General features: G+C 41.0%; 53 protein-coding genes, 1 pseudogene and 1 other annotated feature (1 of these 55 running past the window's edge). Of the genes and pseudogenes, 29 read left to right on the plus strand and 25 right to left on the minus strand.

Going from position 1 to position 57671, the window contains the following annotated elements; translation table 11 throughout:
• Positions 1-81 precede the first annotated feature (81 nt).
• Entirely contained in the window at positions 82-891 is an 810-nt protein-coding gene (locus BIV59_RS03785) for a YitT family protein (RefSeq protein ID WP_071350121.1), read from the plus strand.
• 88 nt (positions 892-979) lie between these two features.
• Here BIV59_RS03785 and BIV59_RS03790 read toward each other — a convergent pair whose 3' ends face one another.
• Entirely contained in the window at positions 980-1216 is a 237-nt protein-coding gene (locus tag BIV59_RS03790) for an IDEAL domain-containing protein (protein ID WP_170846076.1), read from the minus strand.
• Between the two features lie 153 nt (positions 1217-1369).
• On the opposite strand from BIV59_RS03790, the gene BIV59_RS03795 reads away from it, so the two are divergent.
• Positions 1370-1981, plus strand: a complete 612-nt coding sequence (locus BIV59_RS03795) for a competence protein ComK (protein WP_240501847.1) — start codon at positions 1370-1372, stop codon at positions 1979-1981.
• 327 nt (positions 1982-2308) lie between these two features.
• Here the strand turns inward: BIV59_RS03795 and BIV59_RS03800 are convergent, their stop codons facing one another.
• The gene (locus BIV59_RS03800) at positions 2309-2695 is read right to left on the minus strand and encodes a YhjD family protein (RefSeq protein WP_071350123.1); all 387 of its coding nucleotides are present in this window, start codon (positions 2693-2695) and stop codon (positions 2309-2311) included.
• A gap of 690 nt (positions 2696-3385) precedes the next feature.
• On the opposite strand from BIV59_RS03800, the gene BIV59_RS03805 reads away from it, so the two are divergent.
• The 7 genes from BIV59_RS03805 (at position 3386) to addA (ending at position 16732) form a co-directional block, all read left to right on the plus strand.
• Entirely contained in the window at positions 3386-3997 is a 612-nt protein-coding gene (locus BIV59_RS03805; RefSeq protein WP_071350124.1) for a TVP38/TMEM64 family protein, read from the plus strand.
• Positions 3998-4038: 41 nt separating this feature from the next.
• Positions 4039-4602 carry a signal peptidase I gene (lepB, locus tag BIV59_RS03810; protein WP_071350125.1) on the plus strand — a complete coding sequence of 188 codons (564 nt, stop codon included), beginning with the start codon at positions 4039-4041 and terminating at the stop codon, positions 4600-4602.
• Between the two features lie 613 nt (positions 4603-5215).
• A complete protein-coding gene (locus tag BIV59_RS03820; protein WP_071350127.1) occupies positions 5216-6049 on the plus strand; it encodes a DUF4037 domain-containing protein in 834 nt (277 codons plus the stop codon).
• An 836-nt stretch (positions 6050-6885) separates the two neighbouring features.
• Positions 6886-10386 (plus strand): helicase-exonuclease AddAB subunit AddB, encoded by a 3501-nt coding sequence (gene addB, locus BIV59_RS03825; RefSeq protein WP_071350128.1) that lies wholly within the window; start codon positions 6886-6888, stop codon positions 10384-10386.
• Positions 10379-11731: a UvrD-helicase domain-containing protein gene (locus BIV59_RS03830; RefSeq protein ID WP_071350129.1), complete on the plus strand. Its 1353-nt coding sequence runs from the start codon at positions 10379-10381 to the stop codon at positions 11729-11731. Before addB ends, BIV59_RS03830 begins: the two co-directional genes overlap by 8 nt.
• A 758-nt stretch (positions 11732-12489) precedes the next feature.
• A complete protein-coding gene (locus BIV59_RS03835; RefSeq protein WP_170846077.1) occupies positions 12490-13890 on the plus strand; it encodes a reverse transcriptase/maturase family protein in 1401 nt (466 codons plus the stop codon).
• Positions 13891-14305: 415 nt separating this feature from the next.
• Positions 14306-16732, plus strand: a complete 2427-nt coding sequence (gene addA, locus BIV59_RS03840; protein ID WP_083392037.1) for a helicase-exonuclease AddAB subunit AddA — start codon at positions 14306-14308, stop codon at positions 16730-16732.
• A 29-nt stretch (positions 16733-16761) separates the two neighbouring features.
• Here addA and BIV59_RS03845 read toward each other — a convergent pair whose 3' ends face one another.
• The 6 genes from BIV59_RS03845 to BIV59_RS03870 form a co-directional block, all read right to left on the minus strand.
• Positions 16762-16980, minus strand: coding sequence for a spore germination protein (locus BIV59_RS03845; RefSeq protein ID WP_071350132.1), 219 nt, complete (start codon positions 16978-16980; stop codon positions 16762-16764).
• A 37-nt stretch (positions 16981-17017) separates the two neighbouring features.
• The gene (locus BIV59_RS03850) at positions 17018-17428 is read right to left on the minus strand and encodes a spore germination protein GerPE (protein WP_071350133.1); all 411 of its coding nucleotides are present in this window, start codon (positions 17426-17428) and stop codon (positions 17018-17020) included.
• 4 nt (positions 17429-17432) lie between these two features.
• Positions 17433-17612: a spore gernimation protein GerPD gene (locus BIV59_RS03855; protein WP_071350134.1), complete on the minus strand. Its 180-nt coding sequence runs from the start codon at positions 17610-17612 to the stop codon at positions 17433-17435.
• Complete coding sequence (gerPC, locus tag BIV59_RS03860) at positions 17602-18216, minus strand: spore germination protein GerPC (RefSeq protein ID WP_071350135.1); 615 nt, start codon at positions 18214-18216, stop codon at positions 17602-17604. The genes BIV59_RS03855 and gerPC overlap by 11 nt, the downstream gene beginning before the upstream one ends.
• Before the next feature lie 93 nt (positions 18217-18309).
• Positions 18310-18501 (minus strand): spore germination protein GerPB, encoded by a 192-nt coding sequence (locus tag BIV59_RS03865; RefSeq protein ID WP_071350136.1) that lies wholly within the window; start codon positions 18499-18501, stop codon positions 18310-18312.
• 29 nt (positions 18502-18530) lie between these two features.
• Positions 18531-18752, minus strand: coding sequence for a spore germination protein (locus tag BIV59_RS03870; RefSeq protein WP_071350137.1), 222 nt, complete (start codon positions 18750-18752; stop codon positions 18531-18533).
• Positions 18753-18996: 244 nt separating this feature from the next.
• On the opposite strand from BIV59_RS03870, the gene BIV59_RS03875 reads away from it, so the two are divergent.
• From BIV59_RS03875 to BIV59_RS03890, 4 genes are all read left to right on the plus strand, one after another.
• Positions 18997-20166: a DUF418 domain-containing protein gene (locus BIV59_RS03875; RefSeq protein ID WP_170846078.1), complete on the plus strand. Its 1170-nt coding sequence runs from the start codon at positions 18997-18999 to the stop codon at positions 20164-20166.
• A 26-nt stretch (positions 20167-20192) separates the two neighbouring features.
• Complete coding sequence (locus tag BIV59_RS03880) at positions 20193-21086, plus strand: fumarylacetoacetate hydrolase family protein (protein ID WP_071350139.1); 894 nt, start codon at positions 20193-20195, stop codon at positions 21084-21086.
• A 96-nt stretch (positions 21087-21182) separates the two neighbouring features.
• Positions 21183-21533: a YisL family protein gene (locus tag BIV59_RS03885; protein WP_071350140.1), complete on the plus strand. Its 351-nt coding sequence runs from the start codon at positions 21183-21185 to the stop codon at positions 21531-21533.
• 387 nt (positions 21534-21920) lie between these two features.
• A complete protein-coding gene (locus BIV59_RS03890; protein WP_071350141.1) occupies positions 21921-22055 on the plus strand; it encodes a BA3454 family stress response protein in 135 nt (44 codons plus the stop codon).
• Positions 22056-22448: 393 nt separating this feature from the next.
• Here the strand turns inward: BIV59_RS03890 and BIV59_RS03895 are convergent, their stop codons facing one another.
• Both BIV59_RS03895 and BIV59_RS03900 read right to left on the minus strand, forming a co-directional pair.
• Entirely contained in the window at positions 22449-22778 is a 330-nt protein-coding gene (locus BIV59_RS03895; RefSeq protein WP_071350142.1) for a winged helix-turn-helix transcriptional regulator, read from the minus strand.
• Between the two features lie 182 nt (positions 22779-22960).
• A complete protein-coding gene (locus BIV59_RS03900) occupies positions 22961-23527 on the minus strand; it encodes a DUF2777 domain-containing protein (RefSeq protein ID WP_071350143.1) in 567 nt (188 codons plus the stop codon).
• Between the two features lie 326 nt (positions 23528-23853).
• Here BIV59_RS03900 and asnB point away from each other — a divergent pair, with 326 nt between their 5' ends.
• Entirely contained in the window at positions 23854-25704 is a 1851-nt protein-coding gene (asnB, locus tag BIV59_RS03905; protein ID WP_071350144.1) for an asparagine synthase (glutamine-hydrolyzing), read from the plus strand.
• 49 nt (positions 25705-25753) lie between these two features.
• On the opposite strand, the gene BIV59_RS03910 is transcribed toward asnB, so the two are convergent.
• The gene (locus BIV59_RS03910) at positions 25754-27508 is read right to left on the minus strand and encodes a glycoside hydrolase family 13 protein (RefSeq protein WP_071350145.1); all 1755 of its coding nucleotides are present in this window, start codon (positions 27506-27508) and stop codon (positions 25754-25756) included.
• 429 nt (positions 27509-27937) lie between these two features.
• Here BIV59_RS03910 and BIV59_RS03915 point away from each other — a divergent pair, with 429 nt between their 5' ends.
• From BIV59_RS03915 to BIV59_RS03945, 6 genes are all read left to right on the plus strand, one after another.
• Complete coding sequence (locus BIV59_RS03915; RefSeq protein ID WP_071350146.1) at positions 27938-29230, plus strand: extracellular solute-binding protein; 1293 nt, start codon at positions 27938-27940, stop codon at positions 29228-29230.
• Positions 29231-29358: 128 nt separating this feature from the next.
• Entirely contained in the window at positions 29359-30636 is a 1278-nt protein-coding gene (locus tag BIV59_RS03920; RefSeq protein WP_071350147.1) for a carbohydrate ABC transporter permease, read from the plus strand.
• A 6-nt stretch (positions 30637-30642) separates the two neighbouring features.
• Complete coding sequence (locus BIV59_RS03925; protein ID WP_071350148.1) at positions 30643-31485, plus strand: sugar ABC transporter permease; 843 nt, start codon at positions 30643-30645, stop codon at positions 31483-31485.
• Between the two features lie 39 nt (positions 31486-31524).
• Positions 31525-33024 carry an alpha-amylase family glycosyl hydrolase gene (locus BIV59_RS03930; protein ID WP_071350149.1) on the plus strand — a complete coding sequence of 500 codons (1500 nt, stop codon included), beginning with the start codon at positions 31525-31527 and terminating at the stop codon, positions 33022-33024.
• Positions 33025-33162: 138 nt separating this feature from the next.
• Complete coding sequence (locus BIV59_RS03935; RefSeq protein WP_071350150.1) at positions 33163-34830, plus strand: glycoside hydrolase family 13 protein; 1668 nt, start codon at positions 33163-33165, stop codon at positions 34828-34830.
• A gap of 220 nt (positions 34831-35050) precedes the next feature.
• Positions 35051-36091: a LacI family DNA-binding transcriptional regulator gene (locus BIV59_RS03945; protein ID WP_071350152.1), complete on the plus strand. Its 1041-nt coding sequence runs from the start codon at positions 35051-35053 to the stop codon at positions 36089-36091.
• 52 nt (positions 36092-36143) lie between these two features.
• Here BIV59_RS03945 and BIV59_RS03950 read toward each other — a convergent pair whose 3' ends face one another.
• From BIV59_RS03950 to BIV59_RS03960, 4 genes are all read right to left on the minus strand, one after another.
• Complete coding sequence (locus tag BIV59_RS03950; RefSeq protein ID WP_071350186.1) at positions 36144-37016, minus strand: SDR family oxidoreductase; 873 nt, start codon at positions 37014-37016, stop codon at positions 36144-36146.
• Between the two features lie 352 nt (positions 37017-37368).
• A complete protein-coding gene (locus tag BIV59_RS03955) occupies positions 37369-37860 on the minus strand; it encodes a YajQ family cyclic di-GMP-binding protein (RefSeq protein ID WP_071350153.1) in 492 nt (163 codons plus the stop codon).
• Positions 37861-38031: 171 nt separating this feature from the next.
• The gene (locus BIV59_RS23155) at positions 38032-38163 is read right to left on the minus strand and encodes a DUF3941 domain-containing protein (RefSeq protein WP_139194299.1); all 132 of its coding nucleotides are present in this window, start codon (positions 38161-38163) and stop codon (positions 38032-38034) included.
• 66 nt (positions 38164-38229) lie between these two features.
• Positions 38230-39093 (minus strand): DegV family protein, encoded by an 864-nt coding sequence (locus tag BIV59_RS03960; protein WP_071350154.1) that lies wholly within the window; start codon positions 39091-39093, stop codon positions 38230-38232.
• 536 nt (positions 39094-39629) lie between these two features.
• Here BIV59_RS03960 and BIV59_RS03965 point away from each other — a divergent pair.
• The 3 genes and pseudogenes from BIV59_RS03965 to BIV59_RS03975 form a co-directional block, all read left to right on the plus strand.
• On the plus strand, positions 39630-40472 hold the full coding sequence (locus BIV59_RS03965) for a YitT family protein (RefSeq protein ID WP_071350155.1): 843 nt from the start codon (positions 39630-39632) through the stop codon (positions 40470-40472).
• Positions 40473-40616: 144 nt separating this feature from the next.
• Positions 40617-41000, plus strand: a complete 384-nt coding sequence (gene gsiB, locus BIV59_RS03970) for a glucose starvation-inducible protein GsiB (protein WP_071350156.1) — start codon at positions 40617-40619, stop codon at positions 40998-41000.
• 87 nt (positions 41001-41087) lie between these two features.
• Positions 41088-41288, plus strand: a pseudogene (locus BIV59_RS03975) (KGG domain-containing protein); the annotation flags it as partial.
• 136 nt (positions 41289-41424) lie between these two features.
• Here the strand turns inward: BIV59_RS03975 and BIV59_RS03980 are convergent.
• From BIV59_RS03980 to BIV59_RS03985, 3 genes are all read right to left on the minus strand, one after another.
• Positions 41425-41634 (minus strand): DUF3813 domain-containing protein, encoded by a 210-nt coding sequence (locus BIV59_RS03980; protein WP_071350158.1) that lies wholly within the window; start codon positions 41632-41634, stop codon positions 41425-41427.
• Positions 41634-41786, minus strand: coding sequence for a hypothetical protein (locus BIV59_RS23500; RefSeq protein ID WP_170846079.1), 153 nt, complete (start codon positions 41784-41786; stop codon positions 41634-41636). The genes BIV59_RS03980 and BIV59_RS23500 overlap by 1 nt, the downstream gene beginning before the upstream one ends.
• 114 nt (positions 41787-41900) lie before the next feature.
• Positions 41901-42713: a Cof-type HAD-IIB family hydrolase gene (locus BIV59_RS03985; RefSeq protein WP_071350159.1), complete on the minus strand. Its 813-nt coding sequence runs from the start codon at positions 42711-42713 to the stop codon at positions 41901-41903.
• A 160-nt stretch (positions 42714-42873) separates the two neighbouring features.
• On the opposite strand from BIV59_RS03985, the gene BIV59_RS03990 reads away from it, so the two are divergent.
• The 4 genes from BIV59_RS03990 to BIV59_RS04005 all read left to right on the plus strand — a co-directional run bounded on the left by BIV59_RS03990 (position 42874) and on the right by BIV59_RS04005 (position 46173).
• Positions 42874-43659: a prolyl oligopeptidase family serine peptidase gene (locus BIV59_RS03990; RefSeq protein WP_240501849.1), complete on the plus strand. Its 786-nt coding sequence runs from the start codon at positions 42874-42876 to the stop codon at positions 43657-43659.
• A gap of 64 nt (positions 43660-43723) precedes the next feature.
• Positions 43724-44032, plus strand: coding sequence for a metal-sulfur cluster assembly factor (locus BIV59_RS03995; RefSeq protein WP_071350161.1), 309 nt, complete (start codon positions 43724-43726; stop codon positions 44030-44032).
• Positions 44033-44426: 394 nt separating this feature from the next.
• Positions 44427-45443, plus strand: a complete 1017-nt coding sequence (gene moaA / locus BIV59_RS04000; RefSeq protein WP_071350162.1) for a GTP 3',8-cyclase MoaA — start codon at positions 44427-44429, stop codon at positions 45441-45443.
• Between the two features lie 280 nt (positions 45444-45723).
• A complete protein-coding gene (locus BIV59_RS04005) occupies positions 45724-46173 on the plus strand; it encodes a hypothetical protein (protein ID WP_071350163.1) in 450 nt (149 codons plus the stop codon).
• Between the two features lie 437 nt (positions 46174-46610).
• Here BIV59_RS04005 and lepB (BIV59_RS04015) read toward each other — a convergent pair whose 3' ends face one another.
• On the minus strand, positions 46611-47156 hold the full coding sequence (gene lepB, locus BIV59_RS04015) for a signal peptidase I (protein ID WP_071350165.1): 546 nt from the start codon (positions 47154-47156) through the stop codon (positions 46611-46613).
• A 126-nt stretch (positions 47157-47282) separates the two neighbouring features.
• Entirely contained in the window at positions 47283-48599 is a 1317-nt protein-coding gene (locus BIV59_RS04020; protein ID WP_240501848.1) for a M48 family metallopeptidase, read from the minus strand.
• 611 nt (positions 48600-49210) lie between these two features.
• Here BIV59_RS04020 and BIV59_RS22675 point away from each other — a divergent pair.
• The gene (locus BIV59_RS22675; RefSeq protein WP_083392038.1) at positions 49211-49432 is read left to right on the plus strand and encodes a DeoR family transcriptional regulator; all 222 of its coding nucleotides are present in this window, start codon (positions 49211-49213) and stop codon (positions 49430-49432) included.
• Between the two features lie 117 nt (positions 49433-49549).
• Here BIV59_RS22675 and BIV59_RS04025 read toward each other — a convergent pair whose 3' ends face one another.
• A complete protein-coding gene (locus BIV59_RS04025) occupies positions 49550-50275 on the minus strand; it encodes a pseudouridine synthase (protein WP_071350166.1) in 726 nt (241 codons plus the stop codon).
• 121 nt (positions 50276-50396) lie between these two features.
• Entirely contained in the window at positions 50397-52013 is a 1617-nt protein-coding gene (locus BIV59_RS04030; RefSeq protein ID WP_071350167.1) for a putative polysaccharide biosynthesis protein, read from the minus strand.
• 911 nt (positions 52014-52924) lie between these two features.
• Between BIV59_RS04030 and BIV59_RS04035 the strand changes: the two genes are divergently transcribed.
• Positions 52925-54208 (plus strand): BaiN/RdsA family NAD(P)/FAD-dependent oxidoreductase, encoded by a 1284-nt coding sequence (locus tag BIV59_RS04035; protein ID WP_071350188.1) that lies wholly within the window; start codon positions 52925-52927, stop codon positions 54206-54208.
• A 45-nt stretch (positions 54209-54253) separates the two neighbouring features.
• On the opposite strand, the gene BIV59_RS04040 is transcribed toward BIV59_RS04035, so the two are convergent.
• The 3 genes from BIV59_RS04040 to leuS all read right to left on the minus strand — a co-directional run bounded on the left by BIV59_RS04040 (position 54254) and on the right by leuS (position 57505).
• Positions 54254-54436 (minus strand): sporulation protein Cse60, encoded by a 183-nt coding sequence (locus BIV59_RS04040; protein ID WP_071350168.1) that lies wholly within the window; start codon positions 54434-54436, stop codon positions 54254-54256.
• Positions 54437-54504: 68 nt separating this feature from the next.
• The gene (locus BIV59_RS04045; RefSeq protein ID WP_071350169.1) at positions 54505-54816 is read right to left on the minus strand and encodes a rhodanese-like domain-containing protein; all 312 of its coding nucleotides are present in this window, start codon (positions 54814-54816) and stop codon (positions 54505-54507) included.
• Between the two features lie 277 nt (positions 54817-55093).
• Positions 55094-57505 (minus strand): leucine--tRNA ligase, encoded by a 2412-nt coding sequence (gene leuS, locus BIV59_RS04055; RefSeq protein WP_071350171.1) that lies wholly within the window; start codon positions 57503-57505, stop codon positions 55094-55096.
• 63 nt (positions 57506-57568) lie between these two features.
• Positions 57569-57671, minus strand: a binding site (T-box leader) (it continues 124 nt past the right edge of the window).

Genomic DNA, 57671 nt, shown 5'->3' on the forward strand with positions numbered 1-57671 from the left:
GAAAATACTTTTATATTTAATATTTATGGTTTCTTTACTATAATAAAGTAAATTCTTAATTCGTATGCAAGGGGATCAGTTATGTATAAGATATTCAACATCATTTTGGGTTCGGTCATCGTTGGAGTTGCCTATAATTTATTTCTTATCCCGCATCAGATTTTAAGCAGCGGATTAAGCGGAATTGCCATTATGCTGGGGATCATTACTCCCTTTAATACTGGAATTCTAAATTTCCTGCTGAATCTGCCGCTCCTGATTTTAGGATGGTTTAAATTAGGGAAACAGTTTATTCTCTTTACCATTCTTTCTGTAATGGTTTTGTCTGTCAGCTTGTATTTGATTCCGGTGCATGCCATATCACATGAACCTATTTTGTCTTCTTTATTTGGGGGGGTTATTACAGGTATTGGAATTGGCTTGATTTTCCGGGCTTCAGGGTCCTCAGGCGGATTTGATATTGTGGCGATGCTTTTGACGAAGAAAAGAGATTTCCCATTGGGAGCTCTCATTTCTGCCATGAACGGCATTGTAGTCATCGCCTCCGGATTTGTATTTAATTGGGATGCTGCTTTGAATACAATGGTTGCAATCTTTGCAACAGGAAAGGTCATTGATACGATACATACCAATCATATCAAGCTTACTTTAATGATTGTTACCAAAAAGGGCGAAGAAATGAAAGGCAAGCTGCTTTCCAATCTTTATCGGGGCATTACTGTGATTGATGGAGAGGGAGCATATACCGGAGAAGGACAGAAGATTCTCATGGTTGTTATTACAAGATATCAATTAACCGATGTGAAGACGATGATTAATGATGTTGATGGGAAAGCATTTGTTAATATTACAGAAACCGCAGAAGTGATGGGATCATTTCATCGGTCATAACATAATAAAGGCCTCTCCATACTTGGAGAGGCCTTCATTATATGAATGCTCCGGAATAGCTAATGCCATATGATGCTGTTATAGTGGCTTAAGTGCCGAACGACAAAAGAAGTTTTTTCAGTTCGCTGCTTAACTCCATGAACAGCATCTTGTCCTTTTTATCCAGTGCATCATCTAGTTTGCGTTCTAAATCGTCTTTTTTACTGTTAAGGAGCGCTTCGTGAATAATCATGTCAATGAACATTTCCTTAAGGGAGGATTCTCGTTTTTGTTTTTTCATATAACAGTCTTTAACGAGGTCGGAATAGGATTTATTATTTTTCAAGATAACCACTCCTGACATTCTTTTCTTTATTATATAAAATAACTTGTTAGATAATTCAGAAAATTTAACATATATTCATTCAAAACATGACAAAATATCCAAAAAAATTACAATATTTTGTTAATTTTAGGAGAAAAGTAGGAGATTTATGGTATGATGAGAAAAAAGATATTAGGAAGGAAGCGTTTTATGACAGATTTCAAGCCGAGCCATATAGAAGAATATGAGATATCTCCATTCACCTTACTGATCATGCCCATAAATTATGGAAGCAAAATCTACTCGCATATAATAGAAGTGGAAGATGAGTTTATTTCTCCATTTAAACCTATCGATATTATTAAAAAAAGCTGCGAGTATTTTGGCAGCAGCTATGAAGGCAGAAAAGACGGAACCAAAGAGCTGATTGGCATTACCCATAAAGCACCGATTGCCATCGATCCGACAAGCTCAGTTTTTTTCTTCCCGACCACTTCTCCCATGCGCCCGAAGTGCATTTGGCTGTCGCATTCACATGTTTCAAGATATAACCGCAAAGATTCCACACATACGAAAGTAGTTTTTAGAAGTAAACAGAATATAGAAGTGCCTGTATCAAGCAGCTCATTTGGGAATCAGGTTCTTAGAACCGCCCAGCTAAAGGCCAAATTGACCCAGCGGATAGAAGAAAGCGAAAGAAAGTCCTACTATCTTTTTACAGGTTCAGGAAACTCAGAGGCCTCGGAATTTTCGTCTGCATATACTCCAGGAAACCGGAAAAGGTAACAAAAAGGGAAGCTTAGAATATTCATAGACGGAATAACAGCAGGCTTCCTTTATAAGAATGAGGGAATTTCTTACCTTTTTTGCTTCTGTATATATTGGAGCTGTCGGATTTATCCTGAAACAACAAATTTTAATTCCTCATTAACTCAATGCCGCAAGGTTTGATTGTTCCATCCCCTCTAAATGATTCATAAGAAACTCTTCCCTGGTTTTACCGTACGTATCCCGGCACGCCAGTTACTGCGCACCTCCAGCAAGGAAATTATGGCATCACAAGTAAAAGGATAAACACATCAAACAGAAGAGCAAGCTGAACTCTTCATCCTTTCATTGCCGGGCATTATTTTTGGCAGCTTCCATCAGTCGTTTAAAGAGATAAAATGCCAGTAATTCTTCTACCCGGTTGCGCAGCCTAGGGTTGAAATAATTATGATGCTCTTCATAGCCTCGGTAAAGAAAGCAATACATCGTAAAATCAAGATCTCTCTTCAGCTCACTGACTTTGATATTTTCCCTGCGCAGGTGCTTTCGCACGTCCATTAAATCCTTTTGTGCCATACTCAGTGCTTCCTCTACGAGTTCCATGTATGGCTTTTTTAACTTAAAGGGACTTTCATCAATGATTTTTAAATCGCGGTTTAATATCGTGATGACCATTGGAAGATAAATAGCCTGCTCGATAATATTTCTTTCTTTTTCGGGTATACGGGTCACGGAGCTTCAACTCCCTTCTTGATTGTCTATGCACCGGTTATGAAATGGGCTTTGTTTATTAGCCTGTGTCTGCGGTGTCTTTTTTGTAGTTGATCCCTTTGGTGAAATCCACCGCTTCAGTCAGCGGATTTCAGAAATCAGCAGCTTAATTGGCTGAAAAATAAAAAAGCGCAAATTATTAATAATCCGTTCGTTATGTTTTCAGCTTTCTGGACTTGGACTGCTTTATACAAATATCTGGTGAGATCAATAAGCTTTAAATATTCACCATTATCGGATTAATAAACCCATGAAATAAGAAGCAGCTCCCATCCAATTATATGTAGGATGAAAATTATTTTAGAACATATGTTCCTGTATTTATATTAATCAATAAACAGCATGGATGCAAGCCTCCCCGGGCAGGAAATTCATTCCGCTCTTACTAAGATGGTCCTTCAAGAAGGACTGTCTGTTATATGTATTACCCTTTTCTTAGCAGGCGCATTTTTGCTGATCTATGTCATTTCGGGTAATAAGGCATCTTATCATGCTTATGAAACAGAAAGTTAGGGAAAGAAAAAAATAGACCAGTTACATATAATTCTTGCATTTTGAAGGAGAAGTGATATATCTAAGTTATACAATTGACTCTGGACTATACCTTCTCAGAAAATGAATGGAATAGCCTGTGTACTTAAGGAGATAACTATGGACTTTGACATGATTCAGGAATGGTTTACCTTAGATTATATTTTGGAATTGATGCAGAAATATAAATCATTCGGCCCGATCCCGGGGATACTGCTGCCGATGCTTGAGGCTTTCTTGCCGTTTTTGCCTCTTTTCGTGTTTGTCTTTGCCAATGCCAGCGCATTTGGATTATGGTTCGGTTTTTTGTTTTCCTGGATTGGTGCCATTACGGGGGCGCTGCTGGTATTTTGGATATTCAGGAAATATGGTCAAAGAAAAGCTTTAAAGTTTCTTCACAAACATAAGCAAGTCCAAAAATTAATGAACTGGGTGGACAGGCATGGATTTGGGCCATTGTTTTTGCTGCTTTGCTTCCCGTTCACTCCATCTGCGGTTGTGAACATTGTGGCAGGGTTATCCAGAGTAAAGCCCATGCAGTATATTCTCGCAGTTCTGGGCGGGAAAATGGTGATGATCTTTACGATAAGCTTTGTTGGTTATGATTTGAAATCGCTGATACATAAGCCTGTCAGGACATTCATTGTGTTTTTAGTTATTTTTATTCTATGGTACGCAGGAAAATTAATTGAAGGCAGATTAAATAAGAGCATGAAGAGGGAGAATGGTTAATATATCTTAGAAACAGGCTATCGGCTAATGGAGGCATAAGGATGAAAAAAAAAGAAAAAGACCCTTTGTTTGATTGGTTTAAAGCAGGCATCATTGGCTTTGTGCTCTTTCTCCTTATTCGTGCATTTTTCTTTTCAAGCTATGAAGTGGATGGCAAGTCTATGCAGCCTACCCTTCAGGATGGAAATAAGCTTGTTGTGAATAAAATTGGATACCAAATGAAGGATATTCAGCGGTTTGACGTAATTGTTTTTCATGCAAACAGCAAAGAAGATTATGTTAAAAGGGTAATAGGCCTTCCTGGAGACACCATTGCTTATAAAAATGATCAGCTGTATATAAAGGGTGTACGGTATGCTGAACCATATCTTCAAAGGTTCAAACATCCTTTTCCAGGCCAGCTGCTGACTGGCGATTTCACGCTGAAGGATGTGACGGATACCAATACCGTCCCGAAAGGAAAGCTTTTCGTAATGGGGGATAATCGGCTAGAAAGCATGGACAGCCGCCACTTTGGCTACATTTCATATAAGCAGGTGGTCGGAAAGGTTGATATGAGATACTGGCCAATAAGGGAATTTAACGTGAATTTTAAAGGAAATTGAATGGTGATAAAAAAGCAAAAGACCTGCAGTTTATGGTTTTTTGCTTTTTTTATTTTTTTTATGGCTGTTTTCTTAAAGATTGTTGTTTTTTATGAGTTCTGTGAGGCAATCTTTTTGTTAAAAAGGGTTGATTGGAGCGTAAATCTTCACCTTTCCATAACTAAAAGGTTTTTTAAAAATTTTTTTGCTTTTGAGTCATATCTTAATCTTGAATAATTGTGAAACTTAGCAAAACTAATGGCGTCTAATTGATAGGTTTTGTAAGTATATCTGAGTGGGGCAAAAGACGCTTTGCGGTGAGCAGGATTGGTGAACGTCCGCCGAATCTTAATGGTCAAGAGCAAGCATCACAGAACCTGATAAAAAGCGGTGTACGCTTTAATCATCCGAAATTTTTAGTTTTTAGGCTCTGTTAAAGAACATTATTGTTTTTTATTAATCAACTAACATGCGCGTTATTTATTAAAAGGAGTGCATACGAGCTATTTTTTTTAATGCGCTAATAGGGCAGTTTAGCTCGATAAGCCACTATCGGTCTTCTATATTAAAGGAGAATCAAACCTTAATATCGAATTATATATATAAGCCAAGATTAGTTAATAGGAGTGAGATTTTGAATTTAAAGCTTTTAGCGTCAAATCTATCTAAAGTTTATATGCAGAATCCAAAAGTTGAAGCTGTATTGCTCGGAGGTTCTGTTTCCCGCAGCTGGAATGATGAATATTCTGATATTGAGTTGTTTATATTTTGGAAAGAAGGCCCAACGGACGTAGATAGGAATTTCCCCATTAACTCTGTTAATGGAAAAATTATTGATTTTCATCCTTATGAGGAAGAGGAATGGTCTGAAACATATGTTACTGACGGTGTTAAATTAGAAATAAGTAATTTTTTGACTTCAACAATTCAAAATATAATTAATGATGTAATCTTAGGATTTGATACAGATTTAGATAAACAATGCCTTATATCAACAGTTTATGATGGTATTCCACTTTACGGAGAAGAAATATTAAGTAATCTTAAGAAAAAAGTTGAGGTTTATCCCAAAGACTTAAGTGTAGCAATGATAAATGATAACATCTATTTAGGTAATCGATGGAATAACCGAGAAGCTTTACTTAAAAGGGAAGATTGGCTGATGCTTTATAAAGTAATAGTCTCTGTACAAACAAACTTGATGGGAATACTTTTTGGCCTAAACCGAATATATGTACATCATCCAGCTTTTAAATGGCAGAAACATTCATTAGAAGCTATGATAATCGCTCCCAACGATGCCTTTAATCGTTTTAAATCTATATTGTTAACACATCCTAAAGAAAGTGTGAGTGAATTAGAGGAAATTATACAAGAGGTTTATGAATTAATAAAAACTGAGTATCCATCATTAGACTTGTCTGCAGTTATTGAAAAATCACTTTCTTTAAGACCGAAAAATAATTAAAAATATTGTTTTTATTCAACTATGGGTGTTGATCGAAGAAGGATTAATGCCTTTTTATGTTGAGATTCTATGGAAGTAAAGGGGAGCATTCCTGTAATGAATGAACCAATTAATTATGCATTGTGAACGAATACACCTAGACAAACGGAGGCTTTAGTAATAAGTGAATATTAGAGGGACCATAATAGGTTCCTTTTTCTTTTATTAAAAATCAACAGCGTCGTTTAACAGAGCTATTTTTATAATGATATTTTCAGTTTTTATGGCAAGTTGTTCAAAAGAAAGTTCAAATGAAAGCAAATATGCTCAATTAGATAAGAATAAACTCAAAGATTATTTAAGCTGCTTTAGGTGAGAGTCTATGCTAAATTCTGTTTCCGCCAATTTTAGGGGATAGCTGGGACGGAAACGGCTTACAAGTCTTATTGTGCTGCTAAGGATCAGCAGGACGCGTTTTGATTTTTTAAGATTGTGTTACCAGCATGGACTTAACACAAAGCAGGATTTACCAAAAAAACACGAACATACGATTGGATTCAGAGCGGGAAACAAAGTAAAATAAAGAGAGGAACTTATTAATTCGGCGTACCAGGATTCTGGCAGGTACAGCAAATGATAAATCTTTCAATGATGATTCATCGGCCTGATGTGCAGGCACCTAAGCTATGCGGGAATGCTGGTGCCATTCAGGGAGCTGGCGCTGCGCTGTGATTCTTCTTTCACAGGAAAAAATGCCAGCAATTGCAGGCTCCTTTTAAAGAAAAAAGGGCTGTTTTTCTGATATGATAATAGCAGGGAAATATGAAAATAAAGTGGGAGAGCTAGGAGGCTGCATAGTGTCGCTTCGTTTTATTACTGGAAGGTCAGGAACGGGAAAAACTTCAGTGATGCTGGATGAAATCCGCAATAAACTGCAAGATGATCCTGGAGGGAATCCGCTGATCTACCTTGTTCCGGACCAGATGACCTTTTTGTCTGAATATAAATTAATCTCAACACCCGGTCTCGGAGGAATGATCCGGGCCCAGGTCTTCAGTTTCAGCCGCCTTGCCTGGCGCGTGCTGCAGGATACAGGCGGCATGAGCAGGATGCATTTAGACAGCACTGGCGTCAATATGCTGATTAGAAAGATCATAGAAGACAAAAAAGAGAATTTATCGCTATTTCGGCGTTCTGCTGATAAACAGGGATTTATCGCGCAAATTGAAGATATTTTGACAGAGTTTAAAAGATATTGCCTGAACCCGAATGAAATCAAGGAGTATGCAGCCCATAAGCAAGGCGGAGATTCTAAGGCACTGCAGGATAAATTGCACGATCTTGAACTGATTTACCAGGCTTTCGAGGATGAGCTTATTGGCAAGTATCTGGATTCGGAAGATTATTTTACACTGCTCGCAGAAAAACTTGGGGAGTCTGATTATATCGCGGATGCCGAAATCTACATTGACGGTTTTTACAGCTTTACCCCTCAAGAGCTGCTGATTGTAGCACAATTAATGAAACTGAGCCGCAATGTCACTATTGCACTCAGCACTGACAAGCCATATAAGCTTGCGCCTCCTGATAATTTGAGCCTTTTCCGCCAGACTGGAAGTACTTATTACAGCGTATATCAGGCTGCTGCAGGGATGGGCATCGATATTGAAGAAGATTTACATTTGAATGAAGGTGTGAGATTTAAGCAAAGTCCAGGCCTTTTACATTTAGAATCGAATTTCAATATCCGTCCGGCAGCACCTTTCTATGAACATGGGAATATAACCATCGCACAGGCAGTGAACCGAAGGGCGGAAGCGGAAGGCACGGCACGCGCCATACTTGAATTGGTCCGTGATAAGAAATACAGGTGGAGGGATATTGCCATCCTCATCCGCAATGGCCAGGCGTATCATGATATTATTCAAACTGTTTTCCGTGATTATCATATTCCTATATTCATTGATTCAAAAAAATCGATGCTTAATCATCCTCTCATTGAATTAATACGCTCTACTCTGGAGATTCTGATTACCAATTGGAGGTATGAGCCAGTATTCCGTGCTATAAAGACGGAGCTTCTTTTTCCTCTGAAAAACAGCAATCATGACATGCGTGAACAGGTGGACCGTCTGGAGAACTATGTTCTTTCAAGAGGCATTAAGGGAAATAAATGGACCTCCAAGGACAGATGGCATTACCGGAGAATCAGGGGACTTGAGCTTGAGGAGCGCATGCAGACTGACAAAGAAATGCAGCAGGAAGAGGAGCTGAACGGCTTAAAGCAGATTTTTACCGAGCCTGTACTAAGGCTTGCGAGAAGGTTAAAACGAGCAGAAGATGGCCGGGAATTCTGTGAAGCTCTTTATCTGTATCTGGAGGAATTGCACATTCCGGAGAAACTGGAAAAGCTGAAAGGTGAATCCGAGGAAGAGGGTGACCTGGCTTCAGCGAGAGAGCATGAACAGTCATGGGAAGCTGTTGTGGATCTGCTCGATCAGTTCGTTGAAATACTGGGTGATGAAAAATTAACCATCAAGCAATTCTCTCAAATTCTGGAATCAGGAATGGACACGATGAAGTTTTCCATCGTTCCTCCTGCGATTGACCAGGTTTTAGTGGCGAACCTGGATTTGTCCAGGCTTGATTCTGTTAAGGCAGCCTTTGTAATAGGTTTGAATGAAGGAGTGCTGCCGGGTAAAGCTGCTTCAGATGGCATCTTCTCTGACAGTGAGAGGGAAAACCTCACTGCGAATGGACTGGAAGTGGCACCAGGTTCCAAAATACGGCTTCTGGATGAAGAATTTACTGCTTATAAGGCCTTCACGACTCCATCACACGATCTTTACCTGTCATATCCGATGGCAGATGAAGAAGGTAAGGCTTTGCTGCCATCTTCATATATTAAAAGAGTAAAAGATGCTGTACCAAATGTATCTGAACTGGTGTATATGAATGATCCTTCTGATCTCGATGCAGATGCGCAGGCGGGATTCGCAGCGAATTATGATGTCGCCCTTTCCTATCTGACAGCTCAGCTTCAATTACAAAAGCGGGGCTATCCAATCGAACCGTTATGGTGGGATGTGTACAATGCCTATATGGATGACTGCCAAGTGAAACCCCGGGCAGCCCGTGTGCTATCAAGCCTTTTCTATCAGAATAAAGTCAAGACACTAAATGAAGATACAAGCAAAAAACTATACGGGGACAGCATTCTTGCAAGTGTATCCAGGATGGAAATGTACAATAGCTGTGCGTTTTCCCATTTTGCGGCACATGGGCTGAAATTGCAGGACAGGAAGATTTACCGCCTTGATGCCCCAGACATTGGGGAGATGTTTCATGCTGCCCTAAAGCTCATTTCAGAGCATTTATATCAAAATCACATTGCATGGTCTTCCCTGACCAAGGAGCAGTGCCTGCAGCTGGCTAAAGCAGCTGTTGAAAACCTTGCCCCGAAACTGCAGAACCAAATTTTGCTCAGTTCAAACCGCCATCATTATTTAAGAAGAAAGCTTGAAAACGTCATAGGCAGGGCTTCTATCGTGCTGAGCGAACATGCAAAGGCGAGCGGTTTTTCTCCGATAGGCCTTGAGCTTGGATTTGGCAGGAATGCAGAGCTTCCGCCGCTTTCCTTTACATTGAAAAATGGCACTAAAATGGAGCTTGTAGGAAGAATTGACCGCGTTGATAAAGCTGAGGAGGACAATGGCACATATCTGAGGGTGCTTGATTATAAATCAAGCGAAAAAGAATTAAATATGAGCGAAGTTTATTACGGTCTGTCCCTGCAGATGCTTACTTATCTTGATATCATTATTACCCACTCGAAGTCATTAATCGGCAAGGAAGCATCTCCTGCCGGTGTGCTGTACTTCCATGTCCACAATCCGGTGGTGAAGAGCAGCGGGATGCTTGGACTGGATGAAATAGAGGACGCTATTTTAAAGAACTTTAAAATGAAGGGCCTGGTGCTCGGAGATCCAAGTGTTGTTCAATTAATGGATAAAAATCTTGAAATTGGCGTGAACGGGAGTTCGGATATCATACCGGCCGGTTTTAAAAAAGACGGAACCCTGCAGTCTGTTTCAAAGGTTGCGAGCAGTGAAGAGTTCAGGATGTTAAACCGGCATGTGCGGAATGTATACCAAAGTGCCGGAGATGGCATAACAGGGGGGAAAGTTGATATAGCTCCATATAAATTAAAGGAAAAAACCCCTTGTACATTTTGTTCGTTTAAAACGGTGTGCCAATTCGATCAATCGTTAGAGGATAACGATTTCAGAATTCTTCTGCCAAGAAAACAGGAAGATGTTCTCAGCTTGTTAAGGGAGGAGATAAAGGGTTATGAGTAAAACAATTATTCCGGCTATGCCGGAACATGAAAACTGGACAGCAGAACAATGGAAGGCCATTTGGGCAAAAGATCAGGATGTTCTGGTTGCCGCTGCTGCCGGTTCAGGAAAAACGGCAGTCCTCGTCAATCGCATCATCCAGAAGGTTCTTTCGGAAGAAGATCCGATGGATGTAGATGAATTGCTTGTAGTAACATTTACGAATGCTTCTGCGGCGGAAATGAGACACCGGATCGGAGATGCACTCGAGAAGGCCATCCGGTCAAATCCGCAGTCACAGCATCTCAGAAAACAGCTCAGCCTGATTAACAGGGCATCGATTTCGACACTGCATTCCTTTTGTCTTGAAGTGATCCGCAAATACTATTATCTTACCGAAATAGATCCCGGCTTCAGAATTGCTGATTCGGCGGAGGCGGAGCTGCTTCGTGATGAAGTTCTAGAGGAGCTTTTTGAAGAACAATACGGGAGAAGTGATAATGAACGCTTTTTCAGGCTGGTGGATGCCTACACAAGTGACAGGAATGATGATGCCTTGCAGGGAATGATCAGGACACTGCATGACTTTTCAAGAGCTCATCCTGATCCCGGCGAATGGCTGAATCGTACTGTTTCAATGTATGAACTGCCAGAAGGATCATCGATTGAAGATTTGCCTTTCTATAAGACACTGCTCTTTGATATCGGCCTTAAGCTTCAAAGCGTAAAGGATCTGCTTCAGCAGGGAATGGAGCTGACTAAAGTGCCAGGGGGACCGGCTCCGAGAGCAGAAAATTTCATTGCTGATCTGGAAATTGCAGAAGGGCTGATTGAGGCAAGCGGCCAATCTTGGAATTCATTATACGAAAAAATGAATAACTGGAAGTTTTCAACAGCCAAAAGGTGCTCCGGTGCAGATTTTAATAAAGATCTTGTTGATCAGGCAGCAAAGCTGCGCAATAAGGCAAAAAAAATCCTGGAAGATTTAAAAAAAGAGCTATTCATTAGAAAGCCAGAGCACTATTTACAGGATATAAAGGATATGAAGGAATATGCCGAAACTCTAGTGGAGCTGGTGAAAGAATTTGACGGTAAGTTTTCTGCAGAAAAAACGGAAAAAAACCTTGTGGACTTTTCTGACCTCGAACACTACTGTTTAGATATCTTAACAGATGAGAAGAGCGGAGAAATCCTTAAACCTTCAGAAGCTGCTGAGGAGTACAGAAAACAGTTCAAAGAAGTGCTTGTCGACGAATATCAGGACACAAACCTTGTACAGGAGTCCATTTTAAATCTGGTTACGTCAGATGGAGAATATGACGGAAATCTATTCATGGTCGGAGATGTAAAACAAGTGCGCCCATAAGGGCAGATAAGAATCCGGACATTAGCAAGTCCGCAGAGAAAACTCGCAGGCAATACTCTGTCACCGATCACTAACTTAAACTTGGAAACTGGTTTGAGGACAATAGCATGTGATTAAAGGTATAATCCGCCAAAGCTGCTTAGGCGAAGATGAATATCGAGGTGAAAAGCGCAGACAAGGATGAAAGCTATACTGCCTGAATGATAGTCCAAGGTGCTTTAATGTCAGCCATGTTGCAGAGCAGCTGAAACGGCATGCGGTCAATGGAATAAAGTATGGTTGTTTTGCTTTATTTGTAAAAGATTACATCTTTTCGTGTACATGATGTAATGAGCGAGTCTTGACCGGCCAAACTCAATAAGAGTTAAAGGACGAAAGTCACATCCGACACTGCGCAAGCTAGGTTCTTAACTGTACTAAATGGGGATTGCCTAAACGGGAATGCTGACTAGCTATTGAGGATGATTTCAAGCGAAAGCAAGAAATGTGGCTCATGAAAATCCCGCATGGCAACAGAGCTCCCGCAGTAGTCCGAGCTAGGGAAAGCCTAGTACATGGCGAAGGGGAGCAGTTCATCGGGCATAATACAAAATTGGGAAGGAGCGAGAGGCTCTATGAGAAATCCGAGAGTAGTATTAGCCAGTCTGGCTTGGAAATCCAGCAGTGAAAATTATAAGTATGATAGGCTATATCGGAATTTATATAACCCGGAATTTTTTTGCTTGGCATATCAGCATTTATATGGGAAGCCTGTGGAAATGATGGAAGGGATAAATAACGATACAGCCGATGGCATGAGTCTTGAAAAAATCGATAACTTAATCGAACGTCTAAAGGACCAATCATACCAGCCTGCCCCAATCGGGAAAGCAGATTTACCGAAAAGGGACGGCAGTAATAGACCAGGTATACCTTCAGTTGAAGATCAACTAGTCCAGGAAGCTGTAAGGATGATCCAGGAAAGTATTTATGAGGGGAAATTTGAAGATACATCGCATGGTTTCAGACCAAACAAAAGCTGCCATACCGCAATAATGCAAATCCAGCAGCGATTCAGCGGTGTCCGCTGGTTCGTCACAGGAAATATCGGGAATTTGTTTGATAAGATTGACCGCCATATCTTAATAAGCCTGCTAAGAAAGAGCATTGAGGATGAAAAATTCATTAATCTGATATGGAAGTTCCTCAAAGCGGGTTACATGAAAGACTGGAAATGGCGCAAAGACCATAGCGGGGCTCCTGAAGGAAGCATCATAGGACCAATATTATCAAATATATACTTTCATGAACTTGATAAATACATGAAAGAGTATAAGGTAAACTTCGATAAGGGCAAAAAGCGGGGACATAGCAATGAATATGTAAATGCGGCAGCCCGGATCAGGCATTATCAGGATAAAATCAGCGCTGCTGGCAAAGAAACCGAAAAAGGAATGGAATATCTTCAAAAACTTAAAAGGCGGGAAACAAAACTTGCAAATATCCCCTCTAAAGATCAAATGGACAAGAACTTCAGAAGATTGTTTTATACAAGATATGCAGGTGACTTTATTGTAGGCATTATCGGGGCAAAGGAAGATGCAGAAAAAATAAATGAAGATGTAACATTGTTTCTAAAAACAAAGTTAAACCTTCAATTATCACAAGAGAATATAAACATCATACATTCTGCAAAAAAAACAAGATTCCTTAGCTACGATATAACAACTGAGCGCGGTAAGAATTACAGCTTACAGCGAAGTGATGGACTTAAATCCGTACACCATATGCCTATCAGACTATATGTACCGCATGAACATTGGGAAGGTAAACTAAGGGAATTAGACGTATTGGATACTACCAAAGAAGGTCAATGGAAAGGCAAGGCAAGGCCCCGGATGCAGCAGTATGATGATCTGGAAATCTTATTAAAATATAACTCCGAAATCAGAAGGCTCTATGATTATTTCCGATTAGCCCATAATGCAAACGTACTGAACAAATTCTGTAACATTATGGAACAGAGTATGTTAAAAACCTTTGCAAGTAAATATCGGACATCAGTCTCGGAGATTTGGGGCAGATATTCAAAGGATGGAAGATTTAGAGTGAGGTACAAAACAAAAAAAGGGGAAGAGTTCGCCTATTTCATTGATAAGGTAAAAAGACAAAACGGTTAAGGAAAAGCATTTTGTTAATTCTTATGCTGATGTTTGGACATTGTTGATTTCTGCTGCAGAACCTGGTCCCTGCAGCAGAAATCGAGCAACAGAGCCATAAAAAAGACTCGAACATTGACTGATAGCTGAATACTATATAATTTGCTGCTCGTGAAGCCTTTTAGACAGGTTGAAAGCATCATGGCTGAAAGTGACCTGACTTAAGGCAAAAAGCTGCGGGTAGAAATATGATTGAAAGGCAGAGAGAGGCGTTTGCCCTCAATTAGAAACTTTCATTCATATAAGACCTGAAGCGGCGAGCTGGACTGATGAATGTGGAGCCGTATACATCGAGAGGTGTACGTACGGTTCTGGGAGGAGTGTTTGGAAACCTGCTATAGCAATATAGCAAGGCGCCGGGCGCTTACTTGATTCTATTTATCGTTTTCGATTGGCAGAGCCAAATTTATTTCTCGGAAAATATGCAAGATTTACCCATGAAGGAGAACAGACAGGCTTAAAAATTGATTTGAACCGGAATTTCCGCAGCCGCAGCGAAGTTCTTGACGGGACAAACTTCTTATTCAAACAGCTGATGGGAATGACTGTCGGCGAAATTGAATATGATGAGGATGCTTCTTTAAAAAAAGGAGCGAGTTATCCCGAAGACGGGCCGCATCCTATTGAGATGTTTCTGATTGACGGCGGGAAAAACGATGAAGAGGCTATGACATCCCTAAAGGAAGAATCTGATGAGGGAGAAGCCGGATTTGAAAATGAGGAACTTGAAAATGCACAGCTCGAAGCAAGAATGATGGCTAAGCTGATTAAGAAGGCAATCGGAGAAAAAAAGCAAATCATTGACCCAAGAACAGGTAAATCCCGCTCAGCCGCATACAGGGATATTGTCATTTTGCTTCGTTCAATGCCATGGGCTCCCCAAATCATTGAGGAGTTTAAAAAGGCGGGAATACCTGTCTATGCCAATTTATCGACAGGATATTTTGAGGCGACAGAGGTTGCTATTATGCTTTCCTTGCTTAAAATCATTGATAATCCCCAGCAGGATATCCCGCTTGCTTCCGTATTAAGATCTCCTATTGCCGGCCTGGATGAGGAAGAGCTTGCACAAGTGCGCCTGTTTCATTCCGGGAGCTATTATCAGGCTGTCGCAGAGTACTGCTTAAAAGGAGACCCTTCTGAAAATGAGATTCTTTATGAAAAGGTGACATCTTTTTACAAAAAACTTTCAGTATGGAGAAAAGCTGCCAGGCAGGAGGCGCTTTCTGACTTAATTTGGCTGTTATTCCGGGATACCGGTTTCTATGATTTTGCAGGAGGAATGCCGGGAGGAAAGCAGAGACAGGCAAATCTTAGAGCACTATATGACAGGGCAAGGCAATATGAGACAAGCTCTTTTAGAGGATTATTCCGTTTCTTAAGATTTATTGAAAGAATGCAGGAGAGGGGAGATGACCTCGGTGCTGCAAGAGCTTTGGGTGAACAGGAAGATGTTGTGCGGATTATGACCATCCACTCATCGAAGGGTCTGGAATTTCCAATCGTCATGTTTGCAGGGCTTTCCAGGCAGTTTAATATGATGGATATCCGAAAATCCTATCTGCTTGATAAAGACTTAGGATTTGCTTCGAAATTCGTGAATCCCGAACTTCGGATTACCTATCCTTCTCTGCCGCAAATTGCATTTAAGAAAAAAAAGCAGCTTGAGATGATAGCGGAGGAAATGCGGGTTTTATATGTTGCGCTGACAAGGGCAAAGGAGAAGCTTTATTTAATTTGTTCCTTAAAGGACGCCCAAAAATCCATTGCTTCATGGTCAGCTAATGCTTCCCATGGGGAGTGGCTGCTGAAGGACTATGTCAGGGCAAACGCCAAAAGCTACATGGACTGGATTGGACCTGCTATTATCAGGCACCAGGACCTGGCTGAAATGGCCGGCATGGACGGCGGAACGGCTGCAGACAATAGCAGCATCACTGGCCATCCTTCAAAGTGGAAAGCCCAGATTATTGCTTTAGAGGAACTTCAATCAGAAGAAGACGGAGAAGCAGCGGAGCAGCAGAATTTGCTTGATCATGTGAAGCATGGTGAAAACGTGGAGGTTCAATCAGGATATAATGAACAAATTCATACACAGCTTACGTGGATTTATCCGCATTTGGAAGCTTCCATACACCGTTCGAAGCAGTCGGTCTCGGAGCTGAAGCGGCAAAATGAACTAAGAGATCAGGAAAGTTCCACAGAGCTGCTGCGGAAATATAAGCGCCCGATTTCGAGAAGGCCTCAATTTTTGCAGGAAAAGTCATTAACTCCGGCAGAGAAGGGAACAATTACACACCTTGTCATGCAGCATATAGATGTAAGGAAGCCGGTAACAGAGGCAGCGATTGATGAGCTCTTACACAGCTTAATAGATAGAGAGCTCCTAAAAGAAGAACAGATGGACGCCGTTGACAAAGGCGTGATAGCAAATTTCTTCAATAGTGAGATAGGAGAAAGACTGAGCCGGGCAGAGGTAATCCGGCGTGAAGTTCCCTTTACTATGTCCCTTCAGGCAGCTGAGATATATTCAGATTGGAAGGGAGAGGACGAACAAATTCTCGTTCAGGGTGTAATCGATTGTATTTTTGAAGATCATGATGGACTCGTATTGATCGATTATAAAACAGATGCCATCCAAAACAGATTTGCACATGGCTTTCAAGGAGCAAAAGAAATACTGGCTGATCGGTACCGTCTTCAGCTTGAACTCTATACCAGAGCAATTGAAGAAATTCTAAACAAAAAAGTAACGGAAAAGTATTTATTCTTTTTTGATGGAGCACACCTGCTCGAAATGTAAACAACTAGGGAGACAGCAGAGCTGTCTCCCTAGTTGTTTCCTGTAATCGGCTGATCGATGCCATTCACATCAAGTACATTGCTTCCGTTAATGCCGTTTATAGTGAGGATTAAACCGCCAGAGTTGACAGATCCCGAACCTGCTATCGTTTTGGCTGCAGATTTGGGTGAAGTAACAAGAGAATCTCCGAATTGCAAGACCCCTCCTCCTACGTTTATGATTTGAACGGGCCCTGTTATTGCAGGCATCTAAAACATTCCTTTACCATGAATTTTTAATATTCTATCATGAAATATTGGTATCCGGCGAGGGGGAACCCTGAGCAGGCGCTTTTCTGGTTAGCCGGCGGATATGTTTAATCCTGGATTTCATTCTGATATGATCTGTGTTTCCGATTGAAATAACAGAAGAGACCGTGGCTCCAATGAAATCCAGTCTGCCGACTTTAATAAATGGTGATGTATTTATTGTTTTAATTGAAATTTGCTCATCTATAGGCAAGTAAACAGACGGATAGCCGAACACCCGGTAAGTTGAGTAATCTTCTTCATTGCCGTAATTATATTTTACGTCCCTCTGCACAGCTAAAACTTCAGAAACTCCGTCAATATAGCGCGCATCGCCAATTTGCAGAACAGAGCTGAAGATGAGGCTTTTTCCAGTGATGGAATCAACCTTCGATATTCTTGAAAACATGGGATTAACCTTGTGCGCTAAATGGCACAAATGGGCCGATGATTAAAGATTCAGGTGGTGTATCAAAGGCTGATGACAGCTGGACGGTCTGCACATCACCAATGTGCAGAAGCGAAGAGGCTGCCACACCCGTGACCTTGATTTCTCCGACACATATTTCATGATTTGTTACATTAAACTCCATTATCGCTGTTCCCCCCTGTTTGACTGTTTGATTGACTCATAAATGCGGCAATGGCAGCATGTATATCAGAAGTGATCCGCTCAATTACTTTTTCTTTTACATTCTGAAGCAAATGAGGGACCCTCTCAGGCTGCGGCGTTTCGTTGATGTACATATCAATCCTGGCAGGCAGCTGCCGTTCTACATCATGCCTAATGAAGTCATGATAAGAAGGATCCATTGCTGTCCCGCTTCTTTCCTCGTTTTCTGTAATAATGGCAGGCAAGCTGCCTTTTATAGCATCAGAGATGTCAGCTGTCATGATATCTCTTTCAGGAAAAAGATAGGGCGCTGGTGCCGCTGGATTTTTATTAACGGTAAATTCATCAATATTAGCCAGGTCATTTGGATTCAACCCGATATTTAAGGTGCCTTCTAAAGACTCAACTTTGAGCTGATCGAATTTATATTCAATTCTTTCAACATTAATGGGGGGCTTTTTTTTTATTTCATCCAGTTCTTTTGCCAGGCGTGTAAGATCACTTTCAAGCTTTGCTATCCGCCTGTCCTGGGCATCCAGATATCGCTGCATTTGTTCTGCATAGGAATAAAATTCAGATTGCATGGGGTGTCTTCACCTAACCTTCAGCAAAATTTTCAGATGAAAGGATTTAATCAAGTATATGCAGGAACTGGGCGCAGGTGAACAGACTTGCAGTTATTCCCTTCCGGCAGTGAATGGAGTAGTAATTTCAAAGCCTGGTGCCGGTGCGGTAAATCCTCCGGTATTCGAAAGAGTTGAATATGGCTTTATGACCCCGGCGCTTCCAATTTGGAAAACGGAAGAATTGGACACACTGCCGATTTTAATCATATTAATATGAATGGATTGCTGAATATTAAAAATCATGATGTGCCTCCTTACCGTACATCCGTACATTAAAGGTTAAAAAGAATTGGCTGATCAGCGGCATCAGTATCATAGGTATTTGTTGAACTGTGTGCATTGTATAAAGAAATGGTGTCTCCAGTGTTAAAAGAGCCAGCCCCGGAAAAAGTTTTTGAGGTGGAGTAAGGAGCTATTTTAAAAACATCTCCAATATGAAATACACCGCTGCTGCCGACACTGATCACTTGAACAACACCAACGATGGCCGGCATACAGGCACCTCCCTGCTGAATGAAAGTTCTAGGTTATCATATGTGAAAGCACCGGACTCGTGATAAATTTATGGGCGATATAATTAGACCTGCCGCCTTTCCCGCCGGTGAACCTGTAGAGCGCGAGCAAAAAAGTGCATAGGAGGAATGAGATAATGAGAGTGGAATTGTTGATTCGGATTACAGAAATTTCAACATTTTCTCAGTATTTAGTATAATGGGGACATACAGGAGAGGTGGTGCCGTGGCAAAAGAAACAGTTTTATTTAAAGCAAGGATTACTAGTATTGACATTCTCAGAGGAATCGCATTATTTGGAATCCTGCTTGTTAACATGCTTTCCTACTTTTATCCTGTTGCCTATATGGATCCTGCTGTCTGGAGAAAAGGATTTCCTTTTCATTTTATTTACATATTCATTGATATTACGGCACAGGCTAGCTTTTATCCGGTTTTTTCTTTTTTATTCGGCTTTGGAGCGGCGGTATCTGCAGAGAGGTTTTTGCGTGAAGGAAAATCATTTTCTCTGTTTTTTGCAAAAAGGCTGATTATCCTCAGTATTTTTGGCGTTATTCATGCTTTTTTAATATGGAGCGGAGATATTCTCATTCATTATTCTCTATTTGGTTTTGCTTTTTTGCTGTTTTATAAATGGGAGGGGAAATTCCTGCTGTTAACAGGGGCTGCCCTATATATTATTCCTTTTCTTCTGACAGGAGTGCTAATGGCTATGTCTGCAGATAACCCTGTTAATGCAGGTGCTGCAATGGCCGGAAATGCTTTGAATATGTATCAAACGGGTACCTTTGAACAAATAACGATGATGAGAATAAAAGAATGGCAAGTAATGAATAATGCAGAAAGCTTTATATTTCTATTTTTATCTGTTTTTCCATTTTTGCTCATTGGAGCCGGATTTGCGAAGTTAAGATGGATACATGCTCCTGATCAGTATAAAAACTTGCTCGGAAAATTGGCTGTTATTTCTATTGTTGCCGGTTTGATTTTAAAGTTGATTCCGTATGCAACGGTCTCTAATTCTCTTACGGAATTTATCCAGGACCAGTTTGGAGGGCCGCTGCTGTCAATGTTTTATATTACTGGAACAGCCCTGGCGCTGCAGCAGCATGCCGGCAGCAAACTTTCATGTCTTCTTGCTGCAGCGGGGAAGATGTCGCTCAGCAATTATATACTGCAGTCAATTGTTTGTACCATGATGTCTTATTCATACGGTTTGGGTTTATATGGAAGAATGACGCTTGCAGAGTGTCTTGGCACCGCAGCTATTATTTTTTCTTTGCAGCTGGGTGCAAGCTTTCTTTGGATTCAGCGTTATTATTTAGGGCCTCTGGAATATGTATGGCGATTTGCCTCCTACGGAAAAAGACCTTTCATGAAGAAGAGGCGGCTATAAAAAATATATGATAGGAGTGGGAGAATATGAAATTTGGAACGATAAGGTCAGAAGGAAAAAGCGTGCTGGTGATGGTGGAGGAGGAAAAGCTTTTGCTTCTCCAAAAAGCGGCTGTGAAAAGCGGAATTGAAATGGCATCTTCTCTTGAGGAATTAATAAAAAATGAAGAGAGTGAACTAAATAAAGCAGAAAGCATTCAAAAATGGGTGAAAGAGCAAAAAGACACAGAAAGTTATTATACAAATTTTGAAAGAGCAGAATGGGAAGCGCCCATTCCGAGGCCATCTAAAAATATTTTCTGTGTGGGAAAAAATTATACCGAGCACGCAAAAGAATTGGGAAGCGAAGCGGATATTCCGACAGACATTATGATGTTTACAAAAGCTCCGACTTCAGTCATAGGTAATAAAGCGGACATTCCTATCCATTCTGAAGTAACATCACAGCTGGACTACGAGGGTGAGTTAGCCGTAGTAATCGGAAAAAAAGGTAAAGGAATCAGCAGGGAAAAAGCGCTGGATTATGTATTTGGATATACGATTTTAAATGATGTAACAGCGAGGGATCTGCAGGAAAAACATAAGCAATTCTTTCTTGGAAAAAGCCTTGATGGCACATGCCCGATCGGACCGGTGATTGTGCATAAATCTCAAATTGAAAATCCGGGAAGCCTGGAAATCCTGACAAAGGTGAACGGAGATATACGGCAGCAGTCCAATACTGACCAGCTTATCTTTCCGGTAGAAGAAATCATTTCTGTAATTTCCAAAGGAATGACACTTGAGCCCGGAGATATTATAGCTACTGGAACACCTGCAGGCGTCGGCAAGGGTATGAAGCCCCCTGTTTACCTAAAGTCCGGTGACAAGATTGAGGTTACTATTGAAAAAATAGGCACGCTCTCAAATTCAGTCCGATAACTTGATTAAAGCTGAAAAGAAAGGGAGATACCTTTGTTTTTCTATAAATGTGTATGATATGATGATGAAGATTATATATTAGGAGGGCATTGTAATATGACCACACATTTGCACATAACGACCTGGGTAATCGCTATTATCCTCTTTTTTGTTTCATTGTCCATGTATAAGAGCGGAAATTCGAAAGCAAAGGCTCTTCATATGGCAACACGTGTTTTTTACATATTGATCATTCTCTCAGGCTTTCAGCTGATTGGAAGCAGTTTTTCGTATTATGCAGGAAAGCTGATCATGGGAATCGTGGTCATCGCCTTGATGGAAATGACACTTGTCCGAGCAAAAAAAGGAAAAAGCACAGGAATTTTTACAGTAATATTTGTTGTTGCTTTCCTGATTATCCTGTACATGGGATTATCCATGCCTCAAGGATTGCACCCATTCAGTTAATAAGAAGAAAGCACTGTCTTTTAAAATGCACCCCAGCTGTTAGACACCAATCTAACAATTGGGGTGTTTTTTTGTTTTGAGAGCAGAGGAGAATCCAGGACTTGACGTTTCATTCAAAAGGGTCTAATATAGGTTATGTAAAGTAACTTAAATAATAAAAAGTTACTTCTTGTGATTTATGAAATGGTTCTTATTGAGAAATGGAGAACATGAGGATCATTTACTGAGCAGCAATAAGTTTTACTCTCACAGAAACTAAAGCAGCCGATAAGGGCTTTTCATAGAACACAAATAGTGCAATCGCTTAAAAATGCCCCTCAGACCTCGAGGGGCTAGGCGCCTTGCGGAAAATATTGGACATGAAAAAAGAAGAAGGAGGAAAACTGAATGTATCAAGTGACACTTACAGTCGATTATCAGGGCAGAAGATATCAAACAAATGTAATTGCCAATAAAGGCGACAGCAGCAAAAAAATCGAAAGAATTGCCATGCAGCAAGTAAAAAAACAGTTATCTGCATAATAATAAAAGAAAAAGACATGAAAACAGCGAGGCTGTTTTCATGTCTTTTTTTGTATTATGGGCTTAGGCCCCCAGGATGTGGGTCACAAAGACGTTGCCGCAGGATGCGGCGTTAGTAGTCTTTGATCCGCTATTCAAGGCGCTTCCGCATTTTGGTGAATCCAGCTTCAGCGCCTAGCCTGCTGTGCAAAAGATGATTAGCCCTCAGAAGGCAAAGTGCGCCTTCTAAGGTCGAATCCCTATTTGCTTCGCAGGCTGAACAAGGCGCTTCCGCTTTTTGGTGAATCCAGCTTCAGCGCCTAGCCTGCTGTGCAAAAGATGATTAGTCCTCAGAAGGCAAAGTGCGCCTTCTAAGGGCTAATCCCTATTTGCTTCGCAGGCTGAACAAGGCGCTTACGCTTTTTGGTTAGGGATTATCCATTTTTCTGCCCATGTTTGTACGGGGGAAAGTGCTTTTCCGAGTTCAAAGCCTTTTTTTGTAAGGCTGTATTCTATTTTGACGGGGCGTTCTGCGATGACATTCCGGAATACAATACCCAGTTCTTCAAACTCTTTCATCCGCTCTGTTAGCATCCGCTTGCTCAGGTTTGGCACCATTTCGTGTACTTCATTAAAACGTCTTGGGCCATCCATCAGCACGTGGATAATCAAGCCTGCCCATTTCTTTCCGATAATTTCATATGAGAATTCAACTTTGGGGCATAATTGAAGCGGTGATTTCATTTTAGATCTCCCTTTAGTTACTTTTACTGTCGCAGAGCATTATTAGTAATTTAAATTATACATGGAATACTGCGAAAACTCAATTGTTTCCATGGGAATTGCCCTAAGCGTGCAATGAATTTCCTTAGATTGAAAAGCAGAATAAAAAAGACTTGCTGGTATAACGTCAGCAAGCCTTTCTATTAAAAGTTGTTCATTTTCTCAATTACAATTCTTTTTCCGGTGTTCATAGTAAATTCAAACCGGTCATGGGATTTCTCGGCATAGCAAAAGTGATGCTGGACGGAGCATATGTCTGTACCGTTGTCGAAAGTAAAAAAATTAACACCTGACCGGCTTTCTGCCTCTTTTAAAAAAGTAAGCTGATTATAGCTGTAAATACAGTCATAAATTGAAAAATCGAGGGAGTTCAAAGTCGTAATAAACTGAAAAAAGGAATCGTCATTCAATTCTTCAAGCAGCCTCTCAAATGAGTAAATCAGCTGTTTACGGATTCGTATCCGTTCTTCATCCACTAAGTAAAGAACTTCTTTGTTGAATCTTACCGCACCATTATCTTCAATTATTCCTTTTCTCCATCTATGTCCTCTGAAAACTTCAATATCCTGGTGCAAATATTCATCCAAAGAAGAGGCTTCATCAGTTTCTTCATCAAAAAATATCCATTGATGATTGATATTTTCCACTGTTCCTGCTGAAAATGCCCTGGATTGGCGCTGGAAAAGCTTTGCTCGCTGCTGTTGACTCATAATTTACCTCCAAAAGTGGAATGCCTCACCTACTTTTTTGACAAAATTCCAAGAAATTATAACTGAATCTAATTAATAAGAGCTTCATACAATGATTTTACTGGGTGCGTTTATAAAAAACGCAAGCCGTTAAAAGGGCTGGGTTCCAACACACGTCTGTTTTTTAATAAGGACAAATAACCATCCTCTGCAATTTGCATAGGCTATTTTAAATCGCTATTAAGCTGCACTCAGTCTGAATATGAAAAATCAGCGTATATGTCGGCGCTGCTGTAAAAGAGGCCGTTTGGCTTTTCTTGCTTTCCGGCTAGAAAGGATGGATGGATATGTGCGGAATAACCGGCTGGGTCCATTTTCAAAAAGACCTGACAAAAGAAAGAGAAAAAGTGGCGGCCATGACCGAAACATTAAAGAAAAGAGGACCCGATGAAACAAATATTTGGAATGATACTCACGCAAGTTTCGGGCATAAGCGGCTCACAGTGGTCGATCCCATAGGCGGCAAACAGCCAATGGAGAAGGAACACGGCAGCTTGAAGTATACTCTCGCTTACAATGGTGAATTGTATAATACGGAAGATATACGTAAAGAACTGTTATTAAAAGGATATTCCTTTAAGGGGCATTCTGATACAGAAGTTTTGCTCACTTCCTATATAGAATGGAAAGAAAAATGCGTGGATTTTTTTAATGGGATCTTCGCTTTTGCCATTTGGGATCATCATGAGCAAAAATTGTTCATTGGAAGAGACCGCTTAGGTGTAAAACCTTTATTTTATGCAGAAAAAAATGGCGGGCTTATTTTTGGGTCTGAAATTAAAGCCATTCTGGCACACCCTGACATAAAAACTGAGCTGGATCGTGAAGGATTGGCTGAGGTGCTTGGACTGGGCCCTTCCCGATCACCTGGCTCGGGTGTGTTCAGGGGAGTTAATGAGCTGAGACCAGGGCATGCAATGACACTGTCGCGGCAGGGCCTGCGGATTTGGCGGTACTGGAATGTAAAAAGTGAACAGCACATGGATACACTTGGCGAAACAGCAGAAAAGGTCCGTTTCCTTGTGAAGGATGCCGTAAAAAGACAGCTGGTGTCTGATGTACCTTTATGTACCTTTCTATCTGGAGGAGTGGATTCAAGCGCAATCACGGCCATTGCTGCAGAAGAGTATAAGAATGAAGGCAAAGGAAGGCTCCATACTTATTCGATAGATTATGAAGGAAATGACCTGTTTTTTAAAGCAAATGATTTTCAGCCCAATTCGGATGGACCATGGATTAAGCTGATGTCAGACACGTTCGGCACTTCCCACCATAAATCCGTCATCTCCCAGGAGCTGCTGACTGATTATCTGACCGAAGCGGTTCATGTAAGAGACCTTCCTGGAATGGCTGATGTCGATTCCTCACTACTTTGGTTTTGCAGGGAAATCAAAAAAGATTTCACTGTTGGATTATCAGGGGAGTGCGCTGATGAAATTTTTGGGGGATATCCATGGTTTCATAGAGAAGATGATCTGAACCGGCCCGGGTTTCCCTGGATGAGATCAACTGAGGAAAGGGTGTCACTGCTGAAACAGGGCTGGCAGGAAAAGTTAAGACTTGAAGAATATGTACGCTCCCAATATTTACGGACTGCAGCGGAAACGCCTAAATTGGACGGGGAAAACAAAAAAGAAGCTAAAAGAAGAGAAATGTTTTACCAAAATATCACTTGGTTCATGACTACACTTCTTGACCGGAAGGACCGGATGAGCATGGGGGCGAGCCTTGAAGTCCGGGTGCCGTTTGCAGATCATCGTCTCGTGGAATATGTCTGGAACATTCCTTGGGAAATGAAAATGACCGGAAACAGGGAAAAGGGAATACTGCGGAAGGCATTGGAGGGTCTGCTCCCCGATGAAGTGCTGTACCGAAAAAAAAGTCCATATCCTAAAACCCATAATCCGGTTTATACCGAACGTGTGGCAATGTGGCTGAAGGATATACTAGAAGACAGGAATTCTGTGCTTTATGAGTTATTTGATAAGAAAAAGCTTGGAGATATTCTGGAAAGCAGGGGTGCTGCATTTAAGGTGCCTTGGTTCGGGCAATTAATGTCAGGTCCGCAATTGCTGGCCCATCTTGCCCAGATGCATATATGGTTCAAGGATTATAATATTGGGATAGCCGAGTCCTAAAAAAGGCTGCGGGGCATTTTATAGTCCCGCGGCCTTTTCATTTAACCTATTACTTTTCTGTATTTGAATCAGAAGATGAGATAATGATAAATCCATAGCTTCCTAACTCAAGAGATGGAGCTGAGCCAGTTTTGATTTCTGCGGAAGCAGAAAATAAACTGGTATATTCCGCATCACCTGGCAGAATTGCTTTAATTGGTTCTCCGGTAGGATTTGCAGCAATAAGTACCGATTTTTCATCAGTGAACTTGCGGAAAGCAACAAGATTTTCATGCAGAGAAGGCAAGAATTCAAATTGCCCCTCATTTGAAAGAAGAGGCTCTTCCTTACGAAGCGCAATAAGTTCTTTTATATGATGATACATTCTAAGGTTTTGTTTTTCTTGATCCCATTCCATACACTTGCGGCAGCCGGGGTCCATTTCACCGGAAAGGCCGATTTCATCTCCGTAATAAATGCAAGGTGTTCCCATGAAGGTAAGAAGCAGTGAAAAGACTAGCCTGGTTTTGTCTTCATCTCCGCCGCATTCAGTCAAGATCCTTGGTGTATCATGGCTTCCGACAAGGTTGAATGCCACACTGAAGACATTTTCCGGGTAGCTATGGTAAACAGATGAAATATTGTTCATAAATTGCTGTGCATTGATTTTATCAAATGCTAATAGATTTAAAATATTGGCTGTAAACGGATAATTCATGACGGCATCAAATTGATCGCCGCGGAGCCATGGCATGGAGTCGTGCCAGATTTCCCCGAGAATATAAAGATCAGGCTTGATTTCCCTTACAGTTTGCCTGAACTCTCTCCAAAACTGATGGTCAATTTCATTTGCCACGTCAAGCCGCCAGCCGTCAATATCAAATTCTTTAATCCAATATGCTGCTGCATCCAAGAGATACTTTTTAACGTCCTTATTATACGTATTCAGTTTCGGCATGGATCCAACAAAGCCAAAAGTTTCATAATTAGGGCGCTCTCCCGCTTGCAGCGGGAAGCTGTGAGGGTGGAACCAATCTTTATAAGGAGAATCCTCCCCATTTTTCAAAACATCCTGAAAAGGTTCGAAATAATAGCCGCTGTGATTGAAAACCGCATCAAGCATGACACGGATGCCCCGTTTATGGCATTCAGATACAAGTCTCTTAAGTGTTTCCTTATCACCGAATTGAGGGTCGATTTCAAAGTAATCGATTGTGTCATATTTGTGATTTGAATGGGCCTTGAAAATTGGAGTGAAGTAGACTCCATTTATGCCGAGATCCTCAAGGTGGTCAAGATGCTCGATAACACCTTCGAAATCACCGCCGAAGAAATTATCCTGGCTTGGCTCCTTGCTGCCCCATGGAAGAGCACCTTCCGGGTCATTGTTACTGTTCCCATTACCGAATCTCTCAGGGAAAATCTGATACCACACAGTTTCCTTTACCCATTCTGGTGCGTTAAATACCTCTGTTTTATGAATGTATGGAAAAGCGAAGTAGTATCCGGCATCATCCGGCGCTTCTTCAAAGAATCCCTTTTCAGTTAAATATGTTTCCTCTTCTCCTGACTTCAGAAAAAATCCATAACGAATCCTTCTATATTCAGGCTTGACATGAATATGCCAGTAATCAAAAAGACTATCGCTGCCGGAAATTTTCATTGGCTCTAAAGAGGCTTTATCCCACTCATATGGGTCACCATGCAGCAAATGGACTTCCTGTACATCATTTTTCTTCGTTCTGATTCTGATATGCAGTGTTTCCTGATCTGTCGGATAAATGAAATTATCTCCAGGACGGTGAAATATTGCAGCATGTTCCATCTAGTAATCCTCCTGTGTCATGCAATCGATTGCATTGATTTTTTTAAAAAAACTCAAAGTTTAGAATAAAGGCTACTTTAAAAAATATCAGAGTGAAAGCTATACAGCAAGCAGTTTGCACAGCCGCAAATACCATTTTTTGTTTAATATACGTGTCATATAATTGTAAAAAATTTCATTTTAAAAAAATACTTGTAAAAAATAATAATGATTGTATAATAAAGTCATAAAGTAGTGCAATCGGTTTCACAAATGGCATCTTGAAATAATAAGTGCTTACATATCCTTATATCAAGAGATTTATAGAATAATATTGGATTTCTTTGTTAGTATATGTCAGCGTTTTCATTTAAGGTGATTTTGCAGAATAGTGCAAACGGTTGTGCAAACTTAAGAAAGAGAGTACATATTTCAGGGGGGGAAAATAGAATGAAAAAGTCACTTTCTATTTTAGTGTTATTCGTTTTGCTTATCGGCATGCTTGCTGCGTGCGGACCTAAGCGTGATACTGCTGAGCGAAAAAATGCAACTGGCGGAAAGAATACAGAAGAAAAATCAACAGAAGCAAAACCGGAAAAACTGGTTGTGTGGGAAGATAAAGATAAAGGGATTGCTTTAAAGCCTGCAGCAGAAGCTTTCACAAAGAAATACGGAATCAAAGTTGAATACAAAGAATTGAACATGGCTGATAAAATCCGCGACCAATTGCGTCTTGACGGACCAGCTGGAAATGCCCCGGACGTAGTTACATTGCCGCATGACCAAATCGGCCAGGTTGTTACAGAAGGCCTTATTCAGGAAATCAAAGTAGATGACAGTGTTCTTTCTACTTTCAATGACTCTGCTGTCAATGCAGAAAGATATGATGGAAAACTTTATGGTTTGCCAAAAGCAACTGAAACTCCAGTTTTCATTTACAATAAGAAATTGATGGATAAAGCTCCTGCTACAATGGATGAGCTTTATGCAAAATCAAAAGAAATGACGAAAGACGGCAAATATGGCTTCCTTGCTCTATTTGACAACTACTACTTCGCACACGCAGTAATCGGCGGAATGGGCGGATATGTATTCAAAGAAGACAACGGCAAGGTTGATCCTTCAGACGTTGGCTTAAACAACAAAGGTGCTGTTGAAGGCGCTGCATACATTCAGAAATGGTACAAAGAAAAGCTATTCCCTAAAGGTATTATCGGAGAAAGCGGCGGCGCAGCAATGGACGGTTTGTTCAATGAAGGCAAAGCAGCATCAGTTATGAACGGTCCTTGGGCATTCCAGGGAATGAAAGCAGCTGGAGTTGACATCGGTGTGGCTCCAATGCCTACACTTCCAAATGGAGAGCACATGAAAACGTTCATGGGAGTTAAAGGTTGGCATGTAACGGCATTTACAAAGAATCCTTACTGGTCCACAAAACTGGTTGAATTCATTACTAATGCAGACAATGCAAAAATCCGTTTCGAAAAAACTCAGGAAATTCCTCCTGTAAAATCATTAATAAAAGATCCTGTCATTGCAAATGATGAAGGAGCAAAAGCGGTTGCTGAACAATCCAAATACGCACTTCCAACACCGAACGTTCCAGAAATGGCCGAGGTATGGGGTCCAATGGCATCAGCGCTGCAAACACTTGCTACTAATAAAGCAGAACCTAAAGCTGCGATGGATGATGCTGTTAAAACAATCAAAACCAATATCAAATCTAATCATCCATCAAAATAATGGATAAAAATAACAAGGGCGTACCTCCATATATTTATGGGGGTAATGCCTTTGTTTTAAACAATGAAAGCAAACGTTTGCGCACTTAATAAATAATTTCCCTAATAGAAAGGGTAGGCTGATTTACCATGGATGCAACCACTCCTATAACGAAACATAGAAGGAACGCTGCCCTGCTTTCCATCATTCCTGGATTTGGGCAATTTTATAATAAACAATACGTTAAGGGCTTCATATTTTTGATTTTGACAGCAGCTTTCTTCAGCTGTTTTTCGGATACACTCAGCTGGGGATTTTGGGGGCTGTTCACTCTTGGAGAAATTCCGGGCTTAGATCATTCAGTCTTCCTTTTGATTGATGGTATCATAGCCTTGCTGATTACTGTAATCGGGCTGATCATTTACGCATTGAATATATTTGATGCACAACATAATGGCCGAAAACGGGATGAAGGTTTTAAACTTAATAATGTTAAAGAGCAATATCATAACCTTATGGACAGCGGTTTTCCGTATTTAATGTTTTCACCCGGAGTTCTGCTGCTGATTTTTGTGGTTATCCTCCCAATCATTTTTGTTATTTTGCTGTCATTCACCAATTATGATTTATATCATTCACCCCCAGCAAAGCTTGTGGATTGGATTGGCATCCAAAACTATATTGATATCTTTAAGCTCGACCTTTGGAGAAAGACTTTTACAGGTGTTCTTGGCTGGACGATTGTTTGGACATTTGGTGCTACAACCATCCAGGTAGCAATCGGAATTTTCCTGGCAATTCTTGTGAATCAAAAGGATTTAAAAGGAAAAGCGATAATCCGTACCATTTTTATTCTTCCTTGGGCAGTTCCATCATTTGTTTCTATCCTAATCTTCTCAGGAATGTTCAATGAATCCTTTGGAGTTATAAACAACGGTATCCTTCATGCATTAGGCATAGGTCCAATACCGTGGATGACTGAAGAAATGTGGACAAGGCTTGCATTGATTTTCGTACAATCCTGGCTTGGATTCCCGTTCATTTTTGCCATGACAACAGGAATCCTTCAATCAATTCCTGACGAGCTGTACGAAGCAGCAACAGTGGATGGCGCGTCAATTTGGCAAAAATTCACCAAGATTACACTGCCTATGGTTCTTTTTGCTACAGCACCGATCATTATTACGCAATATACTTTTAATTTTAATAACTTTAATGTTATCTATCTATTTAACGGCGGAGGACCTGCAATTCCGGGACAAAATGCCGGCGGTTCCGATATCCTCATCTCTTGGATATATAAGCTTACAATGACTTCAGCCCAATACGGGAAAGCCGCAGCCATCACTATGCTGCTGTCACTCGTTGTGGTAGGGGTAGCATTGTGGCAATTCAAACGGACCAAAGCATTCCAAGAGGAGGTATAAGATAGAATGAGCATGAAAAGAAGCAGAATCATCCGTTTAACACTATCTTATCTGGTAATTATTATTATGAGCGGCATCGTCATTTATCCTTTGCTATGGGTAATCGGCTCTTCGCTTAATCCGGGAGCAAGTCTATCAGGGTCATCAATGTTTCCAAAACACCCGACATTCGATCATTATAAATATCTGTTTAACAGCGGTAAATCCCATTATCTTGTATGGTATTTCAACTCTATTAAAATCAGCATATTTACCATGATTTTTACAGTAATAGCAGTTTCTCTTACTGCTTACGCTTTTTCACGATACCGATTTGTAGGAAGGAAAAATGGTCTAGTAACCTTTTTGATCCTTCAGATGATACCAAACTTTGCAGCGCTTATTGCCATTTATGTGCTGGCAACACGCACACACTTAATTAATACACATATAGGATTGATCCTGATTTATGTGGGCGGACAAATCCCAATGAACACCTGGCTGATGAAGGGATATCTGGATACCATCCCTAAGGAGCTGGACGAATCAGCAAGGATGGACGGAGCTGGACATCTGAGGATTTTCTTCCAGATAATCATGCCTCTCGCCAAGCCGATTGTAGCTGTTGTCGCCCTGTTTGCCTTCATTGCACCATTTGGAGATTTCATCCTTGCGAGAATCATGCTCCAGGATGATGAAAAATATACTATGGGTGTAGGCCTGTATGAAATGGTTTCTAAGCAATTTGGAAATGAATTCACTACCTTCGCAGCAGGGTCTGTGCTGATTGCACTTCCTATTGCAACATTATTCTTAATGTTCCAAAGATATTTCGTTTCAGGTTTGACGGCTGGGGGTACAAAAGGCTAATCTTAAAGGCGTAAAGAAGTATAGGTAGGGGGAGCGGAAATGAAAAAAAGAGTGCTGTCACTCCTTTTGATTCCGTTTCTTCTTTTTTACGCCCTTCCCGCAGAAGCTGCTGAAAAAGAAGAACGAACTTTGGGAGACGAAGTAATTTATTCATTGGTAATCGACAGGTTTAATGATGGTAATGTAAAAAATGATGCTGGTGTAAATGTTTATGATGCACATGCCTATAACGGCGGAGACTTTGCCGGCATTACAGAAAAACTGGATTATTTGAAGGATATGGGATTTACATCCATTCTGCTTTCACCTATTTTTGATAATGAAGGAGAAAGCTTTCAGAGTGGTCTTGTAAAGGATTTTTACAAGCCTGATGAGCATTATGGCACGATTAAGGAATTCAGGAAACTTGTTCATGCAGCACACAAGAAACACCTGAAAATTATCCTGGATTTTGATGTGAACACCATCGGCCCGCATCATCCCTGGCTAAAGGATCCAGCAAAGAAAAATTGGGTTCGCTTAAATAAGGAAGTAAGCAGCACAGGAAGCATTAAACTGGATCAGGAAAACCCGGAAACTAAGAAATATTTAGTGGAAATGGGTTCATGGTGGATTAAGGAAACGAATATTGACGGGTATCGCCTTGATAAAATGAATGATATTTCTCAGTCATTTTGGCTTGATTTAGCACATGCAGCAAAATCAGTTAAAAAGGACTTTTATTTAATTGGCGAATTGCAGGATTTAAGCAAGGAGAGCATCTCGGCATATGAAAAGGCTGGAATCAGGGGGTTCATGGATCATACGCAAACAGATCCTATGCGCTCGGCCTTTAAAAAACCAAATGGGGATTTGAGCCCGCTATTTTCTGAGTTGAACCGAAATCAACAGGCATATACTCATCCTGAGGCTTCAGAAAAATTCATAGATAATAAGGATATGCCCAGGTTTACATATGATATAAATGCAAGGCTGCTGAATCCTGGCACACGATGGAAAATGGCATTATCATACATGTATACGTCACCGGGAGTACCGGTCATCTATTACGGCTCTGAGATAGCACTGAACGGCGGAAAAGCTCCGGATAATCAAAGATTAATGGGCTTTAAAACAGAAAAAGAACTAATAGATTACATCACTAAGCTTGGGGAACTTAGAAAAAAATATCCTTCTTTAAGAAAAGGCAGCATGAAGCTGCTTTATGAAAAAGATGGCATGGCAGTTTTTAAACGGACATATAAAGAAGAGACTATGGCAGTGGCTATCAATAATACAGATAAGTCTCAAACCGTACGAATTTCAGGCGGGGAATTTGAGAAGGGGAAAGAACTGAGAGGCTTGCTTGAAGGAGATCTTGTGCGAAGCAAGGGAGACACGTATACAATCATACTCGATCGTGAAAAAACAGAAGTGTATGAACTTGCTCCTAAATCAGGAATAAATATGGCTTATATTTTTGCAATGGCAGCAGTTATCATTGCGTTTGCAATATTTATCGCCCTTATATTAAAAAGAGGGAAGAGAAATCCCTCATGAATATGTAAGCGGTGAAAAAACTTCTCTCGATTCTTTGTATGTTAGCATCAGGAAAATCGGCAGCCAGCTTTTGCAAATAATAAATTGCGAAACGATGATTTTCAGAAAACGATAAACCTGGAATCGGGAGGGATTCTTATGGAAAAGAAATGGTGGAAAGAAGCGGTAAGTTATCAAATTTACCCGCGCAGCTTTATGGATAGCAATGGAGACGGAATTGGTGACTTGAAAGGAATCATTTCCAAACTGGATTATTTGAAGGAATTTGGGATTGATGTTCTTTGGATCTGCCCATTTTATCAGTCGCCTAATGCGGATAATGGATATGATATAAGCGATTATCAGGATATAATGGCTGAATTTGGCACAATGGATGATTTTGATCTGCTATTAAAGGAAATACACGCGCGGGGCATGAAGGTCATTTTGGACCTGGTGATTAACCATACAAGTGATGAACATCCATGGTTCATTGAATCACGGTCATCCAGGGACAATCCGAAAAGGGACTGGTATATCTGGGAGGAAGGCCGTGAAGGAAAAGAGCCGAATAACTGGGAAAGTATATTTTCCGGCAGCTCCTGGAAGCTGGATGAACTCACAAATCAATATTACCTTCACATTTTCGCTGAAAAACAGCCAGACCTGAACTGGAAGAATAAAGAGGTCAGAGAGGCTTTGTACGATACTGTAAATTGGTGGCTTGATAAGGGTATCGACGGATTCAGGGTCGATGCCATCAGCCATATTAAGAAGAGGGACGGTTTCCCGGATATGCCAAACCCGTTCGGGATGGATTATGTGCCTGCTTTTGACATGCACACCAATCAAGAAGGAATACTTGATTATCTGACAGAACTCAAGGACAAAACATTTTCTAAGTACGACATTATGACAGTAGGCGAAGCAAATGGTGTCAGGCTGGAGCAGGCTGATGATTGGGTCGGAAGCGAGAATGGAAAGTTCAACATGATTTTTCAGTTTGAACATTTAGGACTATGGGGAAAAGGTTCAGAAAAATCCATTGATGTGGGTCAATTGAAGAAAACCCTCACGAAATGGCAGAAAGGCTTGCATAACCGCGGCTGGAATGCGTTATTCCTTGAAAATCATGATCAGGCCCGGAGTGTATCCACCTGGGGAGATGATGGGCAATACTGGCTCGAAAGTGCAAAAATGCTCGGTGCATTATTCTTTTTCATGCAGGGGACTCCCTTTATTTATCAAGGGCAGGAAATCGGCATGACAAATGTCAAATTCTCTTCGATAGAACATTATGATGATGTGGGTATGAAAAACTATTACCGCATTGAAACAGCAAAAGGCAGGCCTCATGAAGAAATCATGAAAATCATCTGGCTTAGCGGAAGGGATAATTCCCGTACTCCGATGCAATGGAACACAGAAGACAATGGCGGTTTTACAACAGGTAAACCATGGATGAAGGCTAATCCAAACTATTTGCGCATCAATGTTTCGGATCAGCTTGCCGATCAGAATTCGATTTATCATTTTTATAAAAGCATGATACGCCTAAGAAAGCAGCATCAAGTTTTTGTTTATGGAGAGTATGATCTGATATTGGCTGAACATAAATGTGTATATGCATATACACGAAATTTGGATGGTCAGCAAGCTTTGGTTCTCTGTAACTTCGGCAGCGCGGAGTCAGCTATTAGCTTAAATGAACTAGTTTGGAAAAAATCAGAGCTGATCCTGGCTAATTATAGTGATGCAGAGATTGAATTGTCTGCAGATTTCACATTACGCCCTTATGAAACCCGAGTGTATTTATTTAATGATTGACCTATGAGATAATCAGTGCTGATTTTGGATTGAGAGAGTACGCGGGGCTCCTGCGGGTTATTTCCAAGGGTGGATCCTTCCCGGAAAATCAGTGCATGAAATGGAAATTAGCGGTGCCCTTGGAATATGACCAATTTAAAAAGGGTATGGATTCATGGGCACAGCCAGGCAAAAAACATTCTGGCAGCTGCAGGAGCTTATGGAGAGGAGCATGTGAAGCATGGCAGTTACAATAAAAGATGTTGCAAAGTTGGCAAACGTTGCCCCTTCAACTGTTTCCAGGGTAATTGCAAACAATCCCCGAATAAGTGACAAAACAAAAAATAGAGTGCGTGAGGCTATGAATCAATTAGGCTATCACCCTAATTTCATTGCCCGTTCACTTGCCAATCAATCGACAAGGGTTATTGGGCTGGTTTTGCCCAGTTCTACCGATATTTATTTTCAAAACCCATTTTTCTCAACTGTTCTCAGAGGTTTGAGCGAGGGGGCACATGAGAAACAATATGCCCTGCAGATAAATACCGGCAAAACAGAGGAAGAAATATATGAGGGCGTCGTCCATATGGTCCAAGGAGGCAGGGTAGACGGAATCGTATTGCTCTACTCTAAAATAGAAGACGGGATCATTGCCTATCTGCGGGAAAGGAAATTTCCATTTACCGTGATCGGTAAACCATCTGATCATGTAGAAGAAATTACCCATGTTGACAATGATAACTATCGCGCTTCCAAGGAAGCTACGGATTATCTGATCAAGCTTGGGCATGAAAAAATAGGATTTATCGGCGGCAAGCTGAATCTCGTAGTTACGGTAGAACGGCTCCTGGGCTACAAGGAGTCTCTGCAGGAAGCTCAAATTGGATTAAATGATGCCTACATCATTCATGAGGAGTTTTTGAGAGAGGGGGGACAGGAGGCGATTAAGGAGCTTTTATCACTGATTGATCCGCCTACCGCCCTTGTTGTAGCAGACGATCTTATGGCAATTGGAGTAGTCAATACCCTGACGGAAATGGGCATGATTGTACCTGACCATGTATCCATAATTTCCTTCAATAATGTCTTATTTGCCGAATTGTCGAGGCCGCCGCTGACTTCAGTTGATATTAACATTTTTGAATTGGGCTACCAGGCCGCAAAAAGCTTGATTACAAAGCTCGAAAATCCATGCGAGCCGGAAAAACGGATCATCATTCCCCATCAATTGGTTGAACGGGTTTCGTGCAGTCCTCATACAAGAGCAAAAATGCAAGTATAACAAAAAGGCTTCCAGAATGCCGGAAGCCTTTTTATTGTTTATATCCTAGTCATTAACCATTTACGACTGACCCGCCATTTACATGGATGATTTGCCCGCTTACATATGAAGAATCATCGCTGGCAAGATATACATAGGCAGGAGCCAGTTCCTCAGGCTGCCCCGCTCTGCCCATTGGAGAGTCTGTACCGAATTTCTGCACATCTTCTTCGGAGAAGGAAGCGGGAATCAGCGGAGTCCAGATTGGTCCCGGAGCTACGCCGTTTACCCTGATTCCGTCTTTTACAATAGAATTTGAAAGTGCTCGAGTAAAGGCAACAATCGCGCCCTTTGTAGAGGAGTAATCAATCAATTTTGGATTGCCCTGGTAAGCTGTAATGGAGGCTGTGTTGATGATGCTGCTCCCTTTTTTCATATGGGGAATAGCAGCTTTGGTGAGGTGGAACATAGAAAAGATATTGGTTTTGAAGGTTCTTTCAAGCTGCTCTGCTGAAATGTCCAGGAAGTTTTCCTGAACGTGCTGTTCTCCGGCATTGTTCACAAGTATATCAATAGAGCCAAATTGATCAGCTGCTACCCGTGCTACTTCCTGGCAGAAAGATTCTTCGCCAATGTCGCCATTAAGCAATACACATTTTACACCTTCCTTTTCCACCAATTGTTTCGTAGTCTGGGCATCTTCATTTTCATCCAAGTACGCAATGACTACATTCGCACCTTCTTTTGCGAAATAAATGGAGACAGATTTTCCGATTCCGCTGTCCCCGCCAGTAATGATCGCTGTTTTGCCTTTTAGCTTGCCGCTTCCTTTATACTCCGATTTTACGGATTCTGGATTCGGGGTCATTTTTGTTTCTGTTCCTGGCTGATGCTCCTGATGCTGCGGTGTAAACCCTTGTTTGCTTTCTTCATTTGTATTAGCCAAAGTGTATCCCTCCAAATAAATTTTGTCTGCCCCCTTTTTATTCCATTCTTTAAGGATATTAAAACATGGAAAAAAAAGTAAAAAAACAAAAAAACTTGCATAGTAAAGGGGCATCACATTGTAAACTCGGATTTGGAGAGTAAGGTGAGGGCTCCTGCGGGATTAGCAGTACAAGTGAAACCCTGCAGGCGCCCGAGAACAGGCTTACTGCCTCACATGCGGAAAGGGGATATCATGAGAGAAATAATCCGCCTTGTTTTATAGCAGCAGCAAAGTTTACGAAAACAGCCAAATAAAAAAGCCCATAATTGGGCTTTTCAGAATAATAAGCTTCATGGTGTGCCGGGCGTTTTTAACGGTAGTTGATAAACTGCACATCGATGGACAAGTCAGCACCGCGGATGGCTGAAATAATGCCCTGCAGGTCATCCCTGTTTTTTCCGGTTACGCGGATTTGGTCATCCTGAATCTGGCTTTTTACTTTCAAGCCGCTGTTTTTTATGATGGTGTTTATTTTTTTTGCCTGTTCTTTATCAATTCCCTGAACAAGCTTTGCCCTCTGGCGGACAGTGCCGCCTGAAGCGCCTTCAATTTTTCCGTAGTCCAGGTTCTTGATTGGCACATCACGCTTTACAAGCTTGCTGATTAATACATCTTTTAGCTGATCAAGCTTGTACTCATCGTCAGAAACAAGAATAAGTTCTTCTTTTTCGAGGGATATATCACTTTTGCTTCCTTTAAAGTCATAGCGCGTCTGTATTTCTTTCAGAGCCATGCTGACTGCATTGGTTACCTCAGAAAACTCCACCTTGGATACAATATCAAACGAATTTTCCTTTGCCATAATTACCTCCGGGGATTTTTGATGTCTTTATTATAGATAATCAGGGAGATGATGACAACCAAACAATCTTAGAGAATCATAAAAGAAGCAGGGTTTCCCGCTGCTCCTTTTCCCAAATCCGTATTTATTGTCCCGTGAAAACTCCTGGTGAGGCCCTGTACGGGATCTCCCTTATTTGTGGTCCGTTTTTTTTGAATATGAGTGCTTGCCTGCCTCATTGTTCTTTGCCCGGGATATGTTTTCCCTGGCATTGGCCGCTTGATTATCTTTTGCCTTTTTATTATTATCAGCTGTGTTTGACAATATAGAAACCCCCTTAGATGATACTAAGGTTAGTATCCTGCAATCTGATGAGAACTATGTGCACCATTACAATTTGGGCGATTTGTTCAAGAAAAATAAGGCGATTGTGCCAGGGCCTGAATGTGCCCCGATTGCAGCACCGATTGTATTAATGATAAAATGCGCGGTGCCAAACTCTTCTTCGATGGATTGCTTCCATTCAAGCGCCGTTTCCAAGTCATCTCCATGGCTGATGGCAACCGTTTGATTCTCGAGTCCCTCGCCGCGTTCATGCATCAATTCTATGACCCGTTTTAAAAGTTTCTTTTTGCCGCGAAGCTTTTCAAGAGGGACGAGTTTTCCATCTTCCACATGCAAAAGAGGCTTGATATTCAATAGGCCGCCTACGAGTGCAGAGGCTTTGGATATTCTTCCTCCGCGCGCGAGATATTCTAAATTATCGACAGTGAAGAGATGCTCCATATGTTCAATATGGAAAGTAATATCACTCATGATTTCTTCTTTATCAGCACCATTCAGCGCTAAGCGGGCCGCACTTTCCACTACAAGGCCGCCGCCAAGCGAAGCACATTTTGAATCGATAATTTCTAGATCGAGTCCGGGGTGCTCTTCTTTAACAAGGTTCCGGACCATGACTGCAGTCTGGTAAGTTCCGGATAGCTCTGAAGAAAAAGCAATATAAATGGCAGTCCGGCCGCTTTCTGCTATCTCCTTGAATATTGACTCAAAAACTTCTGGAGAAGCCTGGGAAGTTTTAGGGGTTTTTCCTGATCTCATTGCTTCAAAAACATCCTCAGGCTGTATGCCCTTAACATCCTCGTAAACTTCTCCTTCAAGGTTTACTTGTAAGGGAATGAATGTAACCTGGTTTTCTTTATAAAAAGACAACGGCAAGTCACTGGCACTGTCTGTTAAAATTTGAATGGTCATTATTGCACCTGCTTTCTAAAACAATATTGTTTTTTAGATTGGCTGCTTTCGTAATCTTTGCTGCTTTCGAACAAGGGGTTGATTTCCGCTCCAGGATGCTCGCTTTTCACGCAAGCGGTGAGCCTCCTCTGCTGCGCCTGCGGGGTCTCACCTTCGCTAATCTAAGCAGGAGTCTCGCACCTTCCGCTCCAATCAACCTCATTTAATAATGAAATTGCCTCACAGAACTCATTAAAAAACAGCAATCTTCAAGAAAAGAGCCTTTAGATTAAATCAAGTTCATCTATTCAAGCCCAAACAGCGGTTTGAATGGGTTCAGCTCCATATTAAGTGAAGCAAAATAACATTTCGCTGTTGAATGGTATGTATAGGCATAGCGGATAGTATGCCTGTTTTGTTAGGTGCCGACGAAAACATGAAATTGAGTTAATATACCCAGTTTACGCATACTGCTGGAAAATTACAATCCATTCATGTCTAGAATAACTGGCTGAGGGGAATAGGATACTAATGTTTAAGAAGAATGGAGGACTTTTATGTACATAGTAGAAGCAAAAAAAATTATTGTAGTGGTGATTGGCGCCTTTTTGAATGCAATCGCCATGAACTTCTTTTTGATCCCGGCAAATGTTTACGCCAGCGGATTTACCGGAGCAGCCCAGCTTTTGTCTAAGCTGCTGGGCTCTTTTGCGCCTTTTAATATATCGACGGGAATATTGCTGTTTGTATTAAATGTGCCCGTTACGATTATTGCCTGGAGAAAAATAGGAAAGTCTTTTACATTTTACAGTTTTATCAGTGTTCTGTTATCGACCATTTTCCTTGAAGTACTGCCGGTGAAGCATGTATCGCCTGATATTCTTCTAAATGCCGTCTTTGGGGGTGTTATTGCGGCTGTCGGAGTGGGGCTGACCTTGAAATTCGGTGCATCTACAGGAGGAATGGACATCATTGCCATGCTTCTTTCCAAGATCAAGGATAAGCCTGTCGGCGTGTATTTCTTTATGCTTAACAGCATTATCATTATTACCGCAGGAAGTATTTACGGCTGGCAAAATGCTTTGTATACGCTTGTGACCCTATATGCTTCCACACGGGTAATTGATGCAATCCATACCCGCCATGAAAAGCTTACAGTCATGATTGTCACAAATAAGGGAGAACAATTAAAAAAAGCCATTCATGCCAAACTTGTCAGGGGCATTACATCTGTTCCTGCCAAAGGGGCCTTTACTAATCAAAATAAAGAAATGATGATGATTGTCATCACCCGCTATGAGCTATACGATCTGGAGCAAATAATCAGGGAAGAAGATCCGACGGCTTTTACGAATATTGTCGAAACGGCAGCAGTCTTTGGAGCATTTAGAAAGGATTAAACCATTTTTCATATTACAAAATGTAAAGAACATAACGGCTATATTACAATTGGAAAAAACCTGGTTTTTCATGTTTATTGTTCTGTAAAAAGGGCTATTTTCAGTAGTGTAACTTACAAAAATCTTATTTAGGAGTGATTCATAATGGCTAACCAAAAAGATGGGAAAATGAGCAGAGAAGAAGCAGGCCGTAAAGGCGGAGAAGCAACTTCGAAAAATCACGACAAAGATTTTTATCAGGAAATCGGGCAAAAAGGCGGAGAAGCCACCGCTGACAATCACGACAAAGATTTTTATCAGGAAATTGGACAAAAGGGCGGAGAAGCCACAGCTGATAATCATGATAAGGAATTTTATCAGGAAATCGGCAAAAAAGGCGGAGAAGCCACATCAGAGAACCATGATAAGGAATTTTATCAGGAAATCGGCAAAAAGGGCGGAGAAGCCACATCAGAGAACCACGATAAAGACTTCTATCGGGAAATTGGCGAAAAAGGCGGAAATTCCCGCAATAACAACAACGACTAATGTTCTAAATATACAGCATCACAGATTCGGGAGTTTTTCTTAAGTCCATAAACCGTTTTTAAAAAAATTCTAAGGAGTGGTTGAAAAATGGCTGACAATCAGAATGGCAAGATGAGCAGAGAAGAAGCTGGACGCAAGGGCGGAGAAGCCACTGCAAAGAACCATGATAAAGAATTTTATCAGGAAATCGGCGAAAAGGGCGGAGAAGCCACTTCAAAAAATCACGATAAAGACTTTTACCGGGAAATCGGTGAAAAAGGCGGAAAAGCCCGAAACAGCAATAATGATTAACGTTTAAAAGAAGGCCAAGCTCCTCAATGGGGCTTGGCCTTCCTTTTGTTTTGCCTATACATATGGAACGAAGCAGAAAAACCTGTTACATACGCAAGGCTAAGACTTTTATTCTGCTGCGGGCATTTAGGCTTTAGAGTTTCCCCTCAAGCTCTTTTTGAAGCTCGCTCAACTGTTCCTTTTCGGCAGCAGTTGAATTTGCAAAAGCTGAGGAAAGGGCATTCTTGGCAATTTCCTCGGTGTCTTGCTTTTGATGCACTTGATTTTGCTGATGCTCGTCATGATCTGCATGCAGGGCTTCCTTTACGAAGTCGCGAGCCTGCTGAAATAATTTATTTGCCATTAGAAACCACCATAACTTTGTTCTGACATGCTTTGGAGCTTTCTTTCTTCTGCTTCAGCGTACGTAGAATGATAAGGGATTTTTTCAGCATGCTTGGATACAGTATCCATGCCCTGCTTGACAAATCGTTTGGATTTACTGCTTTTACCCATCACTATCGCCTCCGTATTTAAAGCATTGCACCGGAATTGAATTGCTTCCTGTACATCAATAGTTTGGCTGTCAGTCGGGATATTAACAGCGTAAAAATATGGAATTAGAATTGCTCATTTAAGATTGAATTTTTCTTCCAGGAATACAGCAATTCCGTCTTCTTCATTGCTGAGCGTGATTTCATCGGCCATTTCTTTTAATTCATCGAGACCATTTCCCATCGCGACACCTGTACCTGCATATTTTATCATTTCAAAATCATTATCTTCATCGCCAAAAGCAATGATTCTTTCTCTTGGAATGTCAAAATATTTTGCGACCCTTTCCAATCCTACCGCTTTGTTTAAGCCGGATTTAACGATTTCAATTACATGGAATGGATCAGCCCATCTGCGGTGATCGATTACTTCTGCATGCACATCTGATAAATGCTCCCTGATTTGGGCGACATGCTGGGCATCAGTATGTATGAGCATGCTTGTTGGGGGCACATTAAGAAAACTTCTAAGGTCCCCTGTTGTGATAACAGGATTTCCCATACGCATGATATCAATCAGCTTTTCGTCATGATAATGGAAGTAAACATCATCTCTGACTTCAGCAACTATATTGTGATAATGGAAGCTGTCACATGCATCTACAATTTGTTTGGCGACATCTATATCCAGCGGAGAATGGTATGTTCCAAAGCTTTTATCTAATGGATGGTGAACAAATGCACCATTGAAGTTGACGATTGGTGTAGTCAGGCCGAGCTCCTGATAATAAACCTCGCACGAGCGGAAAGGCCTTCCTGTAGAAATCATGACTTCGTGACCTCTGTCTTTTAATTGGGAAAGAACCTTTTTTGAACGCGGAGATATGGATTTATTGTCAGTAAGCAATGTTCCATCTAGATCTAATGCGATTAAGTATTTTTCAGCCATAAGGTCACCCTCTGTTTTCAGTATTGTATTACATGCTACAATATTAAGTTTACTTCCATTTTAAGCGAAAGTTAATTCTTTTTCATTCTTTGGACATTCCTGTATAGTAAAAATATATAACATATATTAAATAGTATTCACGATGGAGGGATTTTCATTGGTGGTCATTGAAAAGGAAAGGATAGAGGATATACCTGTCCTGCATATAGCCCAAAAAGAAAGATATGATGAAAAACTTCCTTTTATCATTTTCATACATGGATTTACGAGCGCTAAGGAGCATAATCTTCATTATGCCTATTTAATGGCTGAAAAAGGTTTCAGGGTCCTTCTTCCTGATGCTGTTTATCACGGCGAGCGCTCTCAGGGGTACAGTGAAACTCAATTAATGATGCGATTCTGGGGCACGGTTGTACAGACCATTAAGGAAATCGAAATCTTAAAGGATGATCTGCTTAATAGGAATTTGATTTTACCGGATAAAATAGGCATATCAGGGACTTCGATGGGCGGTATTATAACAAATGGTGCCATGGCTGTTTATAAATGGATCAGTGCAGGTGTAAGCCTTATGGGCAATCCTTCTTATGTTAAATATGCCCAGATGCAAATGGAAAACATCCAAAAACAGGCAGCGGATATAAACATCCCCCAGCAGGAAATGAACAAACAGCTTGAGCTGATACGCGACTATGACCTCAGCCTGCACAGCGATAAGCTTGCAGGCAGGCCGATGCTGTATTGGCACGGCGCCAAAGACCCTGTAGTCCCATATAAGCATGCATCCGACTTTTATGAGTCCATGCGCCCCGCTTATGCCCATGCCAAGGGAAAGCTGCAGTTTATCCTGGATAAACAAGCAGGACATAAAGTAAGCAGGGAAGGTGTGCTGAAAACAGCTGAATGGTTTGAAACCTTTTTGGGACAAGCAGGGCAAAAAGCTTAACTCACGTGGCATACAATGTTATGATAAAAAGCATAAGAAAGATTCAGTGAAGGAGTGAAAAAGCATGGACCAGGATTTAAAAGATAACATTATGGGGGCTTTAGAACAGGTCATCGACCCTGAACTTGGCATAGATATAGTAAATTTAGGTTTAGTTTATGATGCTGATTTAAATGAAGAAGGTCTGGCTACTGTAACCATGACACTGACTGCTATGGGCTGCCCTCTTGCCGCCACCATTGTGGATCAAGTGAAATATGTGCTTGAAGATATTCCGGAAATTAAAGAAACAGAAGTCAATATTGTCTGGAATCCGCCTTGGACAAAAGATAGAATGTCACGATATGCCAAGATTGCCCTTGGGATTAAGTAATACGGAGCGGACGGAAGTCAAAGAATATATATAAATTTTAACAATGATGGACATTAAGCCGGAATCTGCAGAACGAGAATGACAAAAGGCAGCATATTCTTTTGCCTTTTAGAAGATTTTTGTTTTGTTGAAATCCGGTTTTTTGCATGGTCATTTATTGCTCCTAAAGCTGCATATCTTATACAGATTAGACTTGCGGCAAAAACCTTAAGCTGATTATTGTTCAAAACTCACAAAAAATGATACAATCAGTTATTATTTCATTATCCCTGTTTTTATCCAGGACAAAAAAACGGTGAATAACTGTTTGAAAATACCGATTAATCTTTGAAGATATAAATAGATAAAACAATTAACATTTGCCGAATTCATACCTCTAAGGGAGTGAAGAAGTTTGTATAACACCAAAGTCAAAGACGCTCTGGACAGACCCTTAAGAGACTTGCGGATTTCTGTTATAGATCGTTGCAACTTCAGATGTCAATATTGCATGCCTGCTGAGATTTTTAATGAAAATTTTCATTTTCTTCCTAAAAGCGAATTGCTGTCTTATGAGGAAATTGAGCGGACGGCCAGAATATTTGCAAGCCTTGGGGTTGAAAAATTGAGATTGACTGGAGGAGAGCCCCTCCTCAGAAAAGATCTTCCCAAGTTAATTAAGAACTTGTCACAAATTGAAGGAATTAAAGATATTGGTTTAACAACCAATGGCGTTTTTCTTAAAAGATACGCGAAAGAATTAAAAGAATCAGGTGTGCACCGTGTAAATATCAGCCTAGACAGCATAGATGATGAGCTATTCAAGCAAATTAACGGCAGAAATATAGGAACCAAAGCTGTTATGGAAGGCATTCGGGCTGCTAAAGAAGCAGGGCTGGGTGTTAAAGTAAACATGGTTGTTAAAAAAGGGCTGAATGAGAATCAGATCCTGCCAATGGCACGTTTTTGCCTTAAAGAAGGAATACAGCTCCGTTACATCGAGTTCATGGATGTCGGGAGCACAAATGGCTGGCAAATGGAAAATGTTGTGACAAAGAAAGAAATTATTGACCTGCTGCAATCTGAATTTGAAATTGAGCCGGCAGAAGCAGATTATTATGGTGAGGTAGCAAAAAGATATCGCTACAAGGGTACAGATACCGAAGTCGGATTTATCACCTCTGTTTCTGAATCGTTTTGCGGCAGCTGCACCAGGGCAAGACTTTCTGCAAACGGAAGCCTTTATACCTGCTTGTTTAATGGGAACGGACACGATATAAAGGGACTTCTGCGGTCTGATATGACTGACAGCGAATTGACTGATCATATTGTTTCCCTCTGGAATCACCGGAAAGATAGATACTCAGATGAACGGGCAGAAGGTAAAAACATTCATCAGGAAAAAATTGAAATGTCCTATATAGGCGGCTAAGAACAAAAAAGATATGATTTTGAAATTAAGTAGTTCAGTTTTTGTGGAGAAACATTCTAAATAGCATAGTAAATAAAGGGTTAAATCGCAAAGTGATTTAGCCCTTTATTTTTGCCTATACATCAGTAATTTTTGTTAAACTATACATAAAATAGCAGTAATAGAGGTCGTTTGATAATAACGAACTCTTTTTTAGGATTTTGGAATTATGTGTTAAAATAAATATATATATTATTCAGAAAATTACAATATTTTCAGGAAATCCATTAAGGGGAAGAGAATGAAAAAGACTTTAATTACTATAATAGTGTTAATTGTGTTAGCAGTTGGGATTTTTTTCGTTATAGGACTATTTAGTGTAAAACCACCTTCACCAACAATAACTGTCAAAGATAAAAAGGTTGAAGCCATACAAGGTTCGTATTGTTGGAGAGGATTGCTTAATTCAATTTGTGCTGATACGAGTTCTCCGCCAGAAATCATTAAAAATCAAGACATAAAACCTATCGTTGTATCTCCGCAATCTAAACTGAAAATAGAGTTTAAAAATAAACCGCAAGAGGATACATTAAATGTAACTCAATGGCGTACCAATGAAAAAACAGAAAATGTTTCAATAAATGATAATGCGATTCTGTTGCCAAAGGAAAAGGGCATATATGTGTACGATGTTTATGCAAGATGGGAAAAAGGGAATTCAAGTTATGCCTTTGTAATCGAAGTTAAGTAGAAGTCTTAACTTAACAATAATAATTTAAAACGTGTTAAATAAACTGATATTTAGTCTGTTAATTCAAATGATTTTTGGTAAGGGAATTACACTGTTGTTTTAAGTTTTCTCCACCATTATCTGAACTACTTACTTTGCAATCAGGTCTTTTTTTTTGTCTTTTTTTTTAAAGGCTCTTTTCTTAAAGATTGTTGTTTAATATGCTCTGTGAAGCGATCCCGTTGTTAAACCGGGTTGATTGGAGTGCAAGGTGCGAGACTCCTGTGCGATTAGCGGGAAGGTGAGACCCCGCAGGAGGCCCACCGCCTGCCCCGCGGAAAGCGAGCATCCTGATGCGGAAATCAGCATTTTGTTCCATAGCAGCAAAGTTTACGAAAACAGCCTTTAGAAAAGAGCCAAACAAAAAGACGCCGGTCTCTCCCCGGCGTCTTCTTAGTTTAGTTTACAGTTTTAATTTCTTTGATTGGCCAATACACTAGACCTGCCTTGCCGACTATTTTATCCACGGATATCGTGCCGATTTCACGGCTGTCCATGCTGTTTTGGCGGTTATCCCCCATCACAAAAAGCTGGCCTTTCGGAACAGTAGTGCTGCCTGTAACATCTTCTAGGCTAAAATCTGCCGTTAACGGCTCGCCTGACATCTGTTTCTTATATTTATCAAGATATGGCTCTTTATATTTCTTCCCGTTCACATAAAGGGTGTCATTACGGTATTCAATATGATCTCCAGGCAGCCCGATTACCCTCTTGATGAAGTCCTTTTCCTTGGTTGCATGAAAAACGACTATATCAAACCGGCTGATATCATTGATCTTAGTTCCGAACTTATTAAGCACGATACGCTCATGGTCCTGCAATGTAGGCATCATGGATTCTCCATCCACTACAATAGGAGCAAAAATATAGGTTCTGATGACAAAAGCCAAAATGACTGCAATAGCAAGTGCTTTAACCCATGAAAAAATCTCTTTACTCTTCATTCAAGCCCCTCTTTTTCCTGTTTTTTTTCAAAATTTATTATATCACAGATTATGCCTTGGGCCAGAATATAATATACCGGCATATTCATGAGAAACATGTCTGTTTGCAAAAAAGATAGCCTGCTCCTAAATATCGCTTTGTTTTTTTATATGGCTATTTTTTTTTGATAACAAGCTCTGCAGCTGTTCATTTTCATTTTCCACGGCGTAGTCATATGCTGTGAATCCTTCATCATCTTCATAGGAAAGGTCCGCACCTGCTTGAATCAGCATTTCTGCCATTTCAGATGAATTATTGGAAACAGCATTAATAAGCGGAGTGGCTCTCCATGAGTCTCTTGAATTCACATTTGCGCCATGTTCTAAAAGGAACTTAGCCGCCTTCCTATTATCGTTGCTTACAGCCCATTGAAGAGCTGTAAATCCTTCATTGTCTTTTTCCTCCAAATTTGCACCGCCGGCAAGAAGCTCTCTCAGTTTTTCTGTATCATTAGTAGAGGCAGCCTCCATAAGGGAGGTGTATCCTTGAACCAGGCCCGCTTCATCTAAAAAGGTATCCAGCACACCCGATTTCACCGCCCATGTTCCAATGCCAGCAGCGGCCGCTATAATCAAAATGCCGATTATTAATGCAGCAGCAAGGCCCAGCACTACTGATTTTTTCTTTTCTTTCACTAACGGCTTTTCTTCCGGATCGAGCCAGTTATCAAGAGAATTTATCCGTTTTGGCAAATCTGGATGAGTGGAAAGCTTTTCACTCATCCAGGCGAAAAATCCGGACTCTTCCCGAATTTGTTCAATATATGCTTCTTTATTAACTTGCGGAGCCAGTTTCTTCCCAATGGCAAGCATGGCTAAAGCTTCCTTTGATGCTTCAGTATTATTTACATAAAAAGCTGCATAGCGGTCACAAGTGTATTCACAAGCCCTTAAATATGCTTCACTCAGCAGCGGCACAAACATAGATGGAAGTAATAATGTATGCACTAAAACATGGCGCCGCTTTAAATGGGCAAATTCATGTGCAAGAACAAAGAGCAGCTGATCCTCCCTCTCATCTGACAAATCAAATATTTCCGAATAAATGACCACCATATTCTTCCCGAAGAAGCGCGATGCGAAGGCATTTAAAATACCTGATGATTCCATCACATAAATAGATGGAATCGAAGCCAGCTCCATTGCAGCAGCCAGTATTTCCGCCTTTTCATAAATATGAGGAAATTGATTTTCACTGACCCTTACACCATTCCGGCGGATGGATGCCATGGACAGCGAGTGGGCAAGAAAAGAAAAAATCATGATTATCAAACTGATGGCAATGCCAATCACCGAGAAGAATAACAAAATGTAACTAATAATGCCGATTAATGCAGTAATTGCAAAATAGAGGTTTTCTTTATTGTGCACAAGACGGTTCCTGAGTGCTTCTCTTCCTATCAATCTATAGTCCTCCTGATTTCTTTTGAAAAGGCTGTTTTCATAAACTTTGTTGATATGAAACAAGGGGTTGATTTCCCCTCCAGGATGCTTCGCTTTCCGCGGGGCGTGCGCTGAGCCTCCTCGACTTGCGTCTGCGGGGTCTCACCTGTCACGCTGATCCCGCAGGAGTCTCCGCACCTTCCGCTCCAATCAACCTGCTATAACAATGGAATTGCCTCGAGAACTGTTTAAGTAACAACAATCTTTAAGAAAAGAGCCTTTGAAAAATAATTCCATAAATTCCACAGAACAAGTAAATTATACACAATTACATATTTTAAACCTATATGTATATTTTTCCTTTTCGAGGTATTAAAAACCATAGCTACCTGCATATAGATATAGTCCCAATTAAAAAATTTAATATTTCGTTAATTTAATGCGAATTTGTAGAATTTCCATTTATAAAGAGGTAAAATATAAGCAAAAGACATCTTGTCTTTTCATAAAATGTTTCACAGGAGGTCCAAAGTGGTATAGCAAGTACATAGCGGCTGCTGAAATGCTGCCCTGAATATCGGTTGTGTTTTCATTCGTCCCAGGAACAATGAAAAAGAATAGGGAGTGATTTTTTGAAACCTTCAACAAATCGCATGTTAACCCGTATTAAATCCGTTTATATGTTTATAAGTAATAACGGTACGGTTTCTACTCAAGAACTTGTAGAAGAATTTGGCATCACTCCTCGAACGGTACAGCGCGATTTAAATGTGTTAGCCTATAACGACTTAGTCAAAAGCCCAAGCCGCGGCTTATGGACCATCACTAACAAGAGGGTAAAGGTGTCATCTTAGCATTACACAGCCTGCAGCATGCAGGTTAACAGATATAAAAAAAGAAAAAACATATAAATAGAACGAGGCCGGCTTAGGAGTCCGCCTCGTTTTTTTGCGATAATCAGAAATTATTTTTTATTCTTCAGGATTGTAGCCTGATTTAAGTTCTTCGATTTCTTCGTTGGTCAATTCCCTGTATTCCCCGAGTTCCAGCTCCTCATCAAGCTGCAGGCTGCCCATGGAAATTCGCTTCAGATAAACGACCTTTTTGCCAACTGCCTCAAACATTCTTTTGACCTGATGAAATTTCCCTTCGGTAATTGTTAATTCTATATCAGAAGTCAGTCCTGATTTCAAAATGTTCAATTCACCGGGCTTTGTCACGTATCCATCATCAAATTCAACACCCTCACGAAATGCTTTTGCATCTTGATCAGTGACTTTCCCTTCAATGACTGCAAAATAGGTTTTGGGCACATGCTTCTTGGGAGAAAGCAGCTGATGTGCAAGGGATCCATCATTTGTAAGAAGCAAAAGCCCTTCCGTATCCTTATCCAGCCTTCCAACTGGAAATGGTTCAAATATCTGATCCTCAGGCTGGAGAATATCAATTACTGTTTCCTGGTATTTATCTTCTGTAGCCGATAAAACCCCCTGAGGTTTATTCATCATCAGGTAAATAAATTCCCTGTATTGCACTTCTTCTCCATGAACAGTTACTACATCCGCATCGGGTTCCACATGTTCCTTTGAACTTTTGATTACTGTTTCATTCACTTTGACTGCACCGGATTTCAGCAGCTTTTTCACATCTTTCCTGCTTCCTAATCCTGCATTGGACAGTAGCTTATCGATTCTCATAGTATCCCCCTTAATAAATGCGGTTCCTCTTTTAAAAGGCCCTGCCACTTAAAAAACGGCAAGGCCTTGTTAAACAAAAATATCTTTTCCCGATATTTTCCTATAGTAAACACTAGATGCATTAAAATTTAAGCCGGAGCTTCTGCTGGAGTCTTTCGATTCTCCTGCCAAAAAGCTGAATGGCAAGGCCGCTCTTAACTGAAAGTATAAAGTACACAATGGCACCTAATCCTGCACAAATGACCGTAAAGAGAACAGACTGCATTCTATTTTCAGGATTAAGGACAGGCGCCAGGAGCCATTCCGCTCCCCCGACAACTAAAGCCATTCCTGCAGTGAATGCTGCCATAAGCAAAGTCCTTTGAATGACCATTCTATATTTGTAGCCTGTAAAATAAGTAATGATATACATATTAATCAGACAAGCTGCCAGATATCCGATTGTTGTCGCATAAATGGAGCCTTCAGTATGAAACATTTCTATCATGGGAATGTTTAGGGCTAATTTAATCAGGATTCCTGTCAGCAGGCTGAGCACAGTAAACTTTTGCTGATTGATTCCCTGCAAAACAGCTGCAGTAACTGAGAAAAGGGCGAATAATATCGCTGCTGGCGCATAAGTCTCGAGAACACTGGCCCCTAGCGCATCATAACCGTAAAAAGCCGTATAAACAGGTTTAGCCAAGATGGACATTCCGATGACTGCAGGCAATGTCAAAAACATTAAAATCTGAAAGGCCTGATTCAGCTGGTTGCTGAAGGTATCCATCCTATTTTCAATAAATGCCTTTGTAACGGTCGGAACAATGCTCATCGCAAAGGCCGTCGCAAGAGTCATTGGAATAATGACCAGTTTCTGTGCTGAAAAGTTCAGGATTCCTAGTGCATTTCCTGACATTTTCGCCTGGCCGATATTGGCCATAGCCCTATTAAAGGTCAATGTATCCACCCATTGAAACAGCGGCATTGCAATACCGACAAAAACAAATGGAATAGACGATATAAGTATTTCTTTATAAATCTGCGGCAAGGATATTTGCACAGCACCCTTATCCTTCACCAGAAGATCCGCAATGTCGTCTTTTCTCTTTTTCCAGTACCAGAGAAGAACAGCCAGGCTTCCGACAGCCCCTGCAGTTGCTGCAAAGGTGGCAATGCTGATGGCGGTGACAAGACTTCCATCCATCACCTTCATCACAATAAACACTCCCCCAAGAAGGACAATGATCCTGACTGCCTGCTCCACGACTTGTGAAACAGCTGTAGGGCCCATGGACTGATGGCCCTGAAAATAACCCCTGATCAGGCTCATAAATGGCACGAGGATCAAGGCAAAACTCACCGCTCTCATGACCGTCGTTATATCTTCTACCGTAAAATTCTGGCTTTTGCTGACAGTCACAAAGCTGGCGATTGATGGAGAAGATATGTACATAAGAACAAATGCAGCAAATCCAGTGACCATCATGATTTTCAGACCGGATTTGAATAGCCTTTGGCCAACTGCATATTCCTCAAGTGCATTATATTTGGAAACAAATTTTGAAACAGCCAGAGGCAGCCCTCCAGTTGCAAGGCTGATGAATAAAGTGTACGGAATGTATGCATATTGATAGAGTTCAGAACCCTTTGCGCCTACAAGCGCTTCAAAAGGAATTACATAAAACAATCCAATTAATTTAGACAGCACCATTCCAAAAGTCAAAATAAAAGTTCCTCTTAAAAGCTTGGATGACATCTAATCCCTTCCTGCCTATGTTCAGTTAACGTTTTCACACGCTCTTAATACTACCACAAATGACTTTATGAAGCTTCTGGAAAACCACTATAAAGCGGCTATTAAAACTAAAAACAGTTTACTCTTTCCTCTTCCCATTTACAATGAGGAAACCATTTCCTTTTCCTAGATGCAAGGCATCATCAAGAAGTTTAGCAAAAGAAATACACCACAACAAGGAATAACCATTTGCCATAACATTCCATACACACCAAGAAACTTTTACTTCCATATAAAGAATGCATTATAATATAAAAGCGCAGGCGCTTGACCAGCTTGCGAAGCAAATAGGGATTTGGCCTTAGAAGGCGCTCTTTGCCTTCTATTCTTGCGTGACTTATGACCTCGAGAGGCTAGGCGCTGGAGCTGGACTAATAAAAAAGCGCAAACGCTTCGGTCAGATGATCAAAGACTAAAAACGCCGCGTCCTGGGGCAACGTCTTTGAGACCCACATCCTGCAGGTCTCAGCAAGCTAAGCTTTGGATTCAGAAAGTGAACACTATACGAAAAGGCTCTTTTCTTAAGGCTCTTTTCTTAAAGATTGTTGTTTTTTTAATTTGTTATGTACGGCAACCCATTCTCAAGTCAGGTTGATTGGAGCGTAAGGTGCGAGACTCCTGCGGGATGAGCAGAACAGGTGAGACCCCGCAGGCGCAGCCGAGGAGGCACACCTGCTGCCCCGCGGAAAGGGAGCATCCTGGAGAGGAAATCAACCACCTTGTTTCATAGCAACAAAATTTTCTTAAAGATCGTTGTTTTTAAATAAGTTCTGTGAGGCGTCCCATTGTTAAGTCAGGTTGATTGGGCGGAAATCAACCACCTTGTTCAGCAGCAACAAAGTTTACGAAATAGACAAGAAGCGGTGATAGAGATGAAATATGATGTAATAGTTATTGGCGGCGGGCCATCAGGGTTAATGGCTGCCATTGCTGCCGGTGAAAAGGGATTAAAAGTCCTTTTGGCTGATAAAGGAGAAAAATTGGGCAGAAAGCTTGCCATATCCGGCGGCGGGCGGTGCAATGTTACAAATCGCCTTTCCATTGATGAAATTATAAAACACATACCAGGAAATGGACGCTTTTTATATAGTGCATTTTCTGTATTTAATAATGAAGATATTATTGTCTTTTTTGAAAAGCTGGGAATTCAGCTGAAAGAAGAAGATCATGGCCGGATGTTTCCTGTAAACAATAAGGCACAAAGTGTTGTAGATGCCCTGATTTCAAAGCTGAAAGATTTGAATGTCACTATTTTCACTAATTCCCCAGTTGCAGATGTAGAGTATGAAAACGGCAGGACTGCGGGAGTTAGATTCAAGGATGGCCAGTATTTTTCTGCAGATGCAATCGTGATAGCGGTCGGCGGCAAATCTGTGCCTCATACCGGTTCTACAGGCGACGGATACGCCTGGGCGAAAAAGGCAGGCCACACCATAACAGATTTGTTTCCAACAGAGGTCCCCATTACAAGCGATGAGGAATTTATCAAGAATAAAACTCTCCAGGGGCTCTCTTTACGAGATGCAGACTTAAGCGTTCTCAATCCTAAGGGAAAAAGCCTTATTACACATAAAATGGATATGATATTCACCCATTTTGGCATCTCGGGTCCCGCTGTCCTGCGCTGCAGCCAATTTGTTGTAAAAGCCATGAAAAAGTGGAACCTCCCCCGTGTGACCATGATGCTTGATGCTTTGCCTGACAAAAACAAAGAGGAATTATTCCAGGATATCATGAAAGAAGTGAAGGACGAGCCTAAAAAAGCCATTAAAAATGCACTCAAGGGTTTGCTGCCAGAGCGTTACCTGCATTTCCTCCTTGAAAAAAACGAAATCGGCCTTCAAGAACAAGGAGGAACGATTTCACACGAAAAACTAAGGGCTTTTGCTTCTCTTTGCAAGGATTTCCGTTTTACCGTAAACGGGACACAGCCGCTTGAAAAGGCATTTGTAACAGGCGGCGGTGTTTCAGTCAAAGAAATCCATCCAAAGGAAATGGCTTCAAAATTCATGGACGGGCTATACTTTTGCGGTGAAATTCTTGATATCCACGGATACACCGGAGGCTATAATATTACCTCCGCACTTGTGACCGGACGGCTTGCTGGCCAGAATGCAGCATTATACAGCAAGTCCCAGAAAATGAACTCATACTGATTGCGGCACAGCATAGAAAAAGAGGCATCCATTAAGGATAGCCTCTTATTTCTTGTAAATGACCATGGCACTGAAGCAGTAGATTTGTTCCTCTTCTTCTTCGCCAGTCGCAGCGACATTGTATTTGATATCCACAATTTGATTATCACGGATATTCTTTAGAAACACATTCATTTCTGATTCCAGATCTTTTTCATGCTCATAATCAAATAGCTTTACTTGGATCAATGCCTCTCCCCTGCCTTTTTTAAAACAGGGTTCCCATCAATCAGTAAAAATATACCTGAAAAAGGAAATTATTTAACAATGACTTCTCCGTCCCAATTCATCATTCCGCCAGTCATGTTCCGCACTTTAAATCCTTGGTCATGCATATAGTGGCATACATTTATGCTGCGGCGTCCAGAGCGGCAAATAAAAATATATTCTTTATTTTTATCAAAATAATCCAGATTATCAGGAATAGTATTCATTCTGATATGCTTGGCACCTTCAATCATGCCAAATTGAACTTCATCATCTTCCCGGACATCCACAAGTTCAAGATTTTCCCCGGCTTCTATCTTCTTTTGCAGTTCTTCTGTAGTAATTTCTTTGATTTCTTCCATATGTGCACCTCTTTAAAATTATTTTATTTGCATACGGCTGTCAGGCAGTAAAACCCATCTCAAGCCAGGGATTACTGCACGAAAAAGCCCGGCTGACTCTGCTGCTGCCACCAGTGGAGGATTATTTTCCAAACTGATGTGCTTTCCTTTATTATAACAGCTTTTTTTGAATCTTTCTAAAAGCTGGGGCCGAAGATAGCGGCTGATTGTGCTTACAAGCCGTGAGTTTGCAACAAGCAAACACCTCCAAATTATGGAGGTGTCTGCTGTTACACTATTAGTTCGCTACTATGTTTACAAGCTTGCCAGGAACGGCAATTACTTTGCGGACCGTTTTCCCATCGATTTGTTCTTTGATTGCATCGTCGCCCATTGCGATTTCTTCCAATTTTTCCTTCGATGTATCAGCAGGTACCATTAATTTTGTTTTCACTTTTCCGTTTACCTGAAGAACGATCTCAATTTCATCGTCAGCAAGCTTTGCTTCATCATAAGCAGGCCATGCTTCATATGTGATGGTACCTGTATGTCCAAGCATTTCCCAAAGCTCTTCAGCAATATGAGGAGCGACAGGTGACAACATCTTCACAAATCCTTCCACATATGCTTTTGGAAGAACATCCGCTTTATAAGCGTCATTGATGAATACCATTAATTGTGAAATAGCTGTATTGAATTTCAATTCCTCATAATTCTCGGTTACTTTTTTAACAGTCTGATGATACACTTTTTCAAGCTTTCCATCATCTTTTCCTGTAATTTTTGTTGATAAGGATCCGTTTTCCTCTACCAATAGCCGCCAGACACGGTCAAGGAAGCGGCGTGAGCCATCTAACCCATTTGTCGACCATGCAATCGATGCATCAAGAGGACCCATGAACATTTCGTACATCCGAAGTGTATCTGCTCCATGGCTGTTTACGATGTCATCCGGATTCACGACATTCCCTTTTGACTTACTCATTTTTTCATTGTTGGAGCCTAAAATCATTCCCTGGTTGAATAGCTTCTGGAATGGTTCTTTTGTAGGCACAACACCGATGTCGTATAAGAATTTATGCCAAAAACGTGCATACAGCAAATGAAGAACGGCATGCTCGGCACCGCCGATATACATATCCACCGGAAGCCATTCTTTTAATTTTTCAGGATCAGCGATCGCTTCTGTATTATGAGGATCGATATAACGAAGGAAGTACCAGCTGCTTCCTGCCCATTGAGGCATTGTGTTCGTTTCACGGCGTCCTTTTCTTCCGTTTTCATCTGTGACGTTTACCCATTCCGTAATATTAGCAAGCGGAGATTCCCCCGTGCCGGATGGTTTGATTTCTGCTGTTTCCGGAAGGATGACAGGGAGATCTTTTTCAGCAACCGCCTCAACGGCTCCATCTTCCCAATGAATGATCGGGATAGGCTCTCCCCAATAACGCTGGCGGCTGAAAAGCCAATCGCGCAGACGGTAGGTCACCTTCTTTTCACCGATTCCTTTTTCCTGAAGCCAGCCAATCATTTTTTGGATGGCACTTTCTTTATCCATGCCATCTAAAAATCCGGAATTAACATGCTTGCCGTCTCCGGTATATGCTTCCTCTTCAACATTTCCTCCAAACACGACCTCTTTGATCGGTAAATCAAACTTCTTCGCGAATTCGTAATCACGCTCATCATGGGCAGGTACAGCCATGATGGCTCCGGTTCCATAGCTCATCAAAACATAATCCGCAATCCAGATTGGCATTTTTTCTCCATTGACCGGGTTGATGGCATAAGCGCCTGTAAATGCGCCGGTCTTTTCTTTAGATAGTTCAGTCCGTTCAAGATCGCTTTTATTTTTCACTTCCTGGATGTAAGCCTCGACTGCTGCCTTTTGGCCATCTGCCGTTATTTTTTCAACAAAAGGATGCTCTGGTGAAAGCACTGCATATGTCGCTCCAAACAATGTATCTGGACGAGTCGTAAAGACTGTAAATGTTTCTGCATGACCTTCAATCGCAAATGTCACTTCTGCTCCCTCTGAACGGCCGATCCAGTTTCTTTGCATATCCTTTATATTTTCAGGCCAAGCCACTTCATCAAGATCATCAATTAAACGGTCGGCATATGCTGTAATGCGAAGCACCCATTGCTTCATTGGGCGGCGTTCTACCGGATGCCCGCCGCGTTCGCTTTTTCCGTCGATAACTTCTTCATTTGCCAGTACGGTCCCAAGAGCCGGACACCAGTTAACAGCTACTTCGTCAATATAGGCAAGGCCCTTTTCATATAACTTTGTAAAAATCCATTGTGTCCATTTATAGTAATCAGGTGAAGTTGTGTTAATTTCCCTGTCCCAATCATACGAAAATCCAAGTGATTGGATCTGGCGGCGGAATGTATTGACATTATGCTCCGTAAACCCTGCTGGATGGTTTCCTGTATCAAGTGCATATTGCTCTGCAGGAAGGCCGAATGCATCCCAGCCCATAGGGTGGAGCACTTTATATCCCTGCATTCTTTTTAGGCGGGCAAGAATATCGCTTGCCGTATAGCTGACAGGATGCCCCACATGGAGGCCTGCTCCGGACGGGTAGGGAAACATATCAAGAGAATAGAATTTCCGTTTTCCCTTTTCTTCATTTGTTAAGAAGGTCTTATGTTCCTGCCAATAATTTTGCCATTTTTTTTCGATTTTGCGATGGTTAAAACTCATAGATTTTTCCTCCTAAAATAAGCATACAGTTCATAAAACATAAAAAATCCCCTCATCCCTCAAAAAAGGGACGAGAGGATTATGTATGATCTTCCCGCGGTACCACCCACATTGGCGAAATAAAACTCGCCCAGCTTAAATTCCTTAACGCGGATAAACGCCAGAC

The sequence above is a fragment of the Bacillus sp. MUM 13 genome, assembly GCF_001866725.1.
Lineage (GTDB): Bacteria > Bacillota > Bacilli > Bacillales > DSM-1321 > Peribacillus.

Bases quoted from the DNA above. Each gene is read 5' to 3' on its own strand.
- BIV59_RS03915 (WP_071350146.1), top strand. From the start codon at position 27,938: ATGAAAAAGTCACTTTCTATTTTAGTGTTATTCGTTTTGCTTATCGGC.
- BIV59_RS03865 (WP_071350136.1), bottom strand. From the start codon at position 18,501: ATGATTTTTAATATTCAGCAATCCATTCATATTAATATGATTAAAATC.
- BIV59_RS03960 (WP_071350154.1), bottom strand. From the start codon at position 39,093: ATGACCATTCAAATTTTAACAGACAGTGCCAGTGACTTGCCGTTGTCT.
- BIV59_RS04005 (WP_071350163.1), top strand. From the start codon at position 45,724: ATGAAAAAGACTTTAATTACTATAATAGTGTTAATTGTGTTAGCAGTT.
- lepB (WP_071350125.1), top strand. From the start codon at position 4,039: ATGAAAAAAAAAGAAAAAGACCCTTTGTTTGATTGGTTTAAAGCAGGC.
- BIV59_RS03895 (WP_071350142.1), bottom strand. From the start codon at position 22,778: ATGAAATCACCGCTTCAATTATGCCCCAAAGTTGAATTCTCATATGAA.
- BIV59_RS03830 (WP_071350129.1), top strand. From the start codon at position 10,379: ATGAGTAAAACAATTATTCCGGCTATGCCGGAACATGAAAACTGGACA.
- BIV59_RS03795 (WP_240501847.1), top strand. From the start codon at position 1,370: ATGATGAGAAAAAAGATATTAGGAAGGAAGCGTTTTATGACAGATTTC.
- BIV59_RS03965 (WP_071350155.1), top strand. From the start codon at position 39,630: ATGTACATAGTAGAAGCAAAAAAAATTATTGTAGTGGTGATTGGCGCC.
- BIV59_RS03930 (WP_071350149.1), top strand. From the start codon at position 31,525: ATGAAAAAAAGAGTGCTGTCACTCCTTTTGATTCCGTTTCTTCTTTTT.
- BIV59_RS04030 (WP_071350167.1), bottom strand. From the start codon at position 52,013: ATGTCATCCAAGCTTTTAAGAGGAACTTTTATTTTGACTTTTGGAATG.
- gerPC (WP_071350135.1), bottom strand. From the start codon at position 18,216: ATGCAATCTGAATTTTATTCCTATGCAGAACAAATGCAGCGATATCTG.
- BIV59_RS03785 (WP_071350121.1), top strand. From the start codon at position 82: ATGTATAAGATATTCAACATCATTTTGGGTTCGGTCATCGTTGGAGTT.
- BIV59_RS03850 (WP_071350133.1), bottom strand. From the start codon at position 17,428: ATGTTTTCAAGAATATCGAAGGTTGATTCCATCACTGGAAAAAGCCTC.
- BIV59_RS04045 (WP_071350169.1), bottom strand. From the start codon at position 54,816: ATGGAAGAAATCAAAGAAATTACTACAGAAGAACTGCAAAAGAAGATA.
- lepB (WP_071350165.1), bottom strand. From the start codon at position 47,156: ATGAAGAGTAAAGAGATTTTTTCATGGGTTAAAGCACTTGCTATTGCA.
- asnB (WP_071350144.1), top strand. From the start codon at position 23,854: ATGTGCGGAATAACCGGCTGGGTCCATTTTCAAAAAGACCTGACAAAA.
- BIV59_RS03920 (WP_071350147.1), top strand. From the start codon at position 29,359: ATGGATGCAACCACTCCTATAACGAAACATAGAAGGAACGCTGCCCTG.
- BIV59_RS03955 (WP_071350153.1), bottom strand. From the start codon at position 37,860: ATGGCAAAGGAAAATTCGTTTGATATTGTATCCAAGGTGGAGTTTTCT.
- gsiB (WP_071350156.1), top strand. From the start codon at position 40,617: ATGGCTAACCAAAAAGATGGGAAAATGAGCAGAGAAGAAGCAGGCCGT.
- BIV59_RS03880 (WP_071350139.1), top strand. From the start codon at position 20,193: ATGAAATTTGGAACGATAAGGTCAGAAGGAAAAAGCGTGCTGGTGATG.
- BIV59_RS03885 (WP_071350140.1), top strand. From the start codon at position 21,183: ATGACCACACATTTGCACATAACGACCTGGGTAATCGCTATTATCCTC.
- BIV59_RS03845 (WP_071350132.1), bottom strand. From the start codon at position 16,980: ATGCCTGCAATAACAGGGCCCGTTCAAATCATAAACGTAGGAGGAGGG.
- leuS (WP_071350171.1), bottom strand. From the start codon at position 57,505: ATGAGTTTTAACCATCGCAAAATCGAAAAAAAATGGCAAAATTATTGG.
- BIV59_RS23500 (WP_170846079.1), bottom strand. From the start codon at position 41,786: ATGGGTAAAAGCAGTAAATCCAAACGATTTGTCAAGCAGGGCATGGAT.
- BIV59_RS04035 (WP_071350188.1), top strand. From the start codon at position 52,925: ATGAAATATGATGTAATAGTTATTGGCGGCGGGCCATCAGGGTTAATG.
- BIV59_RS03995 (WP_071350161.1), top strand. From the start codon at position 43,724: ATGGACCAGGATTTAAAAGATAACATTATGGGGGCTTTAGAACAGGTC.
- BIV59_RS03935 (WP_071350150.1), top strand. From the start codon at position 33,163: ATGGAAAAGAAATGGTGGAAAGAAGCGGTAAGTTATCAAATTTACCCG.
- BIV59_RS03890 (WP_071350141.1), top strand. From the start codon at position 21,921: ATGTATCAAGTGACACTTACAGTCGATTATCAGGGCAGAAGATATCAA.
- BIV59_RS04025 (WP_071350166.1), bottom strand. From the start codon at position 50,275: ATGAGAATCGATAAGCTACTGTCCAATGCAGGATTAGGAAGCAGGAAA.
- BIV59_RS03925 (WP_071350148.1), top strand. From the start codon at position 30,643: ATGAGCATGAAAAGAAGCAGAATCATCCGTTTAACACTATCTTATCTG.
- BIV59_RS03945 (WP_071350152.1), top strand. From the start codon at position 35,051: ATGGCAGTTACAATAAAAGATGTTGCAAAGTTGGCAAACGTTGCCCCT.
- BIV59_RS03855 (WP_071350134.1), bottom strand. From the start codon at position 17,612: ATGGAGTTTAATGTAACAAATCATGAAATATGTGTCGGAGAAATCAAG.
- BIV59_RS03900 (WP_071350143.1), bottom strand. From the start codon at position 23,527: ATGAGTCAACAGCAGCGAGCAAAGCTTTTCCAGCGCCAATCCAGGGCA.
- BIV59_RS03980 (WP_071350158.1), bottom strand. From the start codon at position 41,634: ATGGCAAATAAATTATTTCAGCAGGCTCGCGACTTCGTAAAGGAAGCC.
- BIV59_RS03805 (WP_071350124.1), top strand. From the start codon at position 3,386: ATGGACTTTGACATGATTCAGGAATGGTTTACCTTAGATTATATTTTG.
- BIV59_RS03910 (WP_071350145.1), bottom strand. From the start codon at position 27,508: ATGGAACATGCTGCAATATTTCACCGTCCTGGAGATAATTTCATTTAT.
- BIV59_RS03870 (WP_071350137.1), bottom strand. From the start codon at position 18,752: ATGCCGGCCATCGTTGGTGTTGTTCAAGTGATCAGTGTCGGCAGCAGC.
- BIV59_RS03835 (WP_170846077.1), top strand. From the start codon at position 12,490: ATGATGGAAGGGATAAATAACGATACAGCCGATGGCATGAGTCTTGAA.
- BIV59_RS03985 (WP_071350159.1), bottom strand. From the start codon at position 42,713: ATGGCTGAAAAATACTTAATCGCATTAGATCTAGATGGAACATTGCTT.